Here is a 57671-nt window from a genome sequence, read left to right as displayed (position 1 = left end):
GAGGCCTGTATTTGCTAGACTGATGCAGTAATATATGATTGGTCTCATATTGTGAAATACTTAATTAAATGTTAGAATATAAGAATATGCATAAGTATAGTAAGTTAGAATTAATGAGGAACATATGGCAACAAGATTAAAATGGAAACATTCCGAAATTAAAGAGAATCCGCTCTTTTCCAAATTAAGAAGTACCATAGAAACTGCTTTTTATGGAAATAATGTAACACCGGTGAAGTCTATTGCACAGGCTTATGAGTTAGCCACGAAAGAACCTGGGGTCGTTGTATTAGATATGCCCGTATACCGTGCGGAAGAGCAAGGTTTACCGCAAGATGCCAAAGTATTAGTCACAAATAATGGTAAAACAACAGGTCGTTATGCAAAAGCTCGCCGTATTATTGGCGATGAAGGTATTAATGAAGTAGAATTATGTGATATTGCACGAGATGCAGTATATGATAGCCGTCATAAAGAATGGATTTCAGCGCAAGCTATCGTAGGCTTGGATGAAGCTTTTACTGCTCGTGCGCACTTGATGATTCCAAAAGAGCATGCATCGATCCTATACTCTTGGGCTATTAATTTCCAATTTTTCAATGAGGAAGTGAAAGCCTTCTATAGAGGTAGTAAAGAGATTCCAGAAGGGGATATTTTTATTTACTCTGACCCAGATTATGTGGTAGAAGGTCATCCAGGTGGACTGGCTATTTTTGACCCTGCTCATAACTGTGCTATGATTTTAGGTATGCGTTATTTTGGGGAGCATAAAAAAGGTACTCTTACATTAGGATGGTCCTTGGCAAATCGTTATGGTTATGTGGCATGCCATGGTGGCATGAAACGATACAATTTAAAAGATGGTTCTTCTTATACGATTGGCGTATTTGGGTTATCAGGGTCTGGTAAATCTACATTGACTCATGAACAGCATGGTGGACGATATGATATTTCTGTATTACATGATGATGCCTATATCATTCATACAGAAGATTTGTCTTCCATTGCCTTAGAACCAACATATTTTGATAAAATGCAAGACTATCCAGTGGAACATCCTGCTAATAAATACCTATTAACATTGCAAAATGTGGGTGTTACTTTAGATGAAGATGGTAACAAAGTTGTGTTAGCAGAAGATGTGCGCAATAACAATGGTCGTGCTATTAAATCACAATTCTGGACAGATAATCGTGTGAACTTTGTAAAAGATCCAGTGAATGCTATCGTGTGGTTGATGAAAGATAAAACATTGCCACCAATTTTAAAAGTGGATGATCCAATTTTAGCGGCTACTATGGGTGCTACTTTGGCAACACGTCGTTCTACAGCAGAGAAATTGGATGCTCACGTAGATCCTAATGCATTGGTGATCGAACCTTATGCTAATCCATTCCGTACCTATTCTTTACGTACCGATTATGAAAGTTACAAAAAACTATTCACTCAATCTGGTGTAGATTGCTACATTATGAATACGGGCTTCTTCTTGGACAAAAAAATTCCAAAAGAAGTAACATTAGGCTTGTTAGAAGGTTTGGTTGAGGGTAGCCTTAACTTTGAACCGTTCTATAAATATGAAAACTTAGAATATGTAAAAGTTGAAGGTTTTGAACCAGACTTTACAGTTCGTGAGTACCATCATATTTTGCACAAAGCATTTGAGTTCCGCTACGATTACATTGAAAAATTAAAAGGAACAAAAGATGAGTTGCCAAATGAAGTACTAGATGTATTAAAAATCATTATGTAAGGGGGAATAGTGATGAATCAAACATTATCTTGGGGTTCTGTAGCCTTTATTGGAACTATGTTATTCGGGATGTTCTTCGGAGCAGGAAACTTAATTTTCCCTGTTCACTTAGGACAAGAAGCAGGTCAAGCGTTGTGGCCAGCTATTTTAGGCTTTTTAGCGACAGCTATTGGACTACCATTCTTGGGTATTGTCGCTATGGGTGTATCTCGTAGTAATGGCTTACAAGACTTGGTAAGTCGTGTACACCCGACCTATGGTAAAATTTTCACCTTGTTATTGTACATCACGATTGGGCCAGCATTTGCTATCCCAAGAACGAGTACAGTATCCTATACAATCGGATTTGAACCATTCCTTGGCAGTGTCAATCCTGATCTTGCCTTAGGTGTATTTTCTGCAGTGTTCTTTATTATTGCCATCTTGTTCTCCTTGAATCCAGGAAAATTGATGACATACATTGGTAAAGTGTTAACGCCATTATTCTTAGTATTCCTAAGCATTTTATTAATCACTGTAGTGGTTATGCCAATGGGAGATTACGCATCAGTAGCGCCACAAGGGGAATATGCTACCCATGCGTTCTTCAAAGGTTTTACAGAAGGCTATAATACACTTGACGTATTGGCATCGTTAGCCTTTGGTATCATCGTTATCCGTGCCTTACAAGGTGTGGGGGTCACAGAACCTAAGGACATTGCTATGGGACTTGTGAAAGCAGGCTTTGTGGCATGCTCTATTATGGCTGTTATCTACGGTTTCCTAGCCTACAGTGGTGCTACAAGTGTCACAACATTAGGCCTTGCTAAAAATGGTGGTATTACCATGGCGCAAATGAATGCATTTTACTTCGGCAATGTAGGGGCTATCTTGTTGGCTATCATTGTTACACTAGCATGTTTAAAAACTTGCGTAGGTTTGATTGGTGCTTGTGGTGAAACTTTTGATGAAATGTTCCCAAACACATTGGGTTACCGTGGTTATGCATACTTAACAACAGCAGTGGGTTTCTTAATTGCTAACGTAGGCTTAACAAAAATCATCGAATTAGCTATTCCTGTGTTGATGTTCTTGTATCCATTGTCTATTACAATCATCTTGTTATCCTTTGCAGCACCTATTTTCAAAGGCAGACAAGCTGTGTATGCGTGGACAACAGCCTTTGCCCTATTTGCGGCATTAGGTGATGCTATGGCAACAGCACCAGCATTTATCAATCAATCTGGATTTGTACAATGGGCGTTGCCATATTACGGAATGCTTCCATTTGCTTCTATCGGTATGGGCTGGATTGTGCCGTCCATTATCGGTTTCCTTATCGGTATGGTGCATATCACATTAGTACGTAAATAGTAGAATTAAAGATAAACGACTAGATTGTAATAATCTAGTCGTTTTGTTTATCTGTGAAGATAATGTCTCATGACGACATTAGATTCTATAGAAATTTTAATTTATATATTTTCTATTACTTTCACATGTGGTATAATCTCTATATCTTTCCCATAGAAAGACTGTAGGCGGTGGCGCGTGGCTACCATGTAGTATAGTAGAAAGGAGATTTTTATGTGGAAAAAAGGACTGGCCCTGTTGGTGGTCTGTCTGGTGGGATTCTTACTATGGCATGAATCTTCACTAGAAGCACCAGGAGGAGGCAAGATGTACCGAGTGGGTATCTTGCAATTAGCGGAGCATCCCGCACTAGATGCGGCAAATAAAGGTTTCGTAGATGGATTACGGGAAGAGGGATTTGTAGATAATGTGATTCTTGACCACCAAAATGCGCAAGGAGACCAATCTAATCTAAACACCATTGCCCAACGATTTGTGGCGCGTAATTCCGATTTAGTAGTGGCCATTGCGACCCCAGCGGTACAGGCTATGGCGAATGCTACGAAGGATATTCCTGTATTAGGCACTGCGGTCACGAGCTTTACCACAGCACGACTTGTGGATAGTGATGAACATCCGGGTGGTAATGTATCGGGTACCACAGATATGGTGCCTATGGAAAAACGAGTGGAATTAGTGCATCAATTATTACCGAATGCGAAAAAAATCGGTACTATTTATTCATCCAGTGAAGTGAATTCACAATTACAAGCAGAGAGTTTTCGAAAAGAAGCGCAAAAATACGGTATGGAATTAGTAGAAATAACCGTCTCCAACGTGAATGATGTGCCGCAAGCAGCGAATCAATTAGCTATTATGGGTATTGATGCAGTATATTTTCCAACAGATAATATCATTGCTTCATCCTATGCAAACATCGTCACTATATTTAGTAGCGCTAACTTACCAGTGTTTCCCTCTGATGAGACATGGTTAAAAACAGGTGGACTAGCAGCCTACTCTGTAGACTTTTATAGATTAGGGGTACAAACTGGACATATGGCGGCTCGTGTACTTCGTGGTGAAAGTACACCGGACAGTATGCCAATCGAAATGCAAGAGCCTATTAAATTTGTATTCAACCAAGAGGAAGCGGATCGGTTACATATCAAAATTCCAGAGACATTGCGACAACAGTAGTATAGTAGTGGGGGCAACCCCAAGTAGGAGGATATATGACAAACTTAATTATTAGCACCATTGCACAAGGCCTATTGTGGGCATTGTTGGCATTGGGTGTATTCATTACTTTCAGAATTTTAGACGTAGCTGATTTAACAGTAGAAGGTAGTTTCCCTATGGGAGCTGCAATTTCTGCAGTATTGATTACCATGGGTGTGAACCCTTGGATCACAGTGATAGTTGCAGGTATTGGTGGTATGGTTGCTGGAGCTGTGACAGGGTGGATACACACCAAATTAAAAATTCCTGCATTGCTAGCTGGTATCTTAACCATGATTGCCTTGTATTCTGTGAACTTACATATTATGGGGAAAGCAAATATCTCCTTATTGCGCATGGATACAGTGTACTCCGCCATTCATAGCATGGGTATTTCCAATGCGGTAGCATTGACCACCATTGGTATAGTGGTAACGGTAGTAGTAGGATTATTCTTATTCTGGTTCTTCGGTACTGAACTAGGTACATCGATCCGCGCTACTGGGGTAAATCCACAAATGATTCGTGCCCAAGGGGTAAACACAGATTCCATGATTGTTCTTGGATTACTATTATCCAATGGTTTTGTAGCTGTATCTGGGGCGTTAATTGCTCAATCCCAAGGTTTTGCAGATATCGGTATGGGCGTAGGAACCATCGTTATCGGCCTCGCATCTGTTATCATCGGGGAGGTACTATTTGCTTCTTCTTCGGTAGTGCGCAAACTATTTGGTAATTCTTCCTTCGTGTTGAGCTTAGTAGCCGTTGTATTCGGTTCCATTATTTACCGTATCGTTATTGCTACTGTACTATACCTAGGTATGCCTCCAAATGATTTAAAATTATTTACTGCTATATTGGTAGCCTTAGCTCTATCCTTACCAACGTGGCAAGGTAAATTTCGTCGTGGTTAAGAGGAGGGTATACACATGTTGGAATTAAAAGGAATTGTGAAAGCCTTCCATAAAGGCACTGTGAATGAAAAAATAGCTCTTCGTGGTATTGACTTACGATTAGAAGATGGAGATTTTGTGACTGTTATCGGTGGTAATGGAGCTGGTAAAAGTACGTTGTTGAACTCCATCGCTGGGGTATTCTCCGTCGATGAAGGTACATTGCATATTAATGATGTAGACGTCACGCATATGGCGGAATACAAACGGGCCAAATACATTGGTCGTGTCTTCCAAGATCCTATGTTGGGCACAGCAGGAAATATGCAAATTGAGGAGAACATGCTTCTCGCCTTACGTCGCGGAAAACAAATGGGATTGTCTTGGGCATTCAAAGAAAATGAAAGAGAATTATTTAAACAGCAATTAGCTCGTTTGGATTTGGGCTTAGAAAATCGTTTGTCATCCAGTATGGGATTATTAAGTGGTGGTCAACGTCAATCTATTACTTTGTTGATGGCCACTATGTTGAAGCCAGAAGTACTGTTACTAGATGAACATACGGCAGCCTTAGATCCTAAAACGGCAGAAAAAGTATTGCAGCTTACAGATGAACTAGTAAAAGAACATCATTTGACTACCTTGATGATTACCCATAATATGCGTGATGCCTTGCGATTCGGCAATCGCTTGATCATGATGGATAATGGTAAAGTTATCTATGATGTACGTGGAGAAGAAAAAGCTAGTTTAACCGTGCAAGATTTATTAGAGCGCTTTGAAGTAGCCAGCGAAAATACCCTCAGTGACCGCATGATGTTGGGCTAAGTACTTTACTTTTACCACAAAGTATAGTATTATAGATACCGATGTATTAACCTAGGCGAGGTAATTGAGTCTCCGCCCATTACTTTGGCCTATGGAATTGTAATTTTTAGGAGGACATGAAATATGTTAACTACAGAAGCTAAAGCAGCTATTATTAAAGAATTTGCTGTTCACGAAGGTGACACTGGATCCCCAGAAGTACAAATCGCGATTTTAACTAACCGCATTGTATACTTAACTGAGCATTTAAAAGAGCACAAAAAAGATCATCATTCCCGTCGTGGTCTTTTAAAATTAGTTGGTCAACGTCGTAACATGCTTGACTACCTTCGTCGTAAAGACATCGAACGTTACCGTGCGATCTTAGAAAAATTAGGCTTACGTAAATAATTTTACGTACTTACAAAAAGCGGCTTCGGCCGCTTTTTTGTTATATATGAAGATATTTTCACAAAATGATTTGCAATATTGAAAATGAATGGTATACTAATAGAAAACTTAATGTTTGTTTTACAGTAAGAAGGGAAGTACTAATGAAACAAGTTAAACGAAATGCAACGCGGTTACTATTATTATCTATGGTTACGGTAGCGCTGGGCAGTTATACAGGGTATGCTCATGATGCGCAAGCGGTAGAAGAAACGGTGACCTTGCCAGATGTAACGGTAACGGCAACGAGAACCTTACAAGATATTTCAAAAACGCCTAGTTCTGTGTCTGTGGTGACAGCGAAGGATATTGAAAATCGCAAGGTGGATACGGTTGCAGATGCGATACAATTATTACCAGGGGTGTATAAAAGTCAAGCTTCGGCAGGTGAAATACAAATCCGTGGATTCGATTCTAAAAATATATCGGTACTCGTTGATGGCGTGCCGATGAATAATTCTTTCAATAATAAGGTGGACTGGGAAGTGATTCCCGTGCATTCCATCGATCGAATTGAATTGGTGCGTGGTGCTAGTTCCTCCTTGTATGGTGGTAAAGGGGTAGCAGGTGTATTAAGTATTACAACGAAACAAGTGGCACCGAAGGCAAATCGTCAAGGGATTCGTTGGCATGGCAAGGTCAATGGCGGGACTTATGGTACTTGGAACAACGAACTAGGATTTGATGCTCGAGTGTCTGATATGGTAGCCATTGGTGTATCTGCAGAAGAGCGTCGCACAAATGGATTCCCAGGATTTTTTGTGACCGATAAGAGCAAAGCAATTACTAGTAAGGTAAAAGCGATTACACCAGATATGCCGTTGGAACAATTGAAAAGTGGCAAATATGTGTTAGGGAATCGTGGGGATAAATCACTTCATAATAAAAATCTATCAGCGTATGTGACGATGAACTTAGGTGAGAAAGAAACATTAACCTACCGCTATACTTACGCTAATAATAAGTATTCCTATCATAATCCAATCACTGCCGTTACAGTGAATGGTAAGACTATTTTTGATGGGGATATAAAAGTAAATGACAAACAGTATGTGAAACTAAATGGCAATAGTTTCTTAGGTCATGATGCAGAGCGAGAATATCATTCCCACAATTTGCAATATAAAAATGAAGCGAATAAATTACAGATTTCCTTGGGCTATTTAGATAAAAAGAAAGATGGATACTCTATGCCAACAGAAGCAACTTCAGGAGATTATGAAGGTCCAGGGACGCACTCTTTTTATCCAGGAAAAGCGTACAATCTAGATGTGCAAAAAGCATGGAAACCAGAAGGTAAACACCAGATTGTAGGGGGATTCAACTGGAAACAAGAACGATTTGATCAAGAGAAGATTTCCTTACAACATTGGCGTGATAAAAACTCTAAAGATACTAAGGTATTCCCTAACGGTGTGAGTGAAACGAATACAGGGGCATCTCGCACGATGGCAGTTTTTGTACAAGATACGTATCGCCCTAACGATGATTGGGCTATTTATGCCGGACTTCGTTTAGATCATTTTAAAAAGTACGATGGGTCCCACGGGGAGTACAATAAGAAAACAAAGTCCTACGATGTCGTACATCATAATGATGGATCTTACACGGAGTTGAGTCCTAAGTTGTCTTTAGAAAGATACCTTGATGATTCTACCAACGTCTATGCATCCTATGGTCACTCCTTTGCACCGCCAACCTTGTACCAAGTGTACCGCTTCGGTCAAACATCTAAAACTCCTATTTATGCAAATCCAGAGTTAGATCCAGAACATTCCGATACCTTTGAACTTGGTTTGAAAAAATCTTGGAATGAAAGTACAAAATTAAACGTAGCAGCCTTTTATGTGAATACAAAGGATAAAATTCAATATGTTACATTTAAAAAGACAGATGGTACTGAGGATTACAAAAAGTATATCAATATAGGATCAGAAACACGTCGTGGTGTAGAATTAGAACTTCGTCACAAGTTGTCTAATAAATGGTCTGTCTTTGGAAACTATACATGGCAAATGGGATATATAGAAAGTAAAGCTTTGGTCAATACAGATCAAAGTGATGGAAAAGAACAAAACTTTGAAATTCCAAGGCACCTATTCCATGGTGGTTTGGAATACAATAGTGGCAAGTGGAATGCCTTATGGGATATGCAATACGTAAGCTCCCGCAACAGCAAAGATACCGCAGGTGGCGAGCCAGAGTCAGAAGATGCGTACTTCTTGACTAATGCGTCCGTAAATTATAAAGTATCCAAAGAAGCGACATTGCAATTCGGAGTACAAAACCTATTCGATCGTGAATATTACGCTAGAGAAGCAACAGGTGGTCGTACGTATAATGTAGGCATGAAATTCAAATTCTAATACAATATAATATTAATAATATGAGACGTTCCGACGAGGGGCGTCTCATTTTGTTACCTACTAGATGTTGTATGACCAATTGGAATAGCACTACCATAGGCAATGGCTCTTACCAATGGTATACTAAAGAGGATATAAAGATATTCATAGTAGAGGTCCAAGTGATTCGTAAGGGGAGTATGTATGAATTATAAGCGAAATGTACTAGCAGGACTTGTTATGGCATGTTTGAGCACTGTACCATTTGTGTATGGAGCGTCGGCAGAGGTAGGCTTTCAACAGGTTGTGACGCAACCAGAGCTCATTGAGGTAAGCACAGCGGGGCGAGCTGTGGCGATGCGCAAATACCATGAGGTACTCAACTATCCAGAGGGACTGCATATTAAGGTAAATGGTGTAGGGTATGACACGGTGCAGCAGAAGCACCATAATGTGACTGGTATTTATGTATTGGATGGTACTAAGTTAACTGTCCACAAGGGCTTGCAAGTAGATCTAAGTAATGCTCACCCTTATGACCAAGCCGATGAAATGGCACATTATTACATGAGCGGTATCTATGCCGGCTTTGGTCGAAAACATGTTGATGACCCGAAATATGATACAAAGGTGGTCGTTCATGGGCCCACGGTGATTCAAGCCGTTGGCAATGGGGTACAAGCTAATAAAGATAGTTATATTACCTTAGACGGTCCTGTGAAAATTGAAACTGTGCCATTTGAGCAAGCAGATGTGTATGCTGCTATTGTCGAAGAAGGTAGCATTGGTATTGGCACTAGTCGGTTGGCTGATACCTATACGGGTACAGCCCCTGCATCTACTCCGAAACCATCCCAGTATGCAAGGGTACAAGTAACAGGCAATGTAGGGGTATTGAATAAAAACTATGGATTGAATCCTAATCCTGGACGTCATGGTTCGTATATTGTGATGAATTTAGGGACGAAGGACTCCGTGTGGACTGGGGCGGCATTAAATGAATTTGCTGAAAGTGGAAATAACCCTCACCAGTCTGGCGTTACACTAGAATTGAAAAATCAGGCAATGTGGCATAATCGATGGATAGGAGCTAAGCGACATCGCAGTGGACATGAAGAATTACTGCTAGCAACTGGCAAAGGATATACTTTTACAGGTAGTCATATCCAAACATTAATCGGCGGTGATACGCCAGAAACGGCAGGTATTATTTACCAAGAAGATACAGAACCTATTGTAGTAGATGTATTGCAGGGGTATGTAAAAATAGTAGATCGTAGGCCTAATGCAACAAATACAACTGCGCCCATTCGAGTGATAAGCAATAGAGGACAACTTACCATTCTCAAATAAGTATGCATATTTTGCATAGGAATCAAGAAAAGCTTGCATACTATTATCATTTTAGAGTATAATTGTATGGAAGTATTATTACTTGGTCATAAAAGGTGGTTATATGAGTCGTATAAAGAAGGAAGAACGACAACAGTTATTGCGCGAAAAACTGAATATAAGTCCCTTCACGACGGATGAGGAATTGGCCACATATTTTGGAGTTAGTGTTCCGACCATTCGATTGGATCGTTTGGCATTAGGCATTCCTGAGTTACGTGAACGGATTAAGGCAATGGCACAGGAGCATTCTGATGACAGACAGCATATTGATCGGGCAGATGTAGTAGGAGATGTCATTGATTTAGCAGTAGGACAATATGGCATCAGTGTTCTTCGCACTACGAAAGAGATGCTAGATCGATCAGGCTATGTGGAGGCACAATATTTATACGCCCAGGCTAACTCGTTGGCAAGAGCTATTGTAGGGGTTCCTACAATGATTGCTGGAGTTGGAAATATTAAATATAAGAGTCTCGTTAAAAGCGATGTTAATTTAGCAGCAAAAGCTGAATTAGTGCGACAACGAGGAGAAAAATTCTTTATAAAAGTAACAATCAAAGATACCATAAAAGAAGTGTTTCGCGCTAAATTTATTATGGAATCTGTGATAGAATAAGGGTGAATTATGAAGATTGCAGTAGATGCTATGGGTGGCGATTTTGCCCCCCTCGAAATAGTCTTAGGCTCTATTGCCGCTGTGCACGAATACGATACTATGGATATCGTGCTTGTCGGTGATGAAAGTAAAATAAAAGAAATTTTGGAAGCAGAAGGTGAACTGGAGAATCCAAGAATTTCCATTCATCATGCTAGTGAAGTCATAGAAATGCATGAGCATCCTAGTATTGCCTTGCGCAAGAAGAAAGATGCGTCCATTGCAGTGGCTACACGTTTAGTTCGTGAAAAGGTATGTGATGCGGTGATTGCACCAGGTAGTACTGGAGCAGCTGTAGCATCGGCTCTATTAGGTTTGGGAAGAATCAAAGGGATTGAGCGCCCTTGTATTGCTACACCATTACCAACAGCGAATGGCGTGACAATTATGCTAGATTCTGGTGCTAATGCGAATAGTAAGCCAAAACATCTAGTGCAAGGGGCTATCATGGGATATAACTATGCGCAGTTATTACTTGGTAAACCTAACCCAACTGTGGGCTTGTTAAATATTGGTGAAGAATCCACTAAAGGAAATGAAGTTGTCTTAGAAACCTATCCGTTACTACAAAAACTGAAAACAATCCCTTTTAAAGGAAATGTGGAAGGCCGTGATATTCCAAAAGGAACGGTAGATGTAGTAGTATGTGATGGATTTGTAGGTAATGTGGTGCTTAAATTTGCGGAAGGTCTTGTATCTGTGGTACAAGATATTCTAAAAGAAGGCATCAAACAAAGTAGCATTATCTCTAAACTAGGAGCCTTATTGATTGTTCCTGTGTTTAAGAAAATAAAAAAACGATTAGATCACACAGAAAATGGCGGAGCACCTCTATTAGGGGTAAATGGTGTATTTATTATTTGCCATGGTAGCTCCAAATCTAAGGAAATTATGACAGCAATTAAAATTGCTGGAGATCTAGTAGAACGGAAATTAATTGAACATATTTCCTCAAGTATTGAAGAAGAAGGGACCCTAACATATGACAATGCTGAATAAGCCAGTCGGAATTATTGGTACCGGTAGCTATGTGCCAGAAAAAGTTCTTACAAATGCAGACTTAGAAAAAATGGTAGATACTAGCGATGCTTGGATTCAAGAAAGAACAGGTATTAAAGAACGTAGAATTGCACCAGAAGGTGTAAATGCTTCAGATATGGCTACAGAAGCGGCAAAAAAAGCCTTAGAAGCTGCTAAGTTAACAGCAGAAGATATCGATTGTATCATTGTTGCCACATTAACAGGCGATATGGCAATTCCATCTACAGCATGCTTAGTCCAAGCTAATTTAGGCGCTACAAAAGCAGCAGCCTTTGATTTATCTGCAGCTTGCTCAGGATATGTATACTCTTTGATTACAGCTAGTTCTTATATCAATGCTGGATTGTTTAAAAATGTGCTTGTAGTAGGTGTTGAAGTATTATCTCGTGTAGTAAACTGGGAAGATCGCAATACATGTGTTCTTTTCGGTGACGGTGCTGGAGCCGCTGTAGTATCTTCAGTAGAAGAAGGCTATGGTATGCTCGGTATGGATATGGGGGCTGACGGAAGTGGCGGAATGCATCTATGTATTCCATCTGGAGGTACGGCATTGCCACCGACCACAGAGCGTCGTGAAGAGGGGCTTACCTTCATTCATATGAATGGACAAGAAGTATATAAATTTGCTGTAAAAACAATGGGCAAAACTGTATTGAAAGCGCTAGAAATGGCAAATATGAAAGTGGAAGAATTAGATTTCTTCATTCCACATCAAGCGAATACTCGCATTATCAAATCTGCAGCAGATCGTTTGCATCTGACAGAAGATAAAGTATTTATTAATTTACCTAAGTATGGAAACACATCAGCAGCATCCATTGCGATTGCTTTAGATGAAGCAGTACGTGCAGGAAAATTGCAAAAAGGTGATAATCTTGCCGTTGCTGGATTTGGTGCAGGATTAACTTGGGCAAGTCTAGTAATGAAATGGTGCTAAGGAGGAAAAGATGATTAAGACTGATATTTGTGATTTGTTAGGGATAGAGTATCCCGTTCTTCAAGGTGGTATGGCTTGGTTAGGTACAGCTGAATTAGCAGCTGCTGTATCTGAAGCAGGTGGTTTGGGAATTATTGGTGCAGGACATATGCCTCCTGATGTATTCCGTGCAGAAATTCATAAATTAAAAGAACGCACAAGCAAGCCATATGGTTGTAACATTATGTTAATGTCTCCATTTGTGAATGAAGTTATGGAAGTTGCTTTAGAAGAACGCGTACCAGTCATCACAACTGGAGCAGGTAATCCATCCGCATGGGTACCAGCTTTCAAAGAAATCGGTACAAAAGTAATTCCTGTAGTAGCTTCTGTATTATTAGCGAAACGTTTACTTCGTGGCGGTATCGATGCAGTCATTGCAGAAGGTACTGAGTCTGGCGGTCACGTAGGAGATATTACAACTATGTGCTTAATCCCTCAAATCGTAGATGCTGTGGACGTACCTGTTATTGCAGCTGGTGGTATTGCAGATGGTCGCGGTATGGCAGCAGCCTTAGCATTGGGCGCTAGTGCAGTTCAAATGGGTTCTCGTTTCGTAGTATCTGAAGAATGTATTGCCCATGAAAACTATAAAGAAGCTGTATTGAAAGCAAAAGATCGTTCCACAGTGATGACAGGCTTGACAACAGGTCATCCAGTTCGTATCATTGAGAATTTATTAGCTCGTAAATATCAATCCCTTGAGTTCAGTGGCGCACCAAAAGAAGCTCTTGAAAATCTAGGTGCTGGTACACTTAGAAAAGCTGCCATTGAAGGGGAAACTAAAAACGGTTCCGTTATGATTGGACAAATTGCAGGTATGTTGACTGACATTAAACCTTGCGCAACAATCATTCAAGATATTGTTCGTGAAGCAGAAGAAGTAATGTTGAACTTAAAATCTGTTATCCGATAAGCAGGAGGAAACCTTATGAAAACAGCATTTGTATTCCCTGGTCAAGGGTCTCAAAAAGTGGGTATGTTGAAAGATTTGTACGAAGCGTATCCTATCGTAAGAGAGCGTTTTGCACAAGCAGATGAAGCATTGGGATATTCTATTTCACAATTATGTTTTGAAGGTCCAGATACGGAATTAGTAAAAACAGCAAACACACAACCTGCGATTTTAACAGCTAGTGTGGCATGCTATGAAATTTTAAAAGAAAAAGGCTTTACACCTGATATCGTAGGTGGTCATAGCCTTGGTGAATATAGTGCCTTAGTAGCAGCAGGTGTTCTTGATTTTAAAGATGCTGTATACGTAGTGCATAAACGTGGAGAATATATGCAAGAAGCTGTACCATTGGGTGAAGGCGCAATGGCTGCGATCTTAGCATTACCTCGTGAAGACGTAGTTCGCATCTGTGGAGAAGTAAACGATACTGTAGGCTCTGTGCAAGCGGTTAACTTCAACTGTCCAGGACAAATCGTGATTGCTGGTGCTACAAAAGCCGTAGAAGTAGCAGCTGAAAAAATGAAAGAAGCTGGTGCTAAACGTGCTGTTATGCTACCAGTAAGCGCTCCTTTCCACAGTCGTTTAATGGAACCAGCAGCAAAACGTTTACAAGAAGAATTAGACAAAATTGAAGTGAAAGATGCTCAAATTCCAGTTGTAGCGAATATTACTGGGGAAATCTTAAAAGATGGAGCTGCTATTAAAGCGGCCTTAGTAAAACAAGCAGCAGCACCAGTACTTTGGGAAGATTGTGTAGCTACAATGGTAGACTTTGGTGCTACAAGATTTGTAGAAGTAGGGCCTGGAAAAGTGTTAACAGGATTCACTAAAAAAATTAACAAAGCAATGGAATTAGCCAATGTTGAAGATGAAGCATCCTTAGCAGCAGCGATTGCATTCTTACAAGGAGAATAAAATGAATTTAACAGGTAAAGTAGCTTTAGTTACAGGTGCTTCCCGTGGTATCGGACAAGCCACTGCTATTGAATTAGCAAAAGCTGGAGCAGATGTAGTTGTAAACTTTATTGGTAATGAAGCAGTAGCACAAGAAACTGTTGAAAAAATTGAAGCATTGGGCCGTAAGGCTATCAAAATTAAAGCTAATGTAGGCGATGCAGACGATGTACAAGCCATGGTAGATGAAGCAATTGCGACATTTGGTCATATCGATATTCTTGTAAATAATGCAGGCATCACTCGTGACGGATTATTGATTCGCATGAAAGATTCCGATTGGGATGAAGTATTAAACATTAACTTAAAAGGTGTATACCTTGTGACTAAAGCAGTTGCTAAGCTTATGGTAAAACAACGTGCTGGTCGCATTATCAATATGACATCTGTATCTGGTGTTACTGGTAATGTGGGTCAGGCCAATTATGCCGCTGCTAAAGCAGGGGTAATTGGCTTTACCAAAACTTGTGCCAAAGAATTAGCAGCTCGTGGTATTACTGTAAATGCCGTAGCACCAGGATTTATTGAAACAGCAATGACAGATGTGTTACCTGAAAAAATTAAAGAAGGTATTGCAGCTACTGTGCCGTTTGGTCGCATGGGTCAACCGGAAGAAATTGCTAGTGTAGTAACGTTTTTAGCGTCTGACTTTGCAAGTTATATTACTGGCCAAGTTCTCAATGTAGACGGTGGAATGGTGATGTAAACGCAAGATTCTATACATAGACTACATGAAAGGAGGTGTACGTAATGAGCACATTTGACAAAGTAAAAGCTATTGTTGTTGAACAATTGGGCGTTGACGAATCTGAAGTGGCTATCGATTCCACTTTCATCGATGATTTAGGCGCTGACTCTCTTGACATCGTTGAATTGATCATGGCATTTGAAGAGGAATTCAATATTGAAATCCCTGATGATGTTGCTGAAAAAATCAAAACTGTAAAAGATACAGTTGATTACATCGATTCTACAAAATAAGTCTAAGCACTTATGCACCACAAAGGGGGCCTCGGCTCCCTGAGTGGATTTGCACATAGGAGGAATAATAGTGAAACTCCCTGAACTTAAAATAGGGAAATTGGTAGCCAAAGTACCGGTAATTCAAGGTGGAATGGCAATCCGATTGTCTACAGCTCGGTTGGCTGCAGCAGTTGCAAATGAAGGTGGTATCGGCCTGATTGCAGCATCTGGCATGCCTTTTGATGAATTACGATACGAAATACAATTAGCAAGAAAATTATCGCCTACGGGCATTATCGGTATAAATGCAATGGTAGCCGCTACAGAATTTTTAGGTCTTGTAAAAACGGCCATTGATGAGGGTATTGACCTCGTAGTAGCTGGCGCTGGATTTTCCAGAGATATGTTTGCCTTAGGTCGTGAATCTGGTACACCTATTGTACCAATCGTATCCACTCCTAAATTAGCTCGTATTTCTGAAGGATTAGGAGCCTCCGCTGTGATCGTGGAAGGTTGTGAAGCAGGTGGTCACTTAGGTACAGATCGCTCCTCTCGTGAATTAGTACCTGAAGTAGTGGCAGCTGTGAAAAATATTCCAGTCATCGGTGCTGGTGGGGTTCTTGATGGAGCAGATATTGTGGAGATGATTAAGCTCGGTGCTAGTGGAGTACAAATGGGAAGCCGTTTTGCTGCTAGTGTGGAGTGTAATGCCTCTGATGAATTGAAAAAAATGTACGTTCGTGCAGATGCTCCAGATGATATTGTCTTGATCCAAAGTCCAGTAGGACTTCCAGGACAAGCGTTGCGTAATAAGTTTGCAGAAACAGTATTAGACGGTACAGTACCGCCACCTACAGAGTGTCATCGATGCTTAAAGCATTGTTCTCACAAATTCTGTATTATTAAAGCCCTTTCACGTGCTCAACAAGGTGACGTGGAAACGGGATTAGTGTTCTCGGGTAATAATATGCGTAAAGTAGACTCCATATTACCTGTGAAAGAGATTTTTGCTCGCCTAGTTTCAGAGGCAGCAGCCATTGATTAAATGAGATTATAAAGAGGTGGAATAATGGAAAGACGTGTTGTTATTACTGGTTTAGGTGCTGTGACACCAGTGGGAATCGGTAAAGATGACTTTTACAATGCATTGCTACGTGGCGAATCTGGTATCGGTCCAATTACTCGATTTGATGCAAGTGATTATGCAACTCGTATTGCAGGTGAAATTAAAGATTTCGATCCAACACAATTTGGAATTGATAAAAAAGAAGCGCGCCGTATGGACCGCTCTGCAGCATTTGCCATTGCAGCGGCAGTGCTTGCGCAAAAAGATGCTGATTTAGATTTAGACAAAGAAGAAGCAGATCGTTGTGGTACTGTAGTTGGTACTGGTATTGGTGGTATTGATTCTATCCATGATGTATATGTGACTTTATTTGAAAAAGGTCCAGGTCGTGTAAGTCCATTTGCAGTACCTATGATGATTGCAAACATGGTATCTGGTCGTGTATCTATTCAATTAGGCTTAAAAGGACCAGTAGAAACTGTTGTTACAGCGTGCACTTCTGGTACAAATGCGATTGGTGAAGCATTCCGCATGATTGCACATGGTCAAGCAGACGTAATGTTTGCTGGTGGTACAGAGGCGGCAGTTTCTCCAGCAGCAGTAGCTGGTTTCGCATCTATGAAAGCTATGTCTACACGTAATGATGAACCTACAAAAGCATCTCGTCCATTTGCAGCTGATCGCGATGGATTCGTAATGGGCGAAGGTTCTGGTATCGTTGTATTAGAAGAATTAGAACATGCAAAAGCACGTGGTGCTCATATCTACGCAGAAGTAGTGGGATATGGTACAAATGGTGATGCATATCATATTTCTTCTCCAGCACCAGGTGGTACACAAGCTCGTAAATGCATGGAATTAGCATTGAATGATGCAGGTATCAAACCTGAAGAAGTTGATTATATTAATGCCCATGGTACATCTACATCCATCAATGATGCAAATGAAACATTGGCAATCAAACAATTATTTGGAGATCATGCTAGTAAATTAGCAGTAAACTCCACAAAATCTATGACAGGTCACTTATTAGGTGCTGCTGGTGCTATTGAAGCCATTGTTATGGCAATGGCTATTGAGACTGGCAAAGTGCATCCAACAATTAACCTTGATAATCCAGATCCAGAATTGGATTTAGATTATGTATCTGACGGAGCTCGTGACATGAAAGTTGATGTAGCTCTTTCCAACTCCTTCGGTTTTGGTGGACACAACGGTACTATCGTTGTTCGTCGTTACGAGGCGTAATTGTGAATGCTCCTAAAAGTAGCAAAGTAACTAGCAAGGCTCGTGAAGCATTACTTCACGAGCTTATTGCGAATTTACATTTGCCTTTACGCAATATAAGTACATTAAATCGTGCTTTGACACATTCTTCCTATGCGAATGAACATAAATTATCCCATGAATATCATAATGAACGATTAGAGTTTTTAGGGGATGCAGTGTTAGATCTTATTATAGGAGAATATTTATTTACTACATATCCAGAAATGACTGAGGGTGAACTGACCCGTTTAAAAGCATGCACCGTCTGTGAAGGTTCTTTAGCAGAATGTAGTCGTACTCTAGACTTAGGAAAATATTTACGCTTAGGTAGAGGCGAGCGGCATTGTGGTGGAGCCAATAGAAACTCCATTTTGGCAGATACTTTTGAGGCTGTCTTAGGGGCTATCTACCTAGAGTGTGGTTATGATGTGGGAAAACAGTTTGTTTTGAGTCATTTGCATGGATATATGAATATGGCACTTTCCGGGAAAGTAGGAAAAGATTTTAAAACATTGCTCCAAGAGTTAGTACAACAAAAAGGGGAATGTGTGATACGGTATCATGTTATCTATGAAGAGGGACCGGATCATGATAAATTCTTTACTATGGAAGTAGTCATCGATGGAGTCCCATCAGGTGTAGGTTCTGGGCGAAATAAAAAAGTGGCAGCCCAAGCAGCAGCTAAAGAGGCTTATGAAAAGCTTATACAATAGTAAGGATTGAGGGGTGGGGAACCACTCCTTTTTCTATATGATACATAGGAGGCAGTTATGAGGGACAGCAAAAAAGAGAAAACTAGATTACTTCCATTTTTTATTCCTCATATTGGCTGCCCATATATTTGTGTATTTTGTAATCAGCCACGTATATCAGGACAACAAGAGATGGTCAGTCCAGAAATCATTCGTTCTTCCATACAAAGAGCCGTATCAGAACAAGGATATAGTGGACAATGGGAAGTAGCTTACTTTGGTGGTAGCTTTACGGCGATACCACAAGAAATGCAAGATACATTATTGGAACCAGCTAAAGAAGCATTTCAACAAGGAATAGTTCAAGGAATTCGTTTGTCTACTCGTCCTGATGCTATCAGAGAAGATCGATTGAAAGAGCTCTTTACTAGTGGTGTAAGAACCATTGAATTAGGAGTACAAACATTAGAGGAATCCATGCTAGTAGAAGCTAAACGAGGGCATACGGTAGAAGATGTGGAACAGGCGTGTAAAATGATACGTGAAGAAGGAATAACTTTAGGTATACAATTACTCCCTGGGTTACCTGGCGAAACCTGGACTACTTTAGTAAAAACGGCGGTGAAAGCCGGTCAATTGCAGGCTGACTTATGTCGCATTTATCCTGTGATTGTCATTGAAGATACAGAACTAGCTGATCGTGTTCATGAAGGTAGTTATGTACCATTAACAATAGAACAAGCGGTAGCCTATAGTGCTTTTTTAAAATCCTATTTAGAAGGCAAAGGTACACAGATCATACGTGTAGGATTACAAAGTACAGAAGATTTTGATGCTGGTCGTGGTATTGTAGGAGGACCCTATGCTCCTGCCTTTGGAGAATTGGTAGTCAATTATGAATGGCTTCAAGCTATCCAGCAAACCATAGAAGAACACCTAGAAGTATTTGGTGTGATTCATAAGGTCATTGTAGAATATCCAAGACCTTTCACATCAAAGATACGTGGATTGAAGAACAGAAATATAGAGTATTTTGGACAGGAATATAAGCAGATAGAATGGACTTGGCAAGAAAAACAGGAAAATAATAATACTGGAGTACTGCATGTCATGATAGATCATATACTATATAGCTTGCCTCTTTAAATAGTGGGTTATGGTTATACAACAATGGATTAACTAATATTCTGTAGAGAGAGTATGTGATGAGAGGTTGGAAATAGGTGTCAGGTTAGGATATAGTATGAACAATATATTATATTGTGTAAATTTGAAACATACCTATGTATACATAGAAAGGAAGCAGTCATGCAATTATTGCGACTAGAAATGAAAGGATTCAAGTCCTTTGCTGATAAAACGGTAGTGTCTTTTTCTCCAGGCATGACTGGGATTGTAGGCCCTAATGGTAGTGGTAAAAGTAATATTACTGATGCGATTCGCTGGGTTTTAGGGGAATCGAATGTACGCCATTTGCGTGGACAAAAAGCAGAAGATATTATTTTTTCTGGCACAGAAGCTCGTCGCCCTCACAATACGGCAGAGGTAAACTTAATTTTTGATAACAGTGATGGCACTTTGGGCAAAGAATTAGCAGAAGTTGTTATCACACGCCGTATGTATCGCAATGGTGAAAGTGAATTCCAAATCAATAAGAGAAATTGCCGGTTAAAAGATATTCATCTATTATTGGCTGATACAGGCTTAGGTAAAGATTCTATGGCCATCATCGGGCAGAATCGTATCGATGCTATCTTGAATAGTAAACCAGAAGAACGTCGCTTAATATTTGAAGATGTGGCGGGTATCTCTCGCTTTAAAATGAATAAAGAAGATGCTATTCGGCGTATCAATAGTACAGATCGTAATATGGAACGATTAGATGATGTGATGAGTACGCTAGGAGATCAATTAGTAGAATTAGAGGCGAAAGCTAATGTAACACGTGAGTACAATACATTATCACAGGATAAGCGTAGCTATGATGGAGCTATTGCTTTTCATGAATATAAAACGGCGGATCGTTTATTTACACGCCAAGAAAATGAAAACTTATCCTACCTTCGTGAGCAAGAAGAATTAGAAACTAGCTTAGATACAATTCAAGAGACTTATAAAACCACACAAAATGAGCTTCAATCATTTCGTGAAACCAACCAAAGTATGGAAGATGAATATGCCACTTTACAAGGTAAATTAGGGGAACTGACTGGACAAATTGAAGTAGCTCGCTTAAAAGAAGCCAATATGGTAGAAGAGTTAAAAGGTGGAGAAGAACAGTTAAGAACTTGGAAGGAAGAACTGAAAGTTAAAGCACAACAATATGATTGTGACTTGACATCTTTGAAAGACCAAGAAAGTAACTTAACATCCATTGGACAAGATGTAAAACAAGCGGAATCTAATTTGCAAAGCACTCGAGACTCTCTTAGTCAAGTGAAGGCTAATTTAGATGGTATGCGCATAGCGGAGCAACATGCTCATGAGCGTCATATTCGTGTTGTTCGTGAGTTGGAAGAAGCTCGCCATCAATTAGCAAGAGCGGAAGAGTTAGAAACACAAAAGAAAGATGATGCGCAACGTTTGAAGGCTACTTTACAAGATATAAAACAATCTGTAGAAGAAACACAAGGGCAATTAGAGGCGCAACAACAGGTTGTTAGTAAAGTAGAGGAAGCGTTGGAGATAGCACGTCAATCATTACAACAGCTAGAGGATACACGCCGACAAAAAAATCAGGAATTAGTAGAAGTACAAAGAACACTGCAAGCTAAAGAAGGTCGTTTAGAACTGTTACATAGTTGGGAAGAGCTGCATGAAGGTTATTTGGAAGGCACAAAACATGTATTACAAGCGAAAGAAACTTGGTCTTCTCATATTCGTGGAGCTATTGGTGATGTATTCACTGTAGAAGAAAAATTCTTAGTGGCCATTGAAACTGCTTTAGGTGGTGCTATTCATCAAGTTATCACAGAGACTGCAAAGATTGCTTCTGAAGCAGTACAATACTTAAAACGCACACAAGGTGGTCGAGTTACGTTTTTACCGATGGATATGGTACGAGGAAAACGACTCGATCATAAAGCCTTAACATCGCCTTATGTATTGGGATTAGGTGTAGACTGCATTCAATTTGATACACAATATACAGGCGTATTTAATCAGCTATTAGGGCGTACTCTTATTGTAGATACCTTGGACCATGGATTAGCATTGCAAAAAGAATATCATCAACAATTGCGGATTGTTACCTTAACAGGAGAGCAATTGCAACCAGGTGGTGCTCTAACAGGTGGTGCTACAAAACGAAAAAAAGTGTCTATCTTGTCCCGTAAAGAAGAGCAAGACACATTACAGCAAGATATTCATGTATTACGAGATACAGCACAGGTGTTACAACAGACTTTACAAGGACTAGACAAAGAAATAGAAGCTTTAACACAGTCTGGTAAGGGATTACGTCAAACCTATGAACAAGAAGAATTGCAGTTACGTAGCTTGCAGCAAGAGCAGCAACGCTCCCAAGGAGAGCAAATTAACTTAAGTGGAATGGTGCAGACCTATCATGAGGAAGTACAAAAGGTTCAAGATAAGCAAATAACTTTAGGGGAGAACATTAAAAGGCTAGCAGATGAACTTTTACAGTTAGAGAATCGAGAAGGACATCAAGAGCAAGTCACTAGCTTAGTTGCTCAAGAGCAAACTTTACAAGACCGAGAACGTGAGCAAAATGAAGAATTGCAAGGAGTACGCTTACGATGGGAACAATCTAGATTGTTGTTAGAACAAAGCAAAAAAGAATTAGCTCAATTAGAACAATATATCAAAGATAAGGAAATAAATATTGCAAGCTTAGATAGACGGTTAAGCCAATTAGGTGAGGATGTCATACGCTTAGGTTGTGAACCAGCTTTAGAATTAGAATCAGAAAAACAAGCAATAGAAAAACGGGTAGCAGCCATTGGAGAAGCTCGTAAAGGTGGACAAGAAAAAGTACGCACTTGGGAATTGCAATTAAGTCAATTGCAAGAAGAACGAAATCAACAAGAACAGCGTCAACGAATTGTGCAGAAAAAACTAGTGGACCTACAAGAAGGGTTAACAAAATATCAACTACAAGGCGAACAAGCATTGGAACAATTGGGCGCTTTAGGGTATACTAAACAAGAGGCACAGAATATACAGTTAGGTGGCTCCGTACATGAGTGGAAACAACAACAGGCGAACTTAGCAAGGCAGATTGAAAGCTTAGGAGCTATCAATCCTAATGCCATTGTGGAATATGAAGAAGCGAAAGAAAAGCTAGCATTCTATCATGCACAAAAAGAGGATTTAGTGATAGCTAAAGAACAACTTGAAGGCGTTATTGCTGAAATTGATGGGGCGATGTCTGAGCAACTACAAGGAGTTCTTACAGAGATTCGTGAGAAATTTCAGCATGTATTCTCTCAATTGTTTGGAGGCGGTACAGCGCAGATTGTAGCGTCGAATCCAGAATTAATTTTAGAAAGTGGCATTGACTTTTATATCCAACCGCCAGGAAAGAAGCGCCAACAATTGAGCTTATTATCTGGTGGGGAGCGAGCGTTGACGGTCATTGCCTTATTGTTTGCATTGCTGGATTATCGACCAGCTCCATTCTGTGTACTTGACGAAGTAGATGCCGCTTTAGATGATGCCAATGTGGAACGATTTAGCCAATATTTGCATAACTTGGGGAATGCCACACAATTTATCGTGGTGACCCATCGTAAACGGACTATGGAATCAGCTCATGTCTTACAAGGGGTGACTATGGTGGAACGAGGGGTGTCACGTTTATTAACAGTAGCCTTTGATGAAGTAAAGGAGAATGACGACTATGGCATTTAGTTTTTTTGACCGTGTGAAAGCAGGTTTAGAAAAGACAAAAAATAATTTTGTAAAAAAAGTAGAAACTATTGTTATTGGTTATGCTGAAATCGATGATGATTTTTTAGATGATTTAGAAGCTACTATGCTAGTAGGTGATTTAGGACCTAAAACAACGGCCTATTTAATGAAAGAAATCCGCCGAGGTGTGACAGAAGGGATTATCAATAATACTGGTGAAGTGATGCCTTTTATGGAAGAGCGCATTACAGAAATGCTAGGAGCTCAAGAGGAAGTGTTGGAGCTTCACAAACCAGAAGTGATCTTGGTGGTGGGTGTCAATGGTGTTGGTAAAACGACAACTATTGCGAAATTAGCGCATTACTATGCAGAGCAAGGTAAAAAAGTAATCATTGCAGCAGGAGATACATTCCGGGCAGCTGCATCTGAACAATTATCTATTTGGGCCGATCGCGTAGGTGTATCCATTGTAAAACATAAGGAAGGTGCGGATCCAGCAGCAGTGGTATTTGATGCCTGTGCCTCAGCAGTTGCTAAAGAAGCAGACTTAGTCATTGTAGATACAGCAGGGCGCTTGCACACCAAAGTGAACCTTATGGAAGAATTGAAAAAAATCGGCCGTGTAGCAGACAAACAAATTCCAGGTGCACCGCATCAAACCTTATTAGTATTAGATGGCACTACAGGTCAAAATGCGGTAAGCCAAGCAAAACTATTCGGTGAAGCAGTACCTGTCACAGGGATTGTGGTAACCAAATTAGATGGTACCGCAAAAGGTGGTGTAGTTATCTCTATCAAAGAAGAGTTGGGCGTTCCTGTGCGTTGGATTGGCGTGGGTGAGCAAATGGATGACTTGCGTCCTTTCAATGCAAAAGAATTTGCTAATGCTCTTTTTGACAAAGGAGAATAGTGGACCATGACTAGAAATAAATTATATGAATACGTTGTGGACCAAAATGAGATGAATGGTTATGGTATCGATAGAGACAGTATTGAATGTGCTGTAGATATTATGGAATTTGTAGGCGGTGATTTGTACAGACCTCTCACACGCTTACTCTTAAGTAATTGGAAAGAAATTGCTAGCCGTATTGAAAGTTATACGGATGAGCAATGGAATTTTGTCCATCGTATTGCTGAGAACATGAAGGACTCTCTAGAACATGATCATGGTGATGAAACTCATCATTTATCTGATTGTGGTATTGCCATCTTCATTGAAATGTTAGAGGGGGATGACACCGCGACACAAACCTTACAAGGGGATACACCTATCACAGAAGAAGAACTGCGTCGGATTCGTGGCAAAGGATAGTCTTACAGAGTGCGCATGAGTACTACTGTAACATTTATGGGGTATCTATTACCTTGTGATAGTGGCATGAATAAACCGCTATAAGACTGAAATGCACAAAATGAATGGTATATTGTAATGTCTGTTTAGGAGTGTAGAACTTCTTAGGTAGGACAGTATAACAGATAAGTAAAAAGTTGAATCTTGTATTCAGCTTTTTCTTTTTATCTACTGTTACTGGTTATATCTAATCTTTATGTAATCATCTATTTATATTCAGGTGTATTGTATTATTTGATGAGAGATCAATATAATATCACAATATCCTACAAGGGTGAGAAAATCGTATGTGACTCTAGTATGCTATTGTATCGAACATACGATATAATATTTTCTGTATTCGTGATATAATATAGAAGTTACTAGATATAGATACAAGTGAATATTACTTGTTTACAGATAGAGAATATAAGGAGTGACTATGAGCGGATTGCATCATTTTCCTGAGGAAGGCATACCTTTTCAAGTAGAGGCCCCCTATTCACCGATGGGTGACCAACCAAAGGCCATCCAGTCCTTGGCAGAGGGAATTGAACGAGGGGAATGGGCACAGGTATTACTAGGTGCTACAGGTACGGGAAAAACATATACCATGGCTAAACTCATCGAGGCTGTACAAAAGCCGACTTTGATCATTGCCCACAATAAGACATTAGCAGCCCAATTGGCCAGTGAGTTCAAAAGCTTTTTCCCTAAGAATGCAGTGGAATACTTCGTATCCTATTACGATTATTACCAACCAGAGGCGTACATTGCCTCTACAGATACATACATTGAAAAAGATGCGTCCATCAATGAAGAAATCGATAAATTGCGCCACTCGGCGACAATGAACTTATTTGAGCGGAAAGATGTCATTATCGTCGCATCTGTCAGCTGCATCTACGGCCTAGGAGACCCAGAGGACTATAGCACGCTTTGTGTATCCCTGCGACAAGGTCAGGAATATAGCCGGGATGATATTCTTCGTAAATTAGTATCCATCCAATATACCCGAAATGATATGAACTTTGTGCGAGGTACTTTCCGAGTACAAGGGGATACGTTGGAAATTTTCCCAGCTGGCACCAGTGAAAGAGCCATTCGTGTAGAAATGTTCGGTGATGAAATCGATCGTTTAGTGGAAATTGATGTGCTTACAGGTGATGTTATCGTAGAGCGTAAACACGTGGCTATCTATCCAGCTTCTCACTATGTAACGACGAAGGAAAAGTTAGACCTTGCCATTGGGCGCATCGAGACAGAATTGGCTGAACGTTTGGCATACTTTAATGAAAATGGCCGTCTCTTAGAAGCGCAACGATTGGAGCAACGAACACGATATGATATTGAAATGATGCAGGAAATGGGCTATTGCTCGGGGATTGAAAACTACTCCCGTCTGTTGTCTAACCGTCAACCTGGAGAAGCGCCAATGACCCTTATCGACTATTTTACAGATGATTTCCTTATCATCATTGATGAATCCCATGTGACCTTGCCACAAATTCGTGCTATGTATAATGGTGACCAAGCTAGGAAACATAATTTGATCGACTACGGATTCCGCTTGCCATCGGCGGCGGATAATCGACCGTTAAAATTTGAAGAGTTTGTAGAGAGAATCAATCAAATTGTCTATGTATCTGCTACACCAGGGCCCTATGAAATGGAAGTACAGACCAATGTAGCAGAACAAATTATTCGTCCAACAGGTTTGCTAGATCCTATTATTGAAATCCGACCTATTAAGGGGCAGATGGATGATCTATTAGGAGAAATTAAAGACCGTGCGAAGTCGGATGAACGGGTGTTGGTAACGACGTTAACCAAGAAAATGGCAGAGGATTTAACAAATTACCTAAAAGAAATGGGGATTCGAGTGCGCTATTTACACTCCGACATTGCTACCATTGAGCGTGCCGATATTATCCGTGATTTACGGGCCGGTGTTTTTGATGTTCTCGTGGGAATTAACTTACTACGGGAAGGCTTAGATATGCCAGAAGTATCCTTAGTGGCTATTTTAGATGCAGATAAGGAAGGCTTCTTGCGCAGTGATACGTCCTTGATTCAGACCATAGGCCGTGCAGCTCGTAATGAAAAAGGGAAAGTTATTATGTATGCTGACCGTATTACAGGCTCTATGCAACGCGCCATGGATGAAACAGAACGTCGTCGTACCTTGCAAGAGTCCTATAATACAGAGCATGGAATTACACCACGCACAGTGCGCAAGGAAGTGAAAGATTTAATTGAGTTGACCAAAGTAGAGGGTGAAGTTTCTACACCTAAGAAAAGTCGCAAGTCTAAACAGAATAGCACTATGGTGTATGATACAACAGCTCCAACAGAAGTGGTGGCAGAAACGGTTGAGCCACTTTCAACGAAACCGCGATACGAAACGAAAGAAGATGTGTTCAATGCCATTGAAGAGACCACACGCCTCATGAAAGTAGTGGCAAAACAATTAGAATTTGAACGAGCTGCTGAGTTGCGTGATGAATTGGGCAGATTGCGCCAAATTTGGTCAGACATGAATGAAGAATAGGAGTTATTTTGAAAGATCAATTAATTATAAAAGGAGCCCGTCAACATAATTTGAAGAATCTTGACGTGGCTCTACCAAGAAATCAATTCATCGTATTAACAGGATTAAGTGGATCCGGTAAATCATCCCTAGCCTTTGATACGATTTACGCAGAAGGACAGCGCAGATATGTGGAGTCCTTATCTGCTTATGCTCGCCAGTTCTTAGGGCAAATGGATAAACCTGATGTAGATTACATTGAGGGGCTTTCACCAGCTATATCCATCGACCAAAAAACGACGAGCCGTAATCCTCGATCTACGGTGGGAACGGTGACAGAAATTTATGACTATTTGCGATTATTATTTGCTCGTATTGGTCGAGCTTACTGCCCTACTTGTGGAGAAGAGATTGCCCAACAGACTATTGAGCAAATAACAGACTTAGTCATGAAATTGCCGGAACGTACTAAGATTATGGTGATGGCACCAGTGGTGCGAGGTAAAAAAGGTCGCCATGAAAAAGTGTTGGAACAAATTCGTAAAAATGGATTTGCTCGCGTTCGCATCAATGGAGAGATTCATACCTTTGAGGACGAAATCAACTTAGATAAAAATAAAAAACACAATATTGAAATTGTTGTAGACCGTCTTGTTATTAAGGAAGGTTTAGAAAGCCGCTTGACGGACTCCTTAGAAACGGCCATTCATCATGGAGAAGGTTTTGTTATCATCCAAGAGGTCGACGGCCCAGTCCATCAATTTAGTGTTCATTTTACCTGTCCTAACGGTCACATTTCATTGCCAGAAATTGAACCTCGTATGTTCTCTTTCAACAGTCCTTTTGGTGCCTGTCCATCCTGTTTGGGATTAGGCAGTACCATGGAGGTAGATGAAGATCGTGTCATTCCAGATCCAATGGTGCCTTTTATAGATGGGGGAGTAGCCCCATTGAGTTCGAACCCTAATGCGTGGTTCATGCGTCAATTAGAGGGCTTGTTGAAAGCGCATGGATATACACTAGAAGCAAGTTTTTCAGAACTGCCTACAGCCTTACAAAAAGAAGTCATGTATGGTAGTACTGAGAAAGTGACTTTCGACTACGAAAATATGCGTGGAGAGGTGAAAACATTCCATACCGAATATGAAGGTATTTTGCCAATGGTGAAACGCCGTCATGCAGAGGCGACTACGGATAGCATGCGGGAAGAGTTCGAATCCTATATGTCTATTAAACCATGTACAGCTTGTAAGGGTGCTCGTTTGAAACCAGAATCCCTTGCCATCCGTGTAGGGGATAAAAATATAGATGAAGTGACACAGCTAACTATTAGTGAAGCGGTGGACTATTTTGGCAATCTACAGTTAACGGAACGAGAGGCTTTCATAGGGGCACAAATTTTGAAAGAAATCAATGCTCGCTTGGGATTCCTAAATAATGTGGGCTTAGATTATTTGACGATGAACCGCAGTGCCGGCACATTATCTGGTGGGGAAGCACAGCGAATTCGTTTAGCCACACAAATTGGTTCGGGACTCGTTGGGGTCTTATATATTTTAGATGAACCATCCATTGGCTTGCATCAACGAGATAATGACCGCTTAATCGAAACACTGAAAGGCTTGCGTGACTTAGGAAATACCTTACTCGTAGTAGAACACGATGAAGATACGATGCTAGCAGCGGACTATTTGGTAGATATTGGCCCTGCGGCAGGTGAGCATGGTGGTCAAATCGTGGCGCAAGGTACAGTACCAGAGGTAATGGCTGTGAAAGAATCCATTACTGGTCAATATTTAAGTGGTCAAAAGTATATTCCATTACCAAAAGAACGGAGAAAACCAACAAAAGCTTGTTTAGAGATTCGTGGAGCTAAAGAGAACAACCTACAACAAGTGAATGTGAAATTCCCTATCGGTTTATTTACTGTTGTGACCGGTGTGAGTGGATCCGGTAAATCGACATTGATCAACGAAATTTTATATAAAGGTGTAGCCAATGCACTCTACAGAAGTCATCATAAGGTAGGAGCCCATAAGGAGATTCGTGGTTTAGAGTATGTGGATAAAATCATCAACATTGACCAAAGTCCAATCGGTCGAACACCACGTTCTAATCCTGCTACCTATACAGGGGTCTTCGATGCCATCCGTGAGTTATATAGTCAAACCAATGAAGCGAAGATTCGTGGCTATAAAGCAGGGCGATTTAGCTTTAACGTCAAAGGCGGTCGCTGTGAAGCGTGTCGTGGAGATGGTATCATCAAAATCGAAATGCATTTCTTGCCAGATGTGTATGTACCGTGTGAGGTATGTAAAGGAGCTCGATACAATCGAGAAACCATGGAAGTGAAATACAAAGGTAAAAGCATTGCCGATGTATTGGACATGGTCGTAGATGAAGCGGTAGACTTCTTTAGTGCTATCCCAAAAATTCACCGTAAATTGGTAACTTTACAAGAGGTAGGCTTAGGCTATATTCGCTTAGGACAAGCGGCAACTACCTTGTCTGGTGGGGAAGCACAGCGTGTGAAACTAGCCACTGAACTGGCTCGGCGCAGTACAGGGAAAACCTTATATATCCTGGATGAGCCGACTACTGGATTACATGTAGAAGATATCCGCAAGCTTTTAGAGGTATTGCAAAAGCTTACAGATGGTGGTGATACTGTGGTGGTTATCGAGCATAATTTAGATGTGATCAAAACGGCGGACCATATTATCGACTTAGGTCCAGAAGGTGGCTTCCGTGGTGGTACTATTGTGGGCACCGGTACACCTGAGGAGATTGCTGCTTTACCTGAAAGTTACACGGGTAAATTCTTAGGTCCTGTGTTAGATAAAACTAGGAACTATATGGAACAACATCCTTTGGTTGATGAGGAAATACTATGAATCCCATAGATCCACAGTTGCAAGCAGAAGAAGTGAATTTTAATCCCTCTAGTCAGAAAGATATGATGATGGGAGATTTAGAACAGCAAGCGTATATACTGGAAAAGGTCAGTCATCTACCTATCACGCCAGGGGTTTACTTATGGCGTGATAAGTACCAGCGCATCATCTATGTGGGAAAGGCCATCAACTTGCGCAATCGTGTGCGGTCCTATGTGCAGCAAGATGTGAATCGCTCTGTGAAAGTGACCGCTATGATGCGTCGTGCGTGGGATGTGGAAACGATCCAAACGAAAACAGAAATGGAAGCTCTTATCCTAGAGGCGACTTTAATCAAGGAGCATCATCCGAAATATAATATTATGCTTCGTGATGACAAGACATATCCCTATGTAAAGATCACTGTGCAAGAGGACTTTCCACGACTCTTTATGACTCGTCGCTTAGAACGCGACGGAGCGAAGTATTTTGGACCTTTCACAGATGTCACAGCGGTACATCATGTACTGCGTATTTTGCGTTCCTATTATCCATTGCGTACTTGTAAAAGTATGAAAGTAGAACGACCTTGTTTGCAATATCATATGCATTATTGCGAAGGACCTTGCATGAACTATGTGACGGTAGAATCCTATCGAAGATATATCGATGATATTGTAGCTCTCTTCGAAGGCAAACAAGTACAGATCATCCAAGAGATTACATCCAAGATGGAGCAAGCCTCGGAGGACTTAGAGTTTGAACTCGCTGCTAAGTATCGAGATGACCTCTTGAGCATCCAAAAGGTACAAGAAAAGCAACGTATGGTCACACAGCGAGGCGATATGGATGTACTAGGTATGGCCATAGATGGTCCTATGGCATGTATTCAATTGTTTTTTATTCGTAGTGGTCGTTTATTGGGACGAGAAAATTACTTTGTCCAACATGAAGGGGATAGTCCAGATTTAGTGATGACGGAGTTCATTAAACAGTATTATGGAGGATCTACGTTCATACCTAAAGAATTGCTATTGCCGATGGATAGTGTGGACCGTGAACTGTTTAGTGAATGGTTCTCCTCTATGAAAGGTCAACAAGTGGACGTATCTGTACCTCAACGGGGCTATAAAAAAGACCTTATCAAGATGGCGGAGGAAAATGCTCAGAACTTCTTGGCAGAACGTCGTCGTCAGTGGCAATACACGATAGATAAGTCCGGTGGGGCCGTGAAAAAATTAGCAGAAGTACTCGACTTGCCACGATTGCCAGAGCGTATGGAATGTTACGATATTTCTCATATGCAAGGGGCAGAAACGGTGGCATCCATGGTGGTCTTTGAAGGTGGAAAGCCGGCAAAACGAGAGTATCGTCGATTCAAGCTAAAAACAGTACAAGGGAAGCCTGACGATTTTGCGTCCATGGCGGAGATTATGGAACGGCGCTACGGTAATGAAAAAGATTGGCCTATGCCAGATTTGATTATTATTGATGGTGGTAAAGGTCAGTTAAATGCAGCATTACCAGTCATCCGTGCTATGGGAGTTACTGATGTACCTGTCATATCTTTGGCAAAACGAATCGAAGAAGTATTCATCGAAGGGGAGTCAGAAAGTATTATTCTAGAACACCATACGCCAGAATTACAATTGCTCCAACAAATACGTGACGAAGCCCATCGCTTTGCCATTACCTACCATCGTAGACTGCGTGGAAAGCGGAACTTAGAATCCGTTCTCGACCATATTGAAGGCATAGGACCAAAACGAAGAAAAGCATTGTATAAGCATTTTGGGAATTTAGATGCTATGCGAGTAGCGGAGTTGGAAGAATTGAAGAGCGTTGAGGGGATGAACAAAAAAGCGGCTTTGGCTGTGTATGAGTTCTTTCGGCGGAATTTAAAATAACGGAAACGAGCAACACATTCCTCCACAAACTGATCCTACGGTAGGTTTGCTCCGGAATATGTTGCTCGTTTCTTGCATAGATTGATTTTGATGCCCTATGGAAAGAACTCATCCACAGGTGGGGCGCCGAGGAGAGAATGGATACTTGTTTCTCTATGAAGTCTGTGGCGTACGGGATTTAAGCTAGCAAAGGGAAGAGCACGGTATACCCCTCACAAACGGTATTTCATAATGTTTGTTCGGGGCACACCGTGCTCTTCTTGTGTTTGTTGTATTTAGGTAATAAAGAAACGCCACAGAGACGCTATCATTGGTAGTGTATCTTAAGGAATTGTTGCTCGTTTCTTACGTGGATTAATTTTGATACCACACGGAATGAACTCATCCACAGGTGGGCGTCACTTGTTTTGTTATGAAATCTTGTGGTGCTTGTTTATATAGCAAAGGAAACGAGCAACATATTCCTCCACAAACTGATACAGTGGTTAGGTTTGCTCCGGAACATGTTGCTCGTTTTTGGTGTTGTTTGATTTAGTCAATAAGGGCGCCGCAGGATCTTCTACGCTAGTGCTGCGTTCCTTATGGATAGATTATCTATTTTCTAAAAAAATATCTTTCAAAAGATAACGTTTTGCATAGTTTATGCTATAATGAAAATACAGAAGGGTCACCGACGTGAGTTGGGCTCATCTCTTCCTAACTATAGGAGGAGGTGGTACTATGACAAAGTTTGAAAAAATCTATTTAATGATTTTAATTTTAGACTTACTAGTACAAATCATTGATTTGTTCAAATAATTAATGATAACGCCTAACGACATAAGGTTTCCTAGACCTTAATACGTTAGGCGTATCTACTTTAGCACTTTAGAGATGAGCCTAACGCCTTCGACACGTTGGTGGCCCTTCTTTTTATTACATATAGTATACCATATTTTTATAGAAATTACAAAAATTGTTATGTATAACTCTCTGTTGCTATGAACGACATATGATATTGTTATGGTATACACATAAATGAATTTGTCAAAGCATAGTACAATCAAAAAGATCACGGTATTCTCCTCACAAATGATAAGTCATAGTATTTGGAGTACATCGTGATCTTCTTTTATGTTTTTGTATTAGTTATTATTGCTTTCATCGTCATCGCTAGGTGCCAACATGGAGTAGAAGGCCCATAGTAGGATGAACCAGAATGGTGTAAACATGAGGGCGATGCGTGTGTCACTTTGTAATGCTAGTACCACCAAGATAAATAGGAAGAACGCTAGGATCAGGTAATTCATGAATGGGTACAGTGGCATTTTGAAAGAAGATTGCTTCGCCAGTTCTGGTCTTTGCTTGCGATATTTGAGATGGCATACGACGATGATGGCCCAAATATAGATAAAGCAGAATGTAGAGATAGATGTAATCATGATGAATACGCTTTCAGGCATGACATAGTTCAAGACTACGGTAAATAGTAAAGCTGCAGCGGAGAATAGTGTTGCCTGATAGGGTACAGCATGGTTCGTCAATCGTTTCATTCGACTCGGTGCATGTCCGCGTTTTGATAATGCGTAGATCATACGGCTAGTGGAAAAGATACCGGAGTTGGTAGCAGATGCTGCCGATGTTAGAACAACGAAGTTTACGATGCTCGCAGCAGCCAGGATACCCACTGCATTAAACACAGCCACGAAGGGACTAGAATTTGGATCTACTGCAATCCATGGGTAAATACTCATGATAATCGCCAGAGATCCAATATAGAATAGAATAATTCGCAATGGAATATTGTTAATGGCCATAGGGATAACTTTTTTTGGATTTTCCGTTTCCCCAGCTGTGAGGCCTACTAGTTCAATGCCTGTGAAAGCAAATACTACCATTTGGAAAGATAAGATAAAGCCCATGGTTCCATTTGGAAACCAACCGCCGTAATTCCATAGGTTATCAAAGGCAGCTGCACCAGCATTGGTAGTGAATCCTGTAAGAATCATGATAAGACCAATGATGATGAGTGATACAATGGCAATTACTTTTATTAAAGCGAACCAAAATTCCATTTCACCAAAGTGTTTTACCGCTGTCAAATTCATAACTAGTAATATGCCTAGTACGATGAGGGCCGGTATCCATTGTGGCATCCACGGTATCCAGTACTGCATGTACAAGCCGACCGCAGTTAAGTCCGCCATGGCCAGTGAAAGCCAACAGAACCAATAGGTCCAACCTGTAATGAAGGCCGCTCGGTCACCTAAATATTCTTCTACAAAGTCAATGAAGGAATGGTGATCTAAATTGGAAAGCAATAACTCTCCTAAAGCACGCATCATGAAGAAACAGATAATACCTGTAATCAGATACGTGAGGAGGATAGAGGGGCCCGCTAAACTAATAGATCGCCCAGAGCCGAGGAATAAACCTGTACCGATAGCACCACCGATGGCTAATAATTGAACGTGGCGATTTTTAAGACCACGCTTTAACTCTTGTTGCGAGTCCGTCATAGTAAAACCTCCTTAAACAATATAAACTTTTATATTTGATAATAGTAAACTATTTTCTATAGAATGTCAATTAATGCTAGTAAATTACTATGGTTAGACAGTAAAAAGGCTTTCATGTATTTCTAAGAAATACCTTTGAAAGCCGATTACGTGTATTTAATATCTTAGCGTATGCTTAAAAATAGATTACATTCTTTTATATAATCTCATGATTTTATATATTTTTTCTAGAGGATGTAGACAATAGCTTGTATATATATTGTAGTAGCATATATTCATCTATAAGAAACCTATCTGATACATTCAACTTTGAATCCCAATAGTGATGAGTAGATATAAGAAAAGAAAGACTGATATAGTATATATCTTAATAGCAAGTTATACTAGATTGCTATATAAGTCCGTTAGGATACGTTGAGCCACGCTTTCAGGAGTACCAGTGTTTAGAACTTGTGCTTGACGGAATCGTGCATATAGGGGATCCCGTACTGTGTACAATTCTTGCAATCGTTCTATGCCACCAGAGGAGAGAACACGTCCCGTTGTATCTAGCTCTTCTAAGGGACGATAAATTTCATATATTCGTCCATTTTGACGAAGGGGGGCATAGTTTTCCGGTATGGTGACAGCACCGCCACCAGTGGAGATGATAAGACCTGTCTGCTTTCCTATGTCACTGATGATATTAGATTCTACTGTGCGAAAGGCAGCTTCACCGTGCGTTAAAATATAATCACTAATGGAACCGACTTCCTCTATTATGCGGCTATCGATATCTACTAGTGGTCTTCCTGTTAGGTTGGCTAAGGCTTTGCCAATGGTACTTTTACCAGACCCAGGCATACCAATTAAAATAATATTTTCTTGATCTTGTCGAAATTGTTTGTATAGGTCTGAAAGGATACTTTCATCATAGGTGCGATGTAAAAATAAAGCACTCGCCGCAATGGCTTGGGACAATAAGAAGATGAGCCCATTCACATGAGGAATGCCGAGAGATTTCGCTTCTAACAAAATACCTGTACGATGGGGATTGTACACCAAGTCGATAACACCTTCTAAGTGAGTAAAAGGGGCTAATTGAATGCTTTGGTCAGGACAATAAGGATACATACCAACTGGAGTACAGTTGATAATTATCTGTGCTCGTTCATAAAATTGTGCAATGTGCCCATATGTAGGAAAGCGATGGCGGCTGATATGGGTAATAGAGGCGGCGCCTAATCTTTCTAATGCCACATGCACTGTATTGGACGAGGCTCCATCACCTAAAATTAAACAATGCTTATTTGTCACTTCTATGCTAGACCAATCCAAGGTGGCTAGGAAGCCATCATAGTCCGTATTGGTCCCATACCAAGAACCATCTGCTTGGCGCACCATAGTGTTGACACAACCAATTGCTTTTGCAATATCACTGATGTGATGACAAGCCTGTAAGGCATTGATTTTATAGGGAATGGTAATATTTAAGCCTTGTAATTCAGAACGATTAAAAAAATCTTGTAGTTGGTCTGGTTCCATTTCAAATATGTCATAGGATGTATTTCCTAAGGCTTGATGAATCATGGGGGAGTAGGTGTGGCCCAAGGTGCGGCCTAATAATCCAAACATTTACACCTCCAACGTACGATGACTGAAATGACGGAATACATGTGGATCATGTTCTAGTACAAAATCTAAGAGGACAAGAGCCGTTAGAGCTTCTACTACAGGAACGGCACGTAGCGCTACGCAAGGGTCATGGCGACCTTGAATTTGTAATACTTCAGCACTATGGTTACTGAGGGATACTGAGTTTTGCTCATGATAAATGGACGGTGTGGGCTTAATCCCTACTTGCATCACAAGGGGCATACCGTTGGTAATACCACCTTGGATGCCACCGCTGTTATTGTTTTTGGTACGAACACCTTCATCAGTGATGATGAAAGGATCGTTTTGCTTGCTTCCGCGGGACGCACAGCCAGGGAAACCAGACCCAAAGGAAATGCCTTTCACTGCAGGCATGCCGAACAGCGTAGCGCCTAAGCGATTTTCAATACCATCATAATTGGGATTCCCCATGCCAACAGGTAAACCTGTGGCAAATACCTGTACGATGCCACCAGTGGAATCGCCCGATGTTTTTAATTCTAATACAAGTTGCTCTGCTGTATGACGTTGCACAGGGTCTAACATAGGAATCGCTTCAGTGCTGATACTAGCGAGCTTGTCCATAGGTGGGTTAGTATAATCGATAGATGTATCTGGGACAGTGCCAACTTGTGCTAAGTGTGCACGCACATGAATGGCGATGGATTCTAATAGTTGTATAGCAATGCCACCAGCTACGCAAACAGGGGCTGTTATGCGAGCAGAGAAATGACCGCCCCCACGCATATCCACATACTCACCATAGCGCATGCGAGCGGTGTAATCTGCATGAGATGGGCGTGGCACATCTCGCAGGTTATCGTAATCCCCACTTCGTTGTGATGTATTTTTAATTGTGAAAGCCAAAGGAGAACCGCTCAGTCTTCCTTGTACGATGCCTGATTGAAACTCAGGGATATCTGCTTCTTTTCTTTGTGTTTGTAATTGATGTTGCCCTGGAGCTCGTCGTTTTAGAAAGGCTTGCAAGGTTTCTAGATTGACAGGAAATCCACAAGGAAGTCCGTCTACAACTCCGCCAATAGCTTGACCGTGAGAGGCACCGAAGGTGGAGACTTTCACAGTACGACCGAAATAGGATGCCATAATTACTCCTTACTTGTTAAATACATTTATATAGTATGTGTCTGCCCACCTAATCGTTTCCAGTCTTCAAAAAAGTGAGGATACGACTTACTGATGGCTTCACTGTCTTGCAAGATTATAGGGGAGGTAGCGATGAGTGCGTTTAAGGCACCAGCCATGACGAGGCGATGGTCATTCACACAGTCTACAATACCACCAGCAAGCGTACCTGTTCCTGTAATATACAGGTTATCCCTTTCTATGCGAACAATGCCGCCAGAATCACGAACAAGTTGTGCTACCGCTTCTAAACGGTCTGACTCTTTCAATCGAAGGCGAGCTCCATTGATGAAGGTAGATTCTCCTTCTATGGAGCAGGCTAGACTAGATAAAATAGGTAACAAATCTGGCATTTGCTCTAAATTAACGAGGATTGGCTTATGTGCTTTGCCAGTGACCGTGATAGTAGTGCCATTCCACGTACAAGTGACACCAGCGCTTTCTAAAATGGAAAGACTCCGTTTATCTGCTTGTACAGAATCAGAACGTAACCCAGTGACAGAGATAGATTGACCTGTCATAGCGGCGGCTACTAGCCAAATGGCACCATTAGACCAATCTCCCTCAATCAGATATTTCTCATTACCGTGGAAGTGTTGGTTCTCTTCGATAGTAAAACTTGGATATCCTTCTTCGGTGATGTCTTCTATTACTTGCACACCAAAGTCTTTCATCGTTTCTATGGTTAATGTTACATAGTCTTTCGATTGTAAGGAACTGGTGCAATTCACGGTGGTGTGCCCCAGTTGTGGTGCCGCTAGAAGAAGGCCGGAGAAGAATTGAGAACTTACGGTTCCCGTCATGGAGAAGGTACCACTTTGTAATTTCCCTGACATAGTGAAAGGCGGTGCTTCTTGTGAAAAGGACACTCCATGTGCTTTCATTTCGCTCAGTAATGGTTCTAGTGGACGTTCAGGTAAACGCCCTTTGGCGTCTACTTTTACAGTATCACAGATAGCGGCGGACACTGGTAAGAGCAATCGTAATGTTGTGCCTGATTCGTGTGGTAATACGTGCCCAATAGAAGGGGGAGGCCCCGGAGTGATATGAGCCACACCCTGTTCATAGGTTATTTTGCTACCAAGGGATCGCAAGGAATCCATGGTGGCGTCAATGTCCTTGGAAGAGTGGGAGATTAAAATTGAGCTAGGACTCGTGGCAAGGGCCGCTGAGATAAGTGCCCGATGAGCATGGGCCTTAGCCGGTATGGCTGGGATTGTGCCACGTAAAAGTACATTGGAAACATGTTGCATAGGAATCCTTTCTTGTATCCTTACCATAACCACTGGGAAAGTTCTATAAGGATACTGATAAAAGGTAAATGTAGAATCTGTTTTGTTTACGTGTAAATACTATTATACGTAATAGATATACAGAATAGAAACGATAGTTACATTCTACAGTAGGTAGCCAATTCAAAGAAAGTAACTTTTTTTAGCATCGATGTGCCATACCCTGTAGGAACAACGATAGTAATGGAAGAGCCAGAGGCTTTTTTATCGTGACTAGCTTCTTCTAAGATTACATCTTTTGAAATATCCGTTGTGGTTGGTAATTGATGAGATAGTAATAAGCTTTCGATTATAGGAATGATGGCAAGGTCTAGCTCTTCGTTGGCTACAGCACCTTTTGCCATGATGAGGAGTCCCAAAGCAACGGCATTGCCGTGCGGGATGGTGAAAGCGCTACCGTGCTCGATACCATGTCCAAAGGTATGACCTAAGTTCAACGTCGCACGGAGGCCGCTTTCCTTTTCATCTACTTCCACCACATGGGCTTTGATGCGCACACATTGAGCGATGACAGTATCTACATCTTCTGGATGTTGTAAGATTGGTCGTTCTCGAAGTTGATCTAGTAACTCTGGATGGTCTAAGAAACCATATTTGATGATTTCCCCACATCCATTAATCCATTCCTCTTTAGGTAAGGTAGAAAGTGTTTCTGGATCACAGAGAACGAGGATAGGTTGTTTAAAAGCACCCCATAAATTCTTACCACACTCTAGGTTAACAGCTGTTTTACCACCTACAGAGGAATCGACAGCAGCCAACAGTGACGTAGGTACTTGTACATAATCGATACCCCGTAAGTAGGTGGCAGCAGCGAACCCAGCAAGGTCGCCGACGACGCCACCACCTAAGGCGATGATTAGGTCTTTCCGAGCCAATTTTGCATTTCCTAATGTTTCTACTAGGTCCATGAGACGATGGCCATTCTTTTCACTTTCACCATGAGGAAACGTGTAGGTGTGAACGGTGTAACCTGCCTGTTGTAGGGCATCTGAAACAGTGGAAGCATAGAGGGGGCCCACATTGTCATCAGTAACAATCATGACGGAACAAGGAGGCTTGATAGCGTGTAAGTACTTACCAATACGAGGCAAGCTTTTCCGCTCAATAATCACATCGTAAGAAGTGGATGCTTGAATATGAATTGTATCCATAGTAGTGACCTATTTATGACCTAATGCGTCACGAAGTGTGAATACTTGGTTTGCCAAAGTAGCGAATTGCTCTGGGCGTAAGGATTGCGGACCATCACATAATGCTTTTTCTGGATTATTGTGAACTTCAATCATTAAACCATCAGCACCGCCACCAACGGAGGCTAAGGACAAGGATGGAACCATACGGCTCATACCTGCTGCATGGCTTGGGTCCATAATGATTGGCAAGTGGGATAACTCGTGCATCATTGGAATAGCAGTTACATCTAAAGTATTACGAGTGCGTGTTTCGAAGGTACGAATACCACGTTCGCAAAGAACGATTTGTTCATTACCTTCGCTCATGATGTATTCCGCAGCCATTAACCATTCTTCGTAGGTAGCACATAGCCCACGTTTTAATAAGATTGGTTTTCGTAATTTGCCGACTTCTTTTAAAAGATTGAAGTTTTGCATATTGCGAGCGCCGATTTGCAACATATCTACATTATCGAAGTATTCTAATTGAGAGATGTCCATGACTTCTGACACAATAGGTAGACCTGTTTCTTTTTTAGCTTCTTCTAATAAGGCTAAACCACTTGGTCCCATACCTTGGAAAGAGTATGGAGAAGTACGAGGTTTGAAAGCGCCACCACGAAGAATGCCAGCACCAGCTGCTTTTACAGCCTTCGCTACTTCGATGACTTGTTCTGGTGTTTCTACAGAACAAGGGCCTGCGATGATAGCAAAGTGACCGCCACCGATTTTTGTATTTCCTACAGTAACCACCGTATCTTGAGGATGGAATTTACGATTTGCTTTTTTGAAAGGCTCTTGGATACGCATAACCTTTTCAACGTATGGAAGGGATTCAATAGTGCGTAAATCGACACAGGATGTATCGCCGATCAAACCGATAATATCTTGTTGTTCTCCATGTACTGGATGTAATGTAACGCCAGTGGCTTCTAACAGTTGACGTAGTTCTGCAATTTGTACTTCTGTTGCTGTAGTGTGTAATCGAATAATCATAAGGTCCTCCTAAAATCTTAACATGTATAGGTATTTGTGAGTGGTGGTATAGGAAGATATATAAAAAGGGCTACCCGCCTATACCTAGTACGGGTAGCCCTTACCACTATTTAAAGCCACTCAGTGATGATACCTAAATTAGCGTAGCTCAAATAGTTCTTTACCCGTAGTTTGGATAAAGAACCAAAAAAATGTATTTGCATTTGTTGTAGCTAAATTGGCTTGCTTCATCATTGTAGTGACTCCTTTCTTTCAATAATTGCGTTTAGTATACTCCATTCATTTAAGTTTGGCAAGAAAAAATTTAAATTGACTCAAAATTGGGCTCAAATGAAAAAAAGATTCTCAACAGCAATAAGAATTAAATATTCTTATTATTTCAGCATGAAAGATTTATGATAATTTTATCAACTATAACTAATTGTCATAGTAATGCTTTACTATATAAAGTATGCATAATAGAGTATTTATAGGTATATAAGTATGTACGAAGTACAAATAACAATGTATAATGACGGTAGTTTATTGATATCTATTATTGATTGTGGAGGTTCTTATGAAGATTACACGTCATGTATCAGCCGTAATGGCTGCATTAGTAGTAACAGGAATGTCTTATTCCGTAATGGCTACAGATATTACTAAGTATAGTGATAAAGCAGAAAACTTAATTGGTTTATCGTTGGGCGATCAAAAGCAAACGGAACCTGGGGTTAAGCATATAGAAGACACGTTAACCGTAAATGTACATGGTAAAAGCTTGATGGACACAGGTAAATCTAAAAATGTAACAGGGATTTATACTGTATTTGGATCGCAACTGACCATAGATAAAGATCTCATTGTACGATTAAAAAATGATGCACCAGCAGATAAAAAAGATTTGGGGCATTATTATATGAGTGCTGTCTATGCTGGTCTCGGTGGTAAGGTGCCACATCATAACCCTAATCCTGACAGAGACTATGGTGATAGCAATATTCATGTGAAAGGCAATGTAGATATTGACGCTGTGGGAGTAGGATTGCAAGCGAATCACCGGGGCCATATTATCGTTGATGGCGGTGGTCGTATTATAACGTATCCTCTTAAAACGTCAGACACCTATTCTGTTGTGGCAGAAGAGGGCGATGTATATGTGAATGCAGGTGTCGATGGTAAACACCCAGGTACGAAGGATTTAGTAGCTGTTGGTAATGTAGGGTTAATTAATAAAGATTATGGTGAGAATCCAAATCTTAATGAAGCGCCAGCAAATATCGGACTAGCTTTTACAACCTCTAACTCGAGTCTTAAGGGTGCTGTGTTAAATGAATATGCTGAAAGTAATAAAAATCCACATAATTCTGGTGCCGATATATATTTACAAAATGGTGCTACTTGGAATAATGAATGGATTGGTAAGGAACGACCTACACCAAGAAAACCACGTCCATCAGGAGATGATGCAGCATACTTATATAAAGGCAGTAAAGTTCGTAATCTTGTAGGTGGTGCAAATCCAACTGCAGCAGGTATGATTCATCCTATTGATGCTCGTCCTATTACAATTCAAAACTATAGTGGTTTTGTAAATGCTGATTATAAAACAGGTGTGCCAGCGAGCGAAGCTGGCAATGGCCAAATTATTATCCAACATGCTGCTGATAATAGCCACATCATTGTACAAGGTGACAGTGCTAAAAATTTGACTGATGATGCAAGTTATCGTGCAGAAATGAGAGCGTTAGCCAATAAATTACAATATACGGGAAATGATAAGAAACTAGCTGCCGCTGTTCAAGTTAATGAAGGTATTACAAGACCGGCTGCTATGGCTGAACTTGGTACAAATGCATTCGATGCACAAGGTAATCTTGTTGTTGCTGATACCGCGACGGTAACACATGCTAGTGAATCTTCCTTGGTAAGTGGTGCGAAATCTGCTCTCACATCTACAGCGATAGCTTGGCATAATACTACGAACGATTTACAACGTCGTTTAGGGGACCTTAGTTTGACTAATACGAACCAAGGGGTATGGGCTAAATATATCGGCGGCAAATCTAACATGACAAATGGTGCCGATACTCATATGACATATAATGGTGTACAAGTTGGTTATGATCATAAGGTATCCAATGGTTGGACTTTTGGTGGTGCTCTAGATTATAGTACGTCTAGCAACTCCTATGCCGTTGGCAACGGAGACAGCAAAATCGCTGGTATTGGGTTATATGGTACAAAACAACATGATGATGGACGTTACTTAGATATTATCGCTCGTGGAAGCCGCCTGTCCAATACTTACAAACTTCACTCACTAGGGGGATATCAATTGAATGGGGATTATCATACATTTGGCACCTCTTTAAGTGCTGAATATGGTAAACGCATTAAGAAACAAAATGGTTTCTACATGGATCCTAGTGTAGAATTCATTGTAGGTCGTTTGAATGGCGTATCCTATGATGCTAATATTGTTAATGGTGGCTCTATGCATGTGAAAGCTGACGCTGTTAACTCTGCTGTAGGTCGATTGGGCCTTGGCATTGGTAGAGAAACAGAAACATCCAACATCTTTGCAAAACTCGCATTGGCTCATGAATTCTCTAGTAAGGTCAATACGACATATTCCGCGCCAGGTAATCCAACAGTACATACAGAACTTGATTTGAAAGATACATGGCTTGATGCTGAAATTGGAGGCTCCTGGAGCGTTCGTCCAAGCACATATGTATATGGTACATTTACTAAAAACTTTGGTGCTACTATAGACAATACATGGCGTATTGATGCGGGAGTACGACATAACTTCTAATTACATCTTGTACTAATAGTCCTTATAGCGTATGCTGTAAGGGCTATTAGTATTTAAGGAGGATAGTATGGTAAAAGTCTTATTCATCTGTCATGGTAACATTTGTCGCTCTACGATGGCAGAGTTTTATATGAAGCATATCGTTAACAAGGCGGGTTTAACTGATTCTATTTATATTGAGTCCGCAGCTACATCTCGTGAGGAGATAGGAAATGATACCCATTATGGAACTAAACAAAAATTAGATGAAATGGATATTCCTTATACTCGTCGCAAGGCCCGCCAAGTAACGATGTATGATTACCGTAACTTTGATTACCTCATCATCATGGATGAAAATAATGCAAGAAACTTGCGCCTCATTATTGATGATGACGTTGACCATAAGGTGTATAAGGCTATGATGTTTGTTGGGGAAAGTCGAGATGTAAAAGACCCTTGGTATACGGGAAATTTTGACGAAACCTATGACGATATAAGTCGTAGCTGTGATGCCCTATTAGAGTTGATCAAAGAACAATTATTTAAGTAAAAGTATAATGTAATAAGCCCCCAGTGTTATCTGAAGTAGATATAACATGGGGGCGGTACTTTTTATGGAAACTTAAATTGGGCTCAAATGCAAAAAATGGACTCTCAACAACGTTGAGAATCCAGTCATATCAATGGTGCGCCTAGCAGGAATCGAACCTGCGCACCCGGTTCCGGAGACCGGCGCTCTATCCCCTGAGCTATAGGCGCGTGTATACCGTTAAAGTATACCATGAAATAATGGTCAGTACAATAGGGAACCTCATGGTGATGGATTGAAACATATAGTGCTCTATCATACTTTGATATACAAACCGATGCCCAGTGTGATATAATATACTAATTCGCATAATACATAACAAGATTTTAAAGGAGGACCCTTTCATATATGCAAATTAAATTTGAAGATTTACAAATTAGCGAACCCATTTTACGAGCTTTAAACGACATGGGATTTGAAGAGCCAACACCGATTCAACGTGAAGCCATTCCAGCGGCGAAGTCCGGTCAAGACATGATTGGTCAAGCACAAACTGGTACTGGTAAAACAGCTGCCTTCGGTATCCCAGCGTTAGAGCAAGTGGATCCAACGATCCAAGATCCACAAGTATTGATTCTTTCACCCACACGTGAATTAGCAATTCAAGTGGCGGAAGAGTTAAATAAAATGGCTCAACATACTAACATTCAAGCCTTACCAATCTATGGTGGACAAGATATTGGACGTCAATTCCGTATGTTGAAAAAACATCCACAAGTGATTGTAGCGACACCTGGTCGTTTAATGGATCACATGGAGCGAAAATCTATTTCTTTTGACCATGTAAAAGTTGTCATTTTGGATGAAGCGGATGAAATGTTAAACATGGGCTTCGTAGATGATATCAATAAAATTTTGACAGCTGTTCCAGAAGAGCGTCAAACATTATTGTTCTCTGCTACAATGCCAAAAGCAATCCAAGAGTTGGCAGAAACATACTTAACAGAGCCAACATTAATCCGTATGAAACCAACACAAGTAACAATGGATTTAATCGAACAATATTATATCGAAGTACAAGATCGTCAAAAATTTGATGTATTGTGCCGTTTACTAGATATCCAAGCGCCAGAATTGGCTATCGTGTTCGGTCGTACAAAACGTCGTGTAGACGAAGTAACAGAAGCATTGAAAAAACGTGGTTACATGGCAGAAGGTATTCATGGTGACTTGTCTCAACAAAAACGTGACTCTGTGATTCGTCAATTCCGTGAAGGTACTATCGATATCTTAGTAGCTACAGACGTAGCGGCTCGTGGTTTAGATATTAGTGGCGTTACGCATGTGTATAACTACGATTTGCCACAAGATCCTGAAAGCTATGTACACCGTGTCGGTCGTACAGGTCGTGCTGGTAAAGCGGGCGTGGCAATGACATTCGTTATTCCACGTGAAATTGAGCATTTACATGCCATTGAACGTTTGACAAAACGCAAGATTGCTCGTCGTAAAGCTCCATCTTTGGGAGAAGTATTAGAAGGACAACAAAAAATTGCCGTAGAGAAATTGATTGCTTTAGCAGATAATCGTGAAGAATTAGCAAGCTATCGTTCTAGTGCAGAAGAATTGTTGAACGATATCGATTCCGTTACTTTATTGGCGGCTGCGTTAAAACTGTTGACAAAAGAGCCAGATACAACTCCTGTTAGCATTACAGAAGAAGCGCCACTTCGCATACGTCGTCGCCGTGACAGTGGACGTCGAGATGGCCGTCGCCGTGATGATCGTCGTAGAGATGGTCGCCGTCGTGATGATCGTCGTGACGGAGATAGAAGACGTTCCTCTCGCGATCGTAGTCAACGTTCCAATAGTGGAGAACGCCGTTCTCGTGATGGACAAAAACAACAAAAACACCAAGGTAGCGGTTTCAAGTCGTATTTTAAAGAATAATTTCGTTAAGTAACGATATTTAAAATTAAACAATTCTGATTATTGTTTGGGAATGAACTTTCTGATATAATATAAATAGAGTAATAGTATTTTAATCTCACAGTTAAGCTTCCAAGTGGAAAGGATGTGCTTTATGGATATTGCACAAAAATTGCGAGAAGAAGGTTATAAAGTGACACCACAGCGTATTGCCATTTATAATGTTCTTTACGCAGAAAACAACCATCCCACTGCGGAAATGATCTACCAAAGTTTGCGGGAAGACCATCCAAGTATGAGCTTGGCGACTGTATATAAAACGATGGAGATTTTTGAACGCATTGGTTTAGTTCGCGTCTTAGACTTGGGCGATGATTGTAGCCGTTATGACTGGGATACAAGAAATCATCCGCATGTACGCTGTACTATGTGTAATCGTATTAATGATTTACATGATGTACAAGTAAACTGTCTAAGAGAAGAAGTGGCGCGCCACAGTGAATATGAAATTACAGGACTTCATGTGTCTTTTGAAGGCATTTGTCCAGAATGTTTGCGTAAAAGCTCACATTAATTAGTCATGTAAAAGAAATAGAGGATAATTGCTTATATAAACAATTGTCCTCTATTTTTATGCCTGTAAAGAGATAGTCATAACATGATATACTTACAAGTAAGATAGTGAATCATCAAGAGAAGGAGTTATACATGAGTCAATTAACAATCGGATGTCATTTATCCATCAGCAAAGGCTATTTACATATGGGAAAGGAAGCATTATCCATTGGTGCCAATACATTTCAATATTTTACGAGAAATCCACGTGGTGGAAAGGCACGTGCCTTTGATGAAGCAGATATGAAAGCCTTAGATGCGTTCCTGAAAGAACATCAATTTGGCAAATTGCTAGGCCATGCACCGTATACATTGAATGCATGTGCAGCGGATCCAGGCTTGCGTGAGTTTGCGAAAAACTCTATGAGAGAAGATTTGGAGCGACTGGAATATTTACCAGGGCATTTATATAACTTTCACCCTGGTAGCCATGTGAAACAAGGCGTAGACCAAGGCATTGAATACATCGTAGATATGTTGAATGAAGTGATTTTTCCAGGTATGAAGACGACAGTTTTATTAGAAGCTATGGCAGGGAAAGGGACCGAAGTAGGTCGTAATTTTGAAGAACTAGCGCGCATCATTGACGGCGTGAAATATAAAGAATATATCGGAGTTTGTGTAGATACGTGCCATATCCACGAAGGCGGTTACGACATCATTGAAAATTTAGATGGCGTTTTGGAGGAGTTTGACCATTTTGTAGGCTTAGACAGAATCCATGCGGTGCATTTGAACGATTCCAAAAATCCGAGGGGAGCCCATAAAGATCGACATGAGAAAATTGGGGAAGGCCATATTGGTATCGAAGCCATTGCTAATTTCATTACCCATCCAAAATTACGTCATTTACCATTTTATCTAGAAACGCCAAATGAACTAGATGGATATGCGAAAGAAATTTCTATCTTACGGGAGATTTACGCAAACGAGGTGTAAGTATGCGCATACTACATACAGCAGACTGGCATTTAGGACGACTATTTTATAACGAACATTTAACAACGGACCAAGCCCATATATTGGATCATCAATTTTTCCCTTTACTGAAAGAAGAACAGATTGATCTGGTGGTCCTCAGTGGGGACGTCTTTGATCGCTCAGTGCCACCTATTGAGGCCATTGAATTATGGGATTCCGTGCTCCATCGATTGGCTTTTAGCGAGAATATTCCTATGGTGGCCATTTCAGGTAATCACGATAGTGGACCACGCTTAGCGATGGGTCACAGTGCTTGGGAAACTCATGGTATCCATTTGTTAGGCCATGCTCACCAAGGGATAAATCCCATCTCTTTCCAAGATGCGTATGGTCAACTCGATGTATGGGCATTGCCCTACGGAGAGGTGCGTGATATGCAAAGTGCTCTGAATCGGCAAGGTGTTGTAAATTCAGACAACTCTTCGTATAAAGGTAATGATGAGATTTCTGTTGTCGGTACTGCGGAATGTGCGTTAGGTGTTGATACAAATAAATATAATTGGACTATCGCAGATGCCTATGAACATTGGTCATATTATGCGAAGCGTTGCTCTAAAGGACACCGCAGTCTTTGTATGGCTCATGCTTTTGTGGCAGGTGGTGCTGAAAGTGAGTCGGAACGGCCTCTGTTAGTAGGAGGTTCTGGGCAAGTTCCAACAACGGTATTCAAAGATTTTACATATACTGCCTTAGGTCACTTGCATAGACCACAACGGATTGGGGTGGACCATATTCGCTACAGTGGATCTTTGTTGACCTATTCCTTTGACGAGGTAGGGTATAGTAAAAGTTTCACTATTGTTGATATAGACGGCAAAGGAGCTACAACAATCAGTGAGATTCCTATTGTAGGACGCCGCCAATTTGTGAGCCTGACGGGATATTTTGACGATTTGCTAGCAGATGAAAGTCTTCATACACGGCATCATAATGATTATGTGGAAGTACGATTGTTAGATACGGCACCTGTAGTGGACGGAATGTGCCGCTTGCGAAAGGTATTTCCATATTGTATGAGATTAGAATTAGTAGGTCGTATGGAAGTGGTGCGAGATACAACAGGTGCTAAACGATTCAAGGAATTAAATGAGAAAGATTTATTTGCCCAATTTGCTAAGGAAGCTCGTAATGAAGAACTTTCACAAGAAGAATTAGAGTATATGGAAGGTTTGTGGCATCGTGTATTAAGGGAGGAAGAAGCATGAGACCCTTACGATTAGAAATGACTGCCTTTGGCCCGTATCCTAAGAAAGTAATCCTTGATTTTGCCGTATTGGCAAATCAATCCATGTTTTTGATTACAGGTCCTACAGGGGCAGGAAAAACAAGTATATTAGATGCCATTGTATATGCCCTATATGGTCAAACCAGTGGTGGCCTTCGTGATGGATCTGATATGCGTAGCGATTATGCAGATGCTACTACACCTACATCAGTGGTGTTTGAGTTTCAAGTAGGTGATCATCGATATAGGATGGAGCGAACTCCAAAACAAGAATTACAGAAAAAACGAGGCACTGGTACAAGAACGGTATTAGCAACTGCTTCTATCAGTGAATGGATTGATGAAGAATGGAAATTACTCGCTACAAAAGCCCAAGAAATTCGTGACTATGTACAACAGATCATTGGATTTCGTGTAGATCAATTTTTGCAAGTTGTCCTATTACCGCAAGGTGATTTTAGAAAATTGTTAGTAGCCCCCACATCAGAACGGGAAGTATTGCTACATACGATTTTTAAAACCTCTGTGTATAAACGCATGCAAGATGTATTGAAGGAAGAATTGACTAAATCTACCGTAGGGATTCAAGATACATTGCAAAAGGTTGAGTTTTTATTGAGTACCTACACAGTAGATACGTTACAGGACTTAGTGGCATTGACGGAAGAAGAACGTGCTGTATTAGGGATTCGTGAAAAAGAACGTAAGGAGAAACAGGAGCAGTGCGATGTTTTGCAAACAGCCTATGCTAAGTACGAAACCTATGCCAACCTAGTATCGCGCAAAGATCAATACAGTCAAGCCTTGGCTACTCATCAAGAAGGAGAGTCGGCGCATCTTGCATTAGGGGAGGCTATTAGCCGTTGGGAACGGTTGCAAGAAGTTCGGAGGTCTATGAAAGACTATGAGAAATTGCAAGATATTTTCAGAACGGATAAAGAAAAATTAGAAGCCTTGAAAACATCGTTGCAGTCCGTGGAAGGAAGTTTACAAACCTTAGAGTCTAAGTGGAAACAGCTAATAGCTCAAGAGGAAACGTATGCAAAGCAACAAGAGCAATACCACCAATTACAGGCCTTGCAACAAGAGGTGGAGTGGTATGGCGAACTTGTGACAAAAAGGACTGATATAGAGGCTTCGAAAGCACAGCAAGTGGAGCAACAACAGGCTCTACAACAGGAGGTAACTACAAGTCAGGCAGAGCTGGAGTTGCATCGTAAAACATTAGAAGGTATAAAGACAGAGTTACAAAATTATGCTTCCTTAGGTGAGGAAAAATTATGTACCAGTGAACTGCGGAGTTGGTGGGATTCCTTAAAGGGGGTTGTTAACAAACTCCAAACTGCTTGGGATGCTAGAAATCTTCATAGTCAACAGTTGGAGGAAGAACGACAGGTCTGCAAGACGCGTGAAGGTCTATATCATCATAATGAGCAATTATTACGACAACACCAAGCCTATGAAGTGAGTTTGCAAGTGGAAGATGATTCGCCGTGTCCTGTTTGTGGTTCCTTAGAACATCCACAACTAGCACAAGCCCCGTCGGAAAACATTGTTAGAGAAACGGTAGATAGATTCCGCAGAGAGTTCCAAGCTAGTCAAACACAGGTGGCAACGATAGAAACCAAGCTAAGCCACAGTGAAGAAGAAGTAGAACGATATAGTAAAGAATGGAATCGTTTATGTGAAAGCTATCCAAATGTAACAGAAGGTGTGCAAAGAAAAGCTATTATTCACTTGGGGAATATGTTGGAATCGGCTATACAAGTCAAGGACATAGATAGGGTAGCTGAACGCCTCCAATGGTGGAAGGCATCTGCAGATATAGAAACCATAGACCAAGCGTTTAAAACGATACAAAATGAGTTAGTTGTTGCTGAAACCACTAAAGTAGAATTGGAAGAAAGATTAGAAACATTACAGAAGGCAATACAAGTAGAAGAAGCTAACTTTCATACAAAACAACTGGAATTGACTACTTTAGCTGGTCAGATAGAGACGATTAAACAAGATGTTCACCACATGACAACAGAAATGCATCGTATTGAAAAGAGTATAGCTCCTTTTACGGTGGAAATGTATACGGCTGAGGTGAAAGATCTCGCAGATTCTCTGAAACGGTATGAAGCGGACCGTAAAGAGGTAGAAGCCGCGCGTCAAGCTAGCCAAGAACAAAAGGTGGCGCTCATCACAGAAATAGGGACTATTAAAGAACAACAGGATCGCATGGCGCAGGATATAGAATTCTTGGACAAGGAAATCGAGCAAGTGTTAGCAGCGGAATCTCTTACCATTGATGCATTTAAACAGGAATCTCATGCATTTGATAAATTGCCAGCATGGAAAGAAACCTTTAGTGTCTATAGCAACGAAACATTGCGACTAAGCTCTCTGTTAGAAGAAGTGCGAAGTGATTTAGCCAACTATACTACAGTGCCAGAGGAAATAGCCAAGGGTGCTGTGGAAACAATAGAACAGGAATTAAAAGAATTGGGGGAAACTATTGGTACCCTGAAATCTCAAGTTCTAGCTAAAGAAAAGACAATACAAGAAATTACTGGGTTGGAAGAGTCCACTAAAGTATTGTCGGACCGTCGGGCATTTATCTTCGGCTTAGCCGATTTAGCCAATGGCGGTGATTCAGGTATGAAAGGGGTCAGCTTTGAACGCTATGTACTAGGTGCTATCCTGGAAGAAGTGTTGTGTGCGGCGAACTTACGACTTCATGATATGAGTCGTGGTCGCTATCGATTGGAACGATCGGTAGAAGAAGGAGGTCGTGGCGCACGGGGGTTGGATATTGCTGTCTTTGATGCCTATACAGGGGCAAGCCGCCCTGCCAATACGTTGTCTGGAGGAGAAACCTTTTTAGCGTCCTTAGGTTTAGCTATGGGATTGGCGGATGTCATTCAATCTTATGCGGGAGGTATTCATTTGGATACCATGTTTATTGATGAAGGGTTTGGAACTTTGGATCCAGATACCTTAGATGTGGCAATGGAAACACTAGTAGCATTGCAATCCCAAGGACGATTGGTAGGCATCATATCTCATGTGCCAGAATTACAACAACAAATTGGTGCACACTTGGTGGTGACAAAAACGGATGAGGGAAGCAGGGCCTACTTTCAAGTGCAGTGATTGTATTCCCGTAGTACCTATGTTAGAATAATACTGTTATTTACTAGGAATTAAGGAGGAAGTATGAAATTTAGCTTTGCTCATAATAATATTAACGTGAAAGATTTGGATACAAGTTTATCCTTTTATAAAGACGCATTAGGGTTAGAAGAAGTCGGTCATATCGATGGAGAAGATGGATCTTTTAAAATCGTCTATTTAGGGGATGGTACCAATCCGCATCGATTAGAATTGACATGGCTACGTGATTGGGAGCGTCCTTATAATTTAGGGGATAATGAATTCCATGTGGCATTTTATGTAGATGATTATGCAGGAGCGTTAGCAAAACATAAGGCTATGAACTGCGTTGTCTATGAGAATGAAGCAATGGGCATTTATTTTATTGCTGATCCAGATGGATATTGGACTGAAATTATCCCAGCAGGAGCCTATTAATATGGAACATATGTTAACGCGCTTACAATGGTTGGTAGGGGAAGAAAAAATTAAAACCCTACAAGGTAAAAAAGTCCTTCTTTTTGGATGCGGTGGTGTAGGCTCCTTTGCCCTAGAAGCGTTGGTTCGTTCTGGCGTAGGGCATATAATTATTGTCGATGGTGACAAAGTGACGGTGAGCAATATTAATCGTCAGCTTATTGCTTTGCCTAGCACGGTAGGTCAACGTAAAGTAGAGGTCGCAAAAGAGAGAGCCTTAGCAATCAATCCTAATCTACATATTGAGGCTTATGATATGGTATATACTGGTGAAAGTCATCCTACTTTCATTGCCGATATTAATCCGGATTTTGTCATTGATGCCATTGATATGGTAAGTGCTAAACTATCTATCATCGAAACGTGTTATAATAGAAATATACCTTGTATATCTTCTATGGGAACAGGAAATAAAATGTGGCCTGATCAATTGAAGATTACAGATATTAGTAAGACCCATACATGCCCATTGGCGAAAGTTATGCGTAAAGAATTGCGTCGTCGTGGCATTAAAAAGCAAACCGTATTATTCTCTACAGAACAACCGATGACACCGAACCGTGATGATGACTCTAGAAGTCCAGGTTCCTGTGGATTTGTTCCTTCTGTAGCAGGATTGCATTTAGCGGGTCATGTCATTAGAACTTTTTTGGAGGTACAGTAATGAAAAAAGCAATTATTCATATGGAATACGGTGACATTGTTATCGAATTATTTGAAAACGAAGCTCCTGGTACAGTAGCTAACTTTGAAAAATTAATCAAAGAAGGATTTTATGATACTTTGAAATTCCATCGTGTTATCCCTGGTTTTGTGGCTCAAGGTGGTTGCCCAATGGGTACAGGCGTAGGTGGCCCTGGTTACACAATTCCATGCGAAACTAAAGGTAACCCACATAAACATGTTCGTGGTGCTTTATCCATGGCACATCGTGGACCTAACACAGGGGGCAGCCAATTTTTTATCGTGTACGAACCACAACCTCATTTAGACGGCGTTCACACTGTGTTCGGTCAAGTTATCGAAGGTATGGATGTAGTAGATAAAATCCAACAAGGTGACCGCATGCAAACTGTTGAGGTAGTAGAAGACTAATGGCAGGCATTAAACGCTATCGGTTAGAACATCCTGAATGGTTACAAGTGAAAAAGGATGGGAATTTTTCCTATGGGTATGACCAAGAGTGGTACGAAGATGCGTGGAAACGCTTAGCTGGTTGTGGTCCTACAACGGCGACACAAGTGATTTCCTATGTCCTTTTCCGCGATGGATATTTACCTGTTGAGACTGTTGCAGACGGTGATCAAGCCTTGGAACGCATGAATCAAGTATGGGAATACGTGCGCCCTCGCTATGGTGGTGGACTCTATAAAAGTACTTGGTGGGAACAAGGTGTCAACCAATATATGGCAGATAACAACCTGTCTTATAATGTGAAACGATTGCCGATTTTTCCTCTGAAAGGAAGCGCTTATACGGTGGAAGAAGTAACGGCTTTCATACAACGTGGACTGGAACAAAATTGTCCTGTTGCTTTTTTAAATCGTCATCGTGGACAGGAAGAAGGGCTATCTACATGGCATTGGGTTCCTATCGTATCTATGCAAGTTAATTATGATGACACACGATGTGTTGTCTATGATGAAGGTATGGAACGAACTTTTTCACTACGCCGTTGGTTACGAGATAATTTACTGGGTGGAGCTTTTTTATACATCCAGTCACAATGTGAGGAGTAAGAAATGACACAATGGATTAAAGAATTACAGTCCCCTCATCTTGCATTATGCGCAGAAGTGGATGAAATTTTATATTCTGGAAAATCCGACTTTCAAACCATAGAAGTCGCTCATAGTTTAGAATATGGTAATATGCTTGTGTTGGATGGTGTGTTTCAAACGTCAGAACGAGAAGAATTTGTGTATCATGAAATGATGAGCCACATTCCGTTATTCTTGCACCCAAACCCTAAGCATGTATTGATCATTGGTGGCGGTGATGGCGGTGTAGCTAGAGAATGTGTACGTCATAGCTGTGTAGAAACAGTGACAATGGTAGAAATTGATGGTAAAGTAGTGGAATTGGCAAAACAATATTTGCCATCTATTGCTGACGCTATGATTCGCCAAGATCCAAAATTGACGGTAACCATTGGTGATGGTATTGGTCATGTAGCGGAAAAAGAAAACTTCTATGATGTGATTATCGTAGATTGCTCTGACCCAATCGGACCTGGTGAAGGTTTATTTACAGAAGAATTCTACAAAAATACATATCGTGCCTTGAAGGAAGATGGTTTATTTGTACAACAAACAGAATCTCCAGTAATGCATCAACAACTAGTATCTGATGTATTCTACTATGTAAATAAACATTTCCCTGTGACTCGCCTATATACAGCATTCATTCCGTTATATCCAACAGGTATGCATTGCTTTACTATGGGATCTAAGAAACATGACCCATTAGAATGGGATCCAAATCGTGCCCAAGATTTTACAACTAAATACTATAACTATGGCATCCAAAAATCTGCATTCGTATTGCCAACATTTGTAAAACAATATTTACAAGCTCGAATTGCAGAATAAACTCTTTACCTAGGAGTGCTATAGTGAGTGACGAACTAGCACTTTCCTTGTGAAAGTGCTAGTTTTGCGTATGGGTTATACAACCGAACAGGGCAAGTTCATAAATAATAGGTAAACGCATGATATTTTTATCAGTAAGTAGATATATTAAAATACAGTATCTAAGTGCAGCTAGTTAAAAAACTTGTTGAAACCATGGAGCTGGAAAAATATTTGTGATACATGGTATTGAAATTCCTAGTAAATAGGTATACAATAAAAACAATATTGTATTTACAATGAAACATATAATATATTTTTTATTCATGTGAATTAACAAAAGGGGAGACTATAATGAAACAATATGACTTACTCGTTATCGGCTTTGGTAAAGCAGGTAAAACATTAGCTGCCACATTTGGCAAAGAAGGAAAACAAGTCGCTTTAATTGAACAAGATCCAGCTATGTATGGTGGTACATGTATCAACATCGGATGTATCCCTACAAAAACGATGATTGTTGGTGCGGATAAAGGCAAAAGCTACGAAGCTGCAAAGGCAACTCGTGATACAGTAGTAGGAAAGTTAAATGCAAAGAACTTAAACATGTTAACATCCAATCCGAATGTAACAGTGTATACTGGTCATGGTAAATTTACTTCCAATAAAGAAGTAGAAGTAACAACAGCAGATGGTGTGGAAACATTGACAGCTGAAATTATCATCATCAACACAGGGGCTACTAATGTAGTACTTCCAATTTCAGGTTTATCTACATCTAAATTTGTATATAACAGTACTGAGTTGCAAGCGTTGCCTACATTGCCAAAACGATTAGGTATCATTGGTTGCGGTAACATTGGCATTGAGTTCGCTAATTTATACGCACGTTTAGGTGCTGAGGTGACTGCTTTTGAAAGTAGCGATAGAATCTTAAAACGTGAAGATGCAGATGTAGCTGCGTTGGCGCAACAATATTTAGAAGAAGATGGCGTTCGATTCCACTTTAACGCTGTCACCAAAGAAATTAAAAACGTAGGTGATACTGTAGTAGTGACTGAAAGTGGAGAAGAGTTCATTTTCGATGCATTATTACATGCTACAGGACGTAAAGCGAATACAGAAGGTCTTGGCTTAGAGAATACGGATATTCAAGTTCGTCCTAATGGCTCCATCGTAACGGATGATACATTGATGACAGCTGTTCCTAATGTATTTGCTGTAGGTGATGTAAACGGTGGACAACAATTTACCTATGTGTCTTTAGATGACTTCCGTATTGTAAATCGTGTATTACATGGGGATGAAAGTTATAAGTTAGGGAATCGTGCACACGTTCCATATTCTACTTTCATTACACCTGCTTTATCCCATGTAGGTTTACATGAAGAAGAAGCGAAAGCACAATATCCAAGTGCTGTGACAGTGGCATTACCAGTAAATAATATGCCGCGTCATGCAGTAAACCAAGATCCACGCGGTGTATTTAAATTAACAGTTAACAAAGACACTGGTTTAATTCTAGGAGCTACCTTATTTGGTAAAAACTCTGAAGAGTTAATTAACATTATTAAAATGGCCATGGACAACGATATTAAGTATACATACTTACGTGACCAAATCTTTACACATCCTACAATGGCTGAAAACTTAAATGATTTAGCTAAATTAATTTAAGAAGACAGATAGTATATACACAATAAGGTCAACTGATATGTGATGTAAACTATTAACAGAGATAATGATACCTTAAAAGAATATAGAGAATAGAGAAAGTTAGGAAACCCTTAACTTTCTCTATTTAGTTATAAAATGAAAGAAAAATGAAAAAAGGGGTTTACATGTAAAAAGTTTTTTGATATACTTTAAAAACATCAGCGATAGAGCAATAATTTTATTACTTTGTATCGAAGATGAGATATGATAGCAGTTAAAAAAGTTTTTTAAAAAGTGGTTGACACAAAAAAAATTAACTGATATACTAAATATCGTTCTAAGGCACGACAGTGCTAAACAGAATAAATATCCTGTGGTGGGTATGGTGAAGCGGTTAACACGGCGGATTGTGGCTCCGTTATGCATGGGTTCGATCCCCATTACTCACCCCACAACACAGGGGTGTAGCCAAGCGGTAAGGCATCGGACTTTGACTCCGACATGCGATGGTTCGATCCCATCCACCCCTGCCATTTTATGACCCACTAGCTCAGTTGGCAGAGCACCTGACTTTTAATCAGGGTGTCCCGCGTTCGAGTCGCGGGTGGGTCACCATTTACTATTCATATAGTATAAGGATATTGATGATCTTTGAAAACTGAACAATGAAAGGTAATTACTTCGAAAGAAGTAAACATAAGCCAGAGTGCGGGTTTCACATAGTTGAAACCAACCAAAAAAATTC

General features: G+C 40.6%; 44 protein-coding genes and 4 tRNA genes. 41 read left to right on the top strand and 7 right to left on the bottom strand.

Annotation, left to right across the window (positions count from 1 at the left end; genetic code table 11):
• Nucleotides 1–124 precede the first annotated feature (124 nt).
• The 25 genes from EO113_RS07650 to uvrC all read left to right on the top strand — a co-directional run bounded on the left by EO113_RS07650 (nucleotide 125) and on the right by uvrC (nucleotide 32282).
• Entirely contained in the window at nucleotides 125–1753 is a 1629-nt protein-coding gene (locus EO113_RS07650) for a phosphoenolpyruvate carboxykinase (ATP) (RefSeq protein WP_062401856.1), read from the top strand.
• 12 nt (nucleotides 1754–1765) lie between these two features.
• A complete protein-coding gene (gene brnQ / locus EO113_RS07645) occupies nucleotides 1766–3106 on the top strand; it encodes a branched-chain amino acid transport system II carrier protein (protein ID WP_127135982.1) in 1341 nt (446 codons plus the stop codon).
• A gap of 213 nt (nucleotides 3107–3319) precedes the next feature.
• Nucleotides 3320–4285, top strand: coding sequence for an ABC transporter substrate-binding protein (locus tag EO113_RS07640; RefSeq protein ID WP_127135981.1), 966 nt, complete (start codon nucleotides 3320–3322; stop codon nucleotides 4283–4285).
• A 35-nt stretch (nucleotides 4286–4320) separates the two neighbouring features.
• Nucleotides 4321–5220 (top strand): ABC transporter permease, encoded by a 900-nt coding sequence (locus EO113_RS07635; RefSeq protein ID WP_127135980.1) that lies wholly within the window; start codon nucleotides 4321–4323, stop codon nucleotides 5218–5220.
• Nucleotides 5221–5235: 15 nt separating this feature from the next.
• Complete coding sequence (locus tag EO113_RS07630) at nucleotides 5236–6027, top strand: ABC transporter ATP-binding protein (protein WP_126940878.1); 792 nt, start codon at nucleotides 5236–5238, stop codon at nucleotides 6025–6027.
• 123 nt (nucleotides 6028–6150) lie between these two features.
• Nucleotides 6151–6417, top strand: a complete 267-nt coding sequence (gene rpsO / locus EO113_RS07625; protein WP_009353572.1) for a 30S ribosomal protein S15 — start codon at nucleotides 6151–6153, stop codon at nucleotides 6415–6417.
• A gap of 143 nt (nucleotides 6418–6560) precedes the next feature.
• Nucleotides 6561–8822, top strand: a complete 2262-nt coding sequence (locus EO113_RS07620) for a TonB-dependent receptor (protein ID WP_127135979.1) — start codon at nucleotides 6561–6563, stop codon at nucleotides 8820–8822.
• A gap of 183 nt (nucleotides 8823–9005) precedes the next feature.
• Nucleotides 9006–10154 carry a hypothetical protein gene (locus EO113_RS07615; RefSeq protein WP_127135978.1) on the top strand — a complete coding sequence of 383 codons (1149 nt, stop codon included), beginning with the start codon at nucleotides 9006–9008 and terminating at the stop codon, nucleotides 10152–10154.
• A gap of 103 nt (nucleotides 10155–10257) precedes the next feature.
• Nucleotides 10258–10812 carry a transcription factor FapR gene (gene fapR / locus EO113_RS07610; protein ID WP_009353554.1) on the top strand — a complete coding sequence of 185 codons (555 nt, stop codon included), beginning with the start codon at nucleotides 10258–10260 and terminating at the stop codon, nucleotides 10810–10812.
• 9 nt (nucleotides 10813–10821) lie between these two features.
• Nucleotides 10822–11850: a phosphate acyltransferase PlsX gene (gene plsX, locus EO113_RS07605; RefSeq protein WP_009353579.1), complete on the top strand. Its 1029-nt coding sequence runs from the start codon at nucleotides 10822–10824 to the stop codon at nucleotides 11848–11850.
• Nucleotides 11834–12829 carry a beta-ketoacyl-ACP synthase III gene (locus EO113_RS07600; protein WP_009353551.1) on the top strand — a complete coding sequence of 332 codons (996 nt, stop codon included), beginning with the start codon at nucleotides 11834–11836 and terminating at the stop codon, nucleotides 12827–12829. The genes plsX and EO113_RS07600 overlap by 17 nt, the downstream gene beginning before the upstream one ends.
• A 10-nt stretch (nucleotides 12830–12839) precedes the next feature.
• On the top strand, nucleotides 12840–13784 hold the full coding sequence (gene fabK, locus EO113_RS07595; RefSeq protein WP_009353568.1) for an enoyl-[acyl-carrier-protein] reductase FabK: 945 nt from the start codon (nucleotides 12840–12842) through the stop codon (nucleotides 13782–13784).
• 15 nt (nucleotides 13785–13799) lie between these two features.
• Nucleotides 13800–14738 (top strand): ACP S-malonyltransferase, encoded by a 939-nt coding sequence (fabD, locus tag EO113_RS07590; RefSeq protein ID WP_127135977.1) that lies wholly within the window; start codon nucleotides 13800–13802, stop codon nucleotides 14736–14738.
• Between the two features lies 1 nt (nucleotide 14739).
• On the top strand, nucleotides 14740–15483 hold the full coding sequence (gene fabG, locus EO113_RS07585) for a 3-oxoacyl-[acyl-carrier-protein] reductase (protein WP_009353560.1): 744 nt from the start codon (nucleotides 14740–14742) through the stop codon (nucleotides 15481–15483).
• A gap of 44 nt (nucleotides 15484–15527) precedes the next feature.
• Nucleotides 15528–15758: an acyl carrier protein gene (locus EO113_RS07580; protein ID WP_009353552.1), complete on the top strand. Its 231-nt coding sequence runs from the start codon at nucleotides 15528–15530 to the stop codon at nucleotides 15756–15758.
• 70 nt (nucleotides 15759–15828) lie between these two features.
• Nucleotides 15829–16785, top strand: coding sequence for a nitronate monooxygenase family protein (locus EO113_RS07575; protein ID WP_126940871.1), 957 nt, complete (start codon nucleotides 15829–15831; stop codon nucleotides 16783–16785).
• Nucleotides 16786–16809: 24 nt separating this feature from the next.
• Nucleotides 16810–18054 carry a beta-ketoacyl-ACP synthase II gene (gene fabF, locus EO113_RS07570; RefSeq protein ID WP_009353559.1) on the top strand — a complete coding sequence of 415 codons (1245 nt, stop codon included), beginning with the start codon at nucleotides 16810–16812 and terminating at the stop codon, nucleotides 18052–18054.
• 2 nt (nucleotides 18055–18056) lie between these two features.
• Complete coding sequence (rnc, locus tag EO113_RS07565; protein ID WP_127135976.1) at nucleotides 18057–18788, top strand: ribonuclease III; 732 nt, start codon at nucleotides 18057–18059, stop codon at nucleotides 18786–18788.
• A gap of 57 nt (nucleotides 18789–18845) precedes the next feature.
• A complete protein-coding gene (locus tag EO113_RS07560; protein ID WP_127135975.1) occupies nucleotides 18846–19913 on the top strand; it encodes an elongator complex protein 3 in 1068 nt (355 codons plus the stop codon).
• 183 nt (nucleotides 19914–20096) lie between these two features.
• Complete coding sequence (gene smc / locus EO113_RS07555; RefSeq protein ID WP_240633684.1) at nucleotides 20097–23639, top strand: chromosome segregation protein SMC; 3543 nt, start codon at nucleotides 20097–20099, stop codon at nucleotides 23637–23639.
• Nucleotides 23629–24549, top strand: a complete 921-nt coding sequence (gene ftsY, locus EO113_RS07550; RefSeq protein ID WP_009353136.1) for a signal recognition particle-docking protein FtsY — start codon at nucleotides 23629–23631, stop codon at nucleotides 24547–24549. Before smc ends, ftsY begins: the two co-directional genes overlap by 11 nt.
• A gap of 6 nt (nucleotides 24550–24555) precedes the next feature.
• The gene (locus EO113_RS07545) at nucleotides 24556–24954 is read left to right on the top strand and encodes a hypothetical protein (RefSeq protein WP_009353142.1); all 399 of its coding nucleotides are present in this window, start codon (nucleotides 24556–24558) and stop codon (nucleotides 24952–24954) included.
• Nucleotides 24955–25414: 460 nt separating this feature from the next.
• Nucleotides 25415–27523, top strand: coding sequence for an excinuclease ABC subunit UvrB (gene uvrB, locus EO113_RS07540; RefSeq protein ID WP_127135973.1), 2109 nt, complete (start codon nucleotides 25415–25417; stop codon nucleotides 27521–27523).
• An 8-nt stretch (nucleotides 27524–27531) separates the two neighbouring features.
• Nucleotides 27532–30396 (top strand): excinuclease ABC subunit UvrA, encoded by a 2865-nt coding sequence (uvrA, locus tag EO113_RS07535; protein ID WP_127135972.1) that lies wholly within the window; start codon nucleotides 27532–27534, stop codon nucleotides 30394–30396.
• A 68-nt stretch (nucleotides 30397–30464) separates the two neighbouring features.
• The gene (gene uvrC, locus EO113_RS07530) at nucleotides 30465–32282 is read left to right on the top strand and encodes an excinuclease ABC subunit UvrC (protein ID WP_127135986.1); all 1818 of its coding nucleotides are present in this window, start codon (nucleotides 30465–30467) and stop codon (nucleotides 32280–32282) included.
• Nucleotides 32283–33406: 1124 nt separating this feature from the next.
• Here uvrC and EO113_RS07525 read toward each other — a convergent pair.
• The 6 genes from EO113_RS07525 to aroF all read right to left on the bottom strand — a co-directional run bounded on the left by EO113_RS07525 (nucleotide 33407) and on the right by aroF (nucleotide 41021).
• Nucleotides 33407–34780, bottom strand: a complete 1374-nt coding sequence (locus tag EO113_RS07525) for an amino acid permease (protein WP_126940865.1) — start codon at nucleotides 34778–34780, stop codon at nucleotides 33407–33409.
• A 378-nt stretch (nucleotides 34781–35158) separates the two neighbouring features.
• On the bottom strand, nucleotides 35159–36394 hold the full coding sequence (locus EO113_RS07520) for a shikimate kinase (protein ID WP_127135971.1): 1236 nt from the start codon (nucleotides 36392–36394) through the stop codon (nucleotides 35159–35161).
• On the bottom strand, nucleotides 36395–37519 hold the full coding sequence (aroC, locus tag EO113_RS07515; RefSeq protein ID WP_127135970.1) for a chorismate synthase: 1125 nt from the start codon (nucleotides 37517–37519) through the stop codon (nucleotides 36395–36397).
• A gap of 26 nt (nucleotides 37520–37545) precedes the next feature.
• Nucleotides 37546–38811 (bottom strand): 3-phosphoshikimate 1-carboxyvinyltransferase, encoded by a 1266-nt coding sequence (gene aroA / locus EO113_RS07510; RefSeq protein WP_127135969.1) that lies wholly within the window; start codon nucleotides 38809–38811, stop codon nucleotides 37546–37548.
• Nucleotides 38812–38948: 137 nt separating this feature from the next.
• Nucleotides 38949–40004, bottom strand: coding sequence for a 3-dehydroquinate synthase (aroB, locus tag EO113_RS07505; RefSeq protein ID WP_127135968.1), 1056 nt, complete (start codon nucleotides 40002–40004; stop codon nucleotides 38949–38951).
• 9 nt (nucleotides 40005–40013) lie between these two features.
• The gene (gene aroF, locus EO113_RS07500) at nucleotides 40014–41021 is read right to left on the bottom strand and encodes a 3-deoxy-7-phosphoheptulonate synthase (protein ID WP_009353135.1); all 1008 of its coding nucleotides are present in this window, start codon (nucleotides 41019–41021) and stop codon (nucleotides 40014–40016) included.
• 556 nt (nucleotides 41022–41577) lie between these two features.
• Here aroF and EO113_RS07495 point away from each other — a divergent pair.
• Both EO113_RS07495 and EO113_RS07490 read left to right on the top strand, forming a co-directional pair.
• The gene (locus EO113_RS07495; protein WP_127135967.1) at nucleotides 41578–43821 is read left to right on the top strand and encodes an autotransporter outer membrane beta-barrel domain-containing protein; all 2244 of its coding nucleotides are present in this window, start codon (nucleotides 41578–41580) and stop codon (nucleotides 43819–43821) included.
• A gap of 67 nt (nucleotides 43822–43888) precedes the next feature.
• The gene (locus tag EO113_RS07490) at nucleotides 43889–44353 is read left to right on the top strand and encodes a low molecular weight protein-tyrosine-phosphatase (RefSeq protein ID WP_127135966.1); all 465 of its coding nucleotides are present in this window, start codon (nucleotides 43889–43891) and stop codon (nucleotides 44351–44353) included.
• 134 nt (nucleotides 44354–44487) lie between these two features.
• Here the strand turns inward: EO113_RS07490 and EO113_RS07485 are convergent.
• Nucleotides 44488–44562: transfer RNA gene (locus tag EO113_RS07485), tRNA-Arg, on the bottom strand.
• Between the two features lie 178 nt (nucleotides 44563–44740).
• On the opposite strand from EO113_RS07485, the gene EO113_RS07480 reads away from it, so the two are divergent.
• The 14 genes from EO113_RS07480 (at nucleotide 44741) to EO113_RS07415 (ending at nucleotide 57541) form a co-directional block, all read left to right on the top strand.
• Entirely contained in the window at nucleotides 44741–46282 is a 1542-nt protein-coding gene (locus EO113_RS07480; protein ID WP_127135965.1) for a DEAD/DEAH box helicase, read from the top strand.
• A 133-nt stretch (nucleotides 46283–46415) separates the two neighbouring features.
• The gene (locus EO113_RS07475) at nucleotides 46416–46835 is read left to right on the top strand and encodes a Fur family transcriptional regulator (RefSeq protein WP_009353504.1); all 420 of its coding nucleotides are present in this window, start codon (nucleotides 46416–46418) and stop codon (nucleotides 46833–46835) included.
• Nucleotides 46836–46969: 134 nt separating this feature from the next.
• Nucleotides 46970–47815 (top strand): deoxyribonuclease IV, encoded by an 846-nt coding sequence (locus EO113_RS07470; protein WP_127010796.1) that lies wholly within the window; start codon nucleotides 46970–46972, stop codon nucleotides 47813–47815.
• Nucleotides 47816–47817: 2 nt separating this feature from the next.
• Entirely contained in the window at nucleotides 47818–49062 is a 1245-nt protein-coding gene (locus tag EO113_RS07465) for an exonuclease SbcCD subunit D (RefSeq protein ID WP_127135964.1), read from the top strand.
• Nucleotides 49059–52223: an AAA family ATPase gene (locus tag EO113_RS07460; protein ID WP_127135963.1), complete on the top strand. Its 3165-nt coding sequence runs from the start codon at nucleotides 49059–49061 to the stop codon at nucleotides 52221–52223. Before EO113_RS07465 ends, EO113_RS07460 begins: the two co-directional genes overlap by 4 nt.
• A gap of 63 nt (nucleotides 52224–52286) precedes the next feature.
• Nucleotides 52287–52661: a VOC family protein gene (locus EO113_RS07455; protein WP_009353501.1), complete on the top strand. Its 375-nt coding sequence runs from the start codon at nucleotides 52287–52289 to the stop codon at nucleotides 52659–52661.
• A gap of 1 nt (nucleotide 52662) precedes the next feature.
• Entirely contained in the window at nucleotides 52663–53364 is a 702-nt protein-coding gene (locus EO113_RS07450) for a ThiF family adenylyltransferase (RefSeq protein ID WP_127010799.1), read from the top strand.
• On the top strand, nucleotides 53364–53795 hold the full coding sequence (locus EO113_RS07445) for a peptidylprolyl isomerase (protein ID WP_009353500.1): 432 nt from the start codon (nucleotides 53364–53366) through the stop codon (nucleotides 53793–53795). Before EO113_RS07450 ends, EO113_RS07445 begins: the two co-directional genes overlap by 1 nt.
• Nucleotides 53795–54439, top strand: coding sequence for a hypothetical protein (locus EO113_RS07440; protein WP_009353495.1), 645 nt, complete (start codon nucleotides 53795–53797; stop codon nucleotides 54437–54439). The genes EO113_RS07445 and EO113_RS07440 overlap by 1 nt, the downstream gene beginning before the upstream one ends.
• A gap of 3 nt (nucleotides 54440–54442) precedes the next feature.
• Complete coding sequence (speE, locus tag EO113_RS07435) at nucleotides 54443–55291, top strand: polyamine aminopropyltransferase (protein ID WP_126941329.1); 849 nt, start codon at nucleotides 54443–54445, stop codon at nucleotides 55289–55291.
• A gap of 333 nt (nucleotides 55292–55624) precedes the next feature.
• Complete coding sequence (locus EO113_RS07430; protein WP_127135962.1) at nucleotides 55625–56947, top strand: FAD-containing oxidoreductase; 1323 nt, start codon at nucleotides 55625–55627, stop codon at nucleotides 56945–56947.
• 355 nt (nucleotides 56948–57302) lie between these two features.
• Nucleotides 57303–57378 (top strand) — tRNA-His (locus EO113_RS07425).
• A gap of 6 nt (nucleotides 57379–57384) precedes the next feature.
• Nucleotides 57385–57459: transfer RNA gene (locus EO113_RS07420), tRNA-Gln, on the top strand.
• 6 nt (nucleotides 57460–57465) lie between these two features.
• Nucleotides 57466–57541, top strand: a tRNA-Lys gene (locus EO113_RS07415).
• Nucleotides 57542–57671 lie beyond the last annotated feature (130 nt).

Source organism: Veillonella sp. 3913 (assembly GCF_003992235.1).
Taxonomy (GTDB): Bacteria; Bacillota; Negativicutes; order Veillonellales; family Veillonellaceae; genus F0422.
This window is presented reverse-complemented; position numbering and strand designations above follow the sequence as displayed.

What these genes read in the sequence shown, in the direction of transcription:
- EO113_RS07440 (WP_009353495.1), top strand. Translation starts at nt 53,795, where the DNA reads ATGGCAGGCATTAAACGCTATCGGTTAGAACATCCTGAATGGTTACAA.
- brnQ (WP_127135982.1), top strand. Translation starts at nt 1,766, where the DNA reads ATGAATCAAACATTATCTTGGGGTTCTGTAGCCTTTATTGGAACTATG.
- EO113_RS07560 (WP_127135975.1), top strand. Translation starts at nt 18,846, where the DNA reads ATGAGGGACAGCAAAAAAGAGAAAACTAGATTACTTCCATTTTTTATT.
- fabF (WP_009353559.1), top strand. Translation starts at nt 16,810, where the DNA reads ATGGAAAGACGTGTTGTTATTACTGGTTTAGGTGCTGTGACACCAGTG.
- EO113_RS07545 (WP_009353142.1), top strand. Translation starts at nt 24,556, where the DNA reads ATGACTAGAAATAAATTATATGAATACGTTGTGGACCAAAATGAGATG.
- aroA (WP_127135969.1), bottom strand. Translation starts at nt 38,811, where the DNA reads ATGCAACATGTTTCCAATGTACTTTTACGTGGCACAATCCCAGCCATA.
- EO113_RS07480 (WP_127135965.1), top strand. Translation starts at nt 44,741, where the DNA reads ATGCAAATTAAATTTGAAGATTTACAAATTAGCGAACCCATTTTACGA.
- EO113_RS07580 (WP_009353552.1), top strand. Translation starts at nt 15,528, where the DNA reads ATGAGCACATTTGACAAAGTAAAAGCTATTGTTGTTGAACAATTGGGC.
- EO113_RS07450 (WP_127010799.1), top strand. Translation starts at nt 52,663, where the DNA reads ATGGAACATATGTTAACGCGCTTACAATGGTTGGTAGGGGAAGAAAAA.
- EO113_RS07600 (WP_009353551.1), top strand. Translation starts at nt 11,834, where the DNA reads ATGACAATGCTGAATAAGCCAGTCGGAATTATTGGTACCGGTAGCTAT.
- EO113_RS07455 (WP_009353501.1), top strand. Translation starts at nt 52,287, where the DNA reads ATGAAATTTAGCTTTGCTCATAATAATATTAACGTGAAAGATTTGGAT.
- EO113_RS07635 (WP_127135980.1), top strand. Translation starts at nt 4,321, where the DNA reads ATGACAAACTTAATTATTAGCACCATTGCACAAGGCCTATTGTGGGCA.
- EO113_RS07520 (WP_127135971.1), bottom strand. Translation starts at nt 36,394, where the DNA reads ATGTTTGGATTATTAGGCCGCACCTTGGGCCACACCTACTCCCCCATG.
- fabK (WP_009353568.1), top strand. Translation starts at nt 12,840, where the DNA reads ATGATTAAGACTGATATTTGTGATTTGTTAGGGATAGAGTATCCCGTT.
- EO113_RS07430 (WP_127135962.1), top strand. Translation starts at nt 55,625, where the DNA reads ATGAAACAATATGACTTACTCGTTATCGGCTTTGGTAAAGCAGGTAAA.
- EO113_RS07525 (WP_126940865.1), bottom strand. Translation starts at nt 34,780, where the DNA reads ATGACGGACTCGCAACAAGAGTTAAAGCGTGGTCTTAAAAATCGCCAC.
- aroF (WP_009353135.1), bottom strand. Translation starts at nt 41,021, where the DNA reads ATGATTATTCGATTACACACTACAGCAACAGAAGTACAAATTGCAGAA.
- aroC (WP_127135970.1), bottom strand. Translation starts at nt 37,519, where the DNA reads ATGGCATCCTATTTCGGTCGTACTGTGAAAGTCTCCACCTTCGGTGCC.
- EO113_RS07460 (WP_127135963.1), top strand. Translation starts at nt 49,059, where the DNA reads ATGAGACCCTTACGATTAGAAATGACTGCCTTTGGCCCGTATCCTAAG.
- smc (WP_240633684.1), top strand. Translation starts at nt 20,097, where the DNA reads ATGAAAGGATTCAAGTCCTTTGCTGATAAAACGGTAGTGTCTTTTTCT.
- uvrC (WP_127135986.1), top strand. Translation starts at nt 30,465, where the DNA reads ATGGGAGATTTAGAACAGCAAGCGTATATACTGGAAAAGGTCAGTCAT.
- EO113_RS07615 (WP_127135978.1), top strand. Translation starts at nt 9,006, where the DNA reads ATGAATTATAAGCGAAATGTACTAGCAGGACTTGTTATGGCATGTTTG.
- EO113_RS07620 (WP_127135979.1), top strand. Translation starts at nt 6,561, where the DNA reads ATGAAACAAGTTAAACGAAATGCAACGCGGTTACTATTATTATCTATG.
- rpsO (WP_009353572.1), top strand. Translation starts at nt 6,151, where the DNA reads ATGTTAACTACAGAAGCTAAAGCAGCTATTATTAAAGAATTTGCTGTT.
- speE (WP_126941329.1), top strand. Translation starts at nt 54,443, where the DNA reads ATGACACAATGGATTAAAGAATTACAGTCCCCTCATCTTGCATTATGC.
- fabG (WP_009353560.1), top strand. Translation starts at nt 14,740, where the DNA reads ATGAATTTAACAGGTAAAGTAGCTTTAGTTACAGGTGCTTCCCGTGGT.
- EO113_RS07475 (WP_009353504.1), top strand. Translation starts at nt 46,416, where the DNA reads ATGGATATTGCACAAAAATTGCGAGAAGAAGGTTATAAAGTGACACCA.
- EO113_RS07445 (WP_009353500.1), top strand. Translation starts at nt 53,364, where the DNA reads ATGAAAAAAGCAATTATTCATATGGAATACGGTGACATTGTTATCGAA.
- EO113_RS07470 (WP_127010796.1), top strand. Translation starts at nt 46,970, where the DNA reads ATGAGTCAATTAACAATCGGATGTCATTTATCCATCAGCAAAGGCTAT.
- plsX (WP_009353579.1), top strand. Translation starts at nt 10,822, where the DNA reads ATGAAGATTGCAGTAGATGCTATGGGTGGCGATTTTGCCCCCCTCGAA.
- fapR (WP_009353554.1), top strand. Translation starts at nt 10,258, where the DNA reads ATGAGTCGTATAAAGAAGGAAGAACGACAACAGTTATTGCGCGAAAAA.
- EO113_RS07465 (WP_127135964.1), top strand. Translation starts at nt 47,818, where the DNA reads ATGCGCATACTACATACAGCAGACTGGCATTTAGGACGACTATTTTAT.
- EO113_RS07640 (WP_127135981.1), top strand. Translation starts at nt 3,320, where the DNA reads ATGTGGAAAAAAGGACTGGCCCTGTTGGTGGTCTGTCTGGTGGGATTC.
- EO113_RS07490 (WP_127135966.1), top strand. Translation starts at nt 43,889, where the DNA reads ATGGTAAAAGTCTTATTCATCTGTCATGGTAACATTTGTCGCTCTACG.
- EO113_RS07495 (WP_127135967.1), top strand. Translation starts at nt 41,578, where the DNA reads ATGAAGATTACACGTCATGTATCAGCCGTAATGGCTGCATTAGTAGTA.
- fabD (WP_127135977.1), top strand. Translation starts at nt 13,800, where the DNA reads ATGAAAACAGCATTTGTATTCCCTGGTCAAGGGTCTCAAAAAGTGGGT.
- ftsY (WP_009353136.1), top strand. Translation starts at nt 23,629, where the DNA reads ATGGCATTTAGTTTTTTTGACCGTGTGAAAGCAGGTTTAGAAAAGACA.
- EO113_RS07630 (WP_126940878.1), top strand. Translation starts at nt 5,236, where the DNA reads ATGTTGGAATTAAAAGGAATTGTGAAAGCCTTCCATAAAGGCACTGTG.
- aroB (WP_127135968.1), bottom strand. Translation starts at nt 40,004, where the DNA reads ATGGATACAATTCATATTCAAGCATCCACTTCTTACGATGTGATTATT.
- uvrB (WP_127135973.1), top strand. Translation starts at nt 25,415, where the DNA reads ATGAGCGGATTGCATCATTTTCCTGAGGAAGGCATACCTTTTCAAGTA.
- EO113_RS07650 (WP_062401856.1), top strand. Translation starts at nt 125, where the DNA reads ATGGCAACAAGATTAAAATGGAAACATTCCGAAATTAAAGAGAATCCG.